General features: G+C 59.9%; 53 protein-coding genes (1 of these 53 cut by a window edge). 20 read left to right on the top strand and 33 right to left on the bottom strand.

Translation table 11 applies throughout. The annotated features are described in order from the left end of the window. Window positions 1-856, bottom strand: the 5' portion of a protein-coding gene (locus MJ643_RS06455) for a PLP-dependent aminotransferase family protein (RefSeq protein WP_023660643.1). 689 nt of this gene lie to the left of the window's left edge; only the first 856 of its 1,545 coding nucleotides appear in the window; its start codon is at window positions 854-856; its stop codon lies beyond the left edge, outside the window. 90 nt (window positions 857-946) lie between these two features. On the opposite strand from MJ643_RS06455, the gene MJ643_RS06450 reads away from it, so the two are divergent. From MJ643_RS06450 to MJ643_RS06440, 3 genes are read left to right on the top strand one after another with little or no spacing between them, the layout of a single operon-like run. Further along, window positions 947-1,576 (top strand): FMN-binding negative transcriptional regulator, encoded by a 630-nt coding sequence (locus tag MJ643_RS06450; protein WP_013974834.1) that lies wholly within the window; start codon window positions 947-949, stop codon window positions 1,574-1,576. Between the two features lie 11 nt (window positions 1,577-1,587). Continuing rightward, on the top strand, window positions 1,588-2,034 hold the full coding sequence (locus MJ643_RS06445; RefSeq protein ID WP_169774674.1) for a GNAT family N-acetyltransferase: 447 nt from the start codon (window positions 1,588-1,590) through the stop codon (window positions 2,032-2,034). 8 nt (window positions 2,035-2,042) lie between these two features. Then, window positions 2,043-2,714, top strand: coding sequence for a GNAT family protein (locus tag MJ643_RS06440; protein ID WP_169774673.1), 672 nt, complete (start codon window positions 2,043-2,045; stop codon window positions 2,712-2,714). Window positions 2,715-2,893: 179 nt separating this feature from the next. Here MJ643_RS06440 and oadA read toward each other — a convergent pair whose 3' ends face one another. Together oadA and MJ643_RS06430 are read right to left on the bottom strand one after the other, a co-directional pair. Then, on the bottom strand, window positions 2,894-4,702 hold the full coding sequence (oadA, locus tag MJ643_RS06435) for a sodium-extruding oxaloacetate decarboxylase subunit alpha (protein ID WP_013974836.1): 1,809 nt from the start codon (window positions 4,700-4,702) through the stop codon (window positions 2,894-2,896). Between the two features lie 11 nt (window positions 4,703-4,713). Then, complete coding sequence (locus MJ643_RS06430) at window positions 4,714-6,129, bottom strand: acetyl-CoA carboxylase biotin carboxylase subunit (protein WP_013974837.1); 1,416 nt, start codon at window positions 6,127-6,129, stop codon at window positions 4,714-4,716. A gap of 189 nt (window positions 6,130-6,318) precedes the next feature. Between MJ643_RS06430 and MJ643_RS06425 the strand changes: the two genes are divergently transcribed. Further along, window positions 6,319-7,281, top strand: a complete 963-nt coding sequence (locus MJ643_RS06425; RefSeq protein ID WP_015272364.1) for a LysR family transcriptional regulator — start codon at window positions 6,319-6,321, stop codon at window positions 7,279-7,281. Here MJ643_RS06425 and MJ643_RS06420 read toward each other — a convergent pair. Continuing rightward, entirely contained in the window at window positions 7,223-7,441 is a 219-nt protein-coding gene (locus MJ643_RS06420) for a hypothetical protein (protein WP_080563834.1), read from the bottom strand. The genes MJ643_RS06425 and MJ643_RS06420 overlap by 59 nt on opposite strands. A 214-nt stretch (window positions 7,442-7,655) precedes the next feature. Next, window positions 7,656-8,522: a transcriptional regulator HexR gene (hexR, locus tag MJ643_RS06415; RefSeq protein ID WP_011536461.1), complete on the bottom strand. Its 867-nt coding sequence runs from the start codon at window positions 8,520-8,522 to the stop codon at window positions 7,656-7,658. 103 nt (window positions 8,523-8,625) lie between these two features. Here hexR and zwf point away from each other — a divergent pair, with 103 nt between their 5' ends. The 5 genes from zwf (at window position 8,626) to MJ643_RS06390 (ending at window position 14,335) form a co-directional block, all read left to right on the top strand. Beyond that, window positions 8,626-10,068 (top strand): glucose-6-phosphate dehydrogenase, encoded by a 1,443-nt coding sequence (gene zwf / locus MJ643_RS06410; protein WP_023660645.1) that lies wholly within the window; start codon window positions 8,626-8,628, stop codon window positions 10,066-10,068. Between the two features lie 87 nt (window positions 10,069-10,155). Further along, entirely contained in the window at window positions 10,156-10,470 is a 315-nt protein-coding gene (locus MJ643_RS06405; RefSeq protein ID WP_013974840.1) for a hypothetical protein, read from the top strand. 130 nt (window positions 10,471-10,600) lie between these two features. Beyond that, complete coding sequence (gene uvrD / locus MJ643_RS06400; RefSeq protein WP_013974841.1) at window positions 10,601-12,787, top strand: DNA helicase II; 2,187 nt, start codon at window positions 10,601-10,603, stop codon at window positions 12,785-12,787. A gap of 171 nt (window positions 12,788-12,958) precedes the next feature. Then, window positions 12,959-13,813, top strand: a complete 855-nt coding sequence (locus tag MJ643_RS06395) for a TIM44-like domain-containing protein (RefSeq protein ID WP_013974842.1) — start codon at window positions 12,959-12,961, stop codon at window positions 13,811-13,813. A gap of 114 nt (window positions 13,814-13,927) precedes the next feature. Beyond that, window positions 13,928-14,335, top strand: a complete 408-nt coding sequence (locus MJ643_RS06390; RefSeq protein ID WP_013974843.1) for an SMI1/KNR4 family protein — start codon at window positions 13,928-13,930, stop codon at window positions 14,333-14,335. A 261-nt stretch (window positions 14,336-14,596) separates the two neighbouring features. Here the strand turns inward: MJ643_RS06390 and MJ643_RS06385 are convergent, their stop codons facing one another. Next, the gene (locus tag MJ643_RS06385) at window positions 14,597-16,357 is read right to left on the bottom strand and encodes a cation:proton antiporter (protein WP_013974844.1); all 1,761 of its coding nucleotides are present in this window, start codon (window positions 16,355-16,357) and stop codon (window positions 14,597-14,599) included. 343 nt (window positions 16,358-16,700) lie between these two features. Here MJ643_RS06385 and MJ643_RS06380 point away from each other — a divergent pair, with 343 nt between their 5' ends. After that, window positions 16,701-17,186, top strand: a complete 486-nt coding sequence (locus MJ643_RS06380; RefSeq protein ID WP_003260046.1) for an acyl-CoA thioesterase — start codon at window positions 16,701-16,703, stop codon at window positions 17,184-17,186. Here MJ643_RS06380 and pdxY read toward each other — a convergent pair. Next, window positions 17,183-18,055, bottom strand: coding sequence for a pyridoxal kinase PdxY (gene pdxY, locus MJ643_RS06375; RefSeq protein WP_013974845.1), 873 nt, complete (start codon window positions 18,053-18,055; stop codon window positions 17,183-17,185). The genes MJ643_RS06380 and pdxY overlap by 4 nt on opposite strands. Before the next feature lie 120 nt (window positions 18,056-18,175). On the opposite strand from pdxY, the gene MJ643_RS06370 reads away from it, so the two are divergent. Beyond that, window positions 18,176-18,568, top strand: coding sequence for a DUF3301 domain-containing protein (locus MJ643_RS06370; protein ID WP_013974846.1), 393 nt, complete (start codon window positions 18,176-18,178; stop codon window positions 18,566-18,568). Here the strand turns inward: MJ643_RS06370 and MJ643_RS06365 are convergent, their stop codons facing one another. The 3 genes from MJ643_RS06365 to zigA are packed head-to-tail and all read right to left on the bottom strand — an operon-like array spanning window position 18,569 to window position 21,411. Next, window positions 18,569-19,540 (bottom strand): GTP-binding protein, encoded by a 972-nt coding sequence (locus MJ643_RS06365; RefSeq protein WP_013974847.1) that lies wholly within the window; start codon window positions 19,538-19,540, stop codon window positions 18,569-18,571. A 39-nt stretch (window positions 19,541-19,579) separates the two neighbouring features. Beyond that, window positions 19,580-20,206: a DUF1826 domain-containing protein gene (locus MJ643_RS06360; RefSeq protein ID WP_196184624.1), complete on the bottom strand. Its 627-nt coding sequence runs from the start codon at window positions 20,204-20,206 to the stop codon at window positions 19,580-19,582. After that, window positions 20,203-21,411, bottom strand: coding sequence for a zinc metallochaperone GTPase ZigA (zigA, locus tag MJ643_RS06355; RefSeq protein WP_013974849.1), 1,209 nt, complete (start codon window positions 21,409-21,411; stop codon window positions 20,203-20,205). The genes MJ643_RS06360 and zigA overlap by 4 nt, the downstream gene beginning before the upstream one ends. A gap of 201 nt (window positions 21,412-21,612) precedes the next feature. On the opposite strand from zigA, the gene folE2 reads away from it, so the two are divergent. After that, window positions 21,613-22,518 (top strand): GTP cyclohydrolase FolE2, encoded by a 906-nt coding sequence (gene folE2 / locus MJ643_RS06350; RefSeq protein ID WP_024087926.1) that lies wholly within the window; start codon window positions 21,613-21,615, stop codon window positions 22,516-22,518. On the opposite strand, the gene MJ643_RS06345 is transcribed toward folE2, so the two are convergent. Beyond that, complete coding sequence (locus MJ643_RS06345; RefSeq protein WP_015272374.1) at window positions 22,502-23,029, bottom strand: DUF3617 domain-containing protein; 528 nt, start codon at window positions 23,027-23,029, stop codon at window positions 22,502-22,504. The two genes, folE2 and MJ643_RS06345, sit on opposite strands and share 17 nt — an antisense overlap. A gap of 131 nt (window positions 23,030-23,160) precedes the next feature. Between MJ643_RS06345 and cls the strand changes: the two genes are divergently transcribed. Further along, a complete protein-coding gene (gene cls, locus MJ643_RS06340) occupies window positions 23,161-24,600 on the top strand; it encodes a cardiolipin synthase (RefSeq protein ID WP_013974852.1) in 1,440 nt (479 codons plus the stop codon). Between the two features lie 141 nt (window positions 24,601-24,741). Here cls and cfaB read toward each other — a convergent pair whose 3' ends face one another. Then, on the bottom strand, window positions 24,742-25,926 hold the full coding sequence (gene cfaB, locus MJ643_RS06335; RefSeq protein ID WP_013974853.1) for a C17 cyclopropane fatty acid synthase CfaB: 1,185 nt from the start codon (window positions 25,924-25,926) through the stop codon (window positions 24,742-24,744). Between the two features lie 207 nt (window positions 25,927-26,133). On the opposite strand from cfaB, the gene lpdA reads away from it, so the two are divergent. Beyond that, window positions 26,134-27,534: a dihydrolipoyl dehydrogenase gene (gene lpdA / locus MJ643_RS06330; RefSeq protein ID WP_013974854.1), complete on the top strand. Its 1,401-nt coding sequence runs from the start codon at window positions 26,134-26,136 to the stop codon at window positions 27,532-27,534. Between the two features lie 125 nt (window positions 27,535-27,659). Here lpdA and glmS read toward each other — a convergent pair whose 3' ends face one another. The 21 genes from glmS to rpmH all read right to left on the bottom strand — a co-directional run bounded on the left by glmS (window position 27,660) and on the right by rpmH (window position 48,071). Beyond that, window positions 27,660-29,495 (bottom strand): glutamine--fructose-6-phosphate transaminase (isomerizing), encoded by a 1,836-nt coding sequence (glmS, locus tag MJ643_RS06325; protein WP_208209236.1) that lies wholly within the window; start codon window positions 29,493-29,495, stop codon window positions 27,660-27,662. A 3-nt stretch (window positions 29,496-29,498) separates the two neighbouring features. Further along, complete coding sequence (locus MJ643_RS06320; RefSeq protein WP_015268400.1) at window positions 29,499-30,275, bottom strand: DeoR family transcriptional regulator; 777 nt, start codon at window positions 30,273-30,275, stop codon at window positions 29,499-29,501. A 307-nt stretch (window positions 30,276-30,582) separates the two neighbouring features. Next, window positions 30,583-31,950 (bottom strand): bifunctional UDP-N-acetylglucosamine diphosphorylase/glucosamine-1-phosphate N-acetyltransferase GlmU, encoded by a 1,368-nt coding sequence (gene glmU / locus MJ643_RS06315; RefSeq protein ID WP_013974902.1) that lies wholly within the window; start codon window positions 31,948-31,950, stop codon window positions 30,583-30,585. 121 nt (window positions 31,951-32,071) lie between these two features. Next, window positions 32,072-32,491: a F0F1 ATP synthase subunit epsilon gene (locus tag MJ643_RS06310; protein WP_003260039.1), complete on the bottom strand. Its 420-nt coding sequence runs from the start codon at window positions 32,489-32,491 to the stop codon at window positions 32,072-32,074. A gap of 43 nt (window positions 32,492-32,534) precedes the next feature. Continuing rightward, window positions 32,535-33,911 (bottom strand): F0F1 ATP synthase subunit beta, encoded by a 1,377-nt coding sequence (gene atpD, locus MJ643_RS06305; RefSeq protein WP_013974904.1) that lies wholly within the window; start codon window positions 33,909-33,911, stop codon window positions 32,535-32,537. A gap of 27 nt (window positions 33,912-33,938) precedes the next feature. Next, window positions 33,939-34,799 carry a F0F1 ATP synthase subunit gamma gene (gene atpG / locus MJ643_RS06300; protein ID WP_013974905.1) on the bottom strand — a complete coding sequence of 287 codons (861 nt, stop codon included), beginning with the start codon at window positions 34,797-34,799 and terminating at the stop codon, window positions 33,939-33,941. 48 nt (window positions 34,800-34,847) lie between these two features. Next, on the bottom strand, window positions 34,848-36,392 hold the full coding sequence (gene atpA / locus MJ643_RS06295; RefSeq protein WP_013974906.1) for a F0F1 ATP synthase subunit alpha: 1,545 nt from the start codon (window positions 36,390-36,392) through the stop codon (window positions 34,848-34,850). Window positions 36,393-36,413: 21 nt separating this feature from the next. Then, complete coding sequence (locus tag MJ643_RS06290; RefSeq protein ID WP_003260034.1) at window positions 36,414-36,950, bottom strand: F0F1 ATP synthase subunit delta; 537 nt, start codon at window positions 36,948-36,950, stop codon at window positions 36,414-36,416. Window positions 36,951-36,962: 12 nt separating this feature from the next. After that, window positions 36,963-37,433 carry a F0F1 ATP synthase subunit B gene (locus MJ643_RS06285; RefSeq protein WP_003260032.1) on the bottom strand — a complete coding sequence of 157 codons (471 nt, stop codon included), beginning with the start codon at window positions 37,431-37,433 and terminating at the stop codon, window positions 36,963-36,965. 56 nt (window positions 37,434-37,489) lie between these two features. Next, window positions 37,490-37,747 (bottom strand): F0F1 ATP synthase subunit C, encoded by a 258-nt coding sequence (gene atpE / locus MJ643_RS06280; protein WP_003097235.1) that lies wholly within the window; start codon window positions 37,745-37,747, stop codon window positions 37,490-37,492. 144 nt (window positions 37,748-37,891) lie between these two features. Continuing rightward, the gene (atpB, locus tag MJ643_RS06275; RefSeq protein ID WP_003260030.1) at window positions 37,892-38,761 is read right to left on the bottom strand and encodes a F0F1 ATP synthase subunit A; all 870 of its coding nucleotides are present in this window, start codon (window positions 38,759-38,761) and stop codon (window positions 37,892-37,894) included. Between the two features lie 16 nt (window positions 38,762-38,777). After that, window positions 38,778-39,185 carry a F0F1 ATP synthase subunit I gene (locus MJ643_RS06270; RefSeq protein WP_008092225.1) on the bottom strand — a complete coding sequence of 136 codons (408 nt, stop codon included), beginning with the start codon at window positions 39,183-39,185 and terminating at the stop codon, window positions 38,778-38,780. A gap of 149 nt (window positions 39,186-39,334) precedes the next feature. After that, window positions 39,335-40,207 carry a ParB/RepB/Spo0J family partition protein gene (locus MJ643_RS06265; protein ID WP_003260029.1) on the bottom strand — a complete coding sequence of 291 codons (873 nt, stop codon included), beginning with the start codon at window positions 40,205-40,207 and terminating at the stop codon, window positions 39,335-39,337. A gap of 9 nt (window positions 40,208-40,216) precedes the next feature. Next, window positions 40,217-41,008: a ParA family protein gene (locus tag MJ643_RS06260; protein WP_012274913.1), complete on the bottom strand. Its 792-nt coding sequence runs from the start codon at window positions 41,006-41,008 to the stop codon at window positions 40,217-40,219. Window positions 41,009-41,026: 18 nt separating this feature from the next. Beyond that, window positions 41,027-41,677, bottom strand: a complete 651-nt coding sequence (rsmG, locus tag MJ643_RS06255; RefSeq protein WP_013970242.1) for a 16S rRNA (guanine(527)-N(7))-methyltransferase RsmG — start codon at window positions 41,675-41,677, stop codon at window positions 41,027-41,029. Beyond that, window positions 41,674-43,566, bottom strand: a complete 1,893-nt coding sequence (gene mnmG, locus MJ643_RS06250; protein ID WP_015268403.1) for a tRNA uridine-5-carboxymethylaminomethyl(34) synthesis enzyme MnmG — start codon at window positions 43,564-43,566, stop codon at window positions 41,674-41,676. Before mnmG ends, rsmG begins: the two co-directional genes overlap by 4 nt. Window positions 43,567-44,136: 570 nt before the next feature. After that, window positions 44,137-45,507 (bottom strand): tRNA uridine-5-carboxymethylaminomethyl(34) synthesis GTPase MnmE, encoded by a 1,371-nt coding sequence (gene mnmE / locus MJ643_RS06245; protein WP_013970244.1) that lies wholly within the window; start codon window positions 45,505-45,507, stop codon window positions 44,137-44,139. 88 nt (window positions 45,508-45,595) lie between these two features. Beyond that, window positions 45,596-47,278, bottom strand: a complete 1,683-nt coding sequence (gene yidC / locus MJ643_RS06240; RefSeq protein ID WP_013970245.1) for a membrane protein insertase YidC — start codon at window positions 47,276-47,278, stop codon at window positions 45,596-45,598. Between the two features lie 2 nt (window positions 47,279-47,280). Beyond that, window positions 47,281-47,526: a membrane protein insertion efficiency factor YidD gene (yidD, locus tag MJ643_RS06235; RefSeq protein ID WP_080563709.1), complete on the bottom strand. Its 246-nt coding sequence runs from the start codon at window positions 47,524-47,526 to the stop codon at window positions 47,281-47,283. Next, entirely contained in the window at window positions 47,519-47,923 is a 405-nt protein-coding gene (rnpA, locus tag MJ643_RS06230; RefSeq protein WP_013970246.1) for a ribonuclease P protein component, read from the bottom strand. Before rnpA ends, yidD begins: the two co-directional genes overlap by 8 nt. Window positions 47,924-47,936: 13 nt before the next feature. Then, the gene (rpmH, locus tag MJ643_RS06225; protein WP_003253163.1) at window positions 47,937-48,071 is read right to left on the bottom strand and encodes a 50S ribosomal protein L34; all 135 of its coding nucleotides are present in this window, start codon (window positions 48,069-48,071) and stop codon (window positions 47,937-47,939) included. A gap of 594 nt (window positions 48,072-48,665) precedes the next feature. Between rpmH and dnaA the strand changes: the two genes are divergently transcribed. The 6 genes from dnaA (at window position 48,666) to MJ643_RS06195 (ending at window position 57,025) form a co-directional block, all read left to right on the top strand. Continuing rightward, window positions 48,666-50,204, top strand: a complete 1,539-nt coding sequence (gene dnaA / locus MJ643_RS06220) for a chromosomal replication initiator protein DnaA (protein ID WP_024087935.1) — start codon at window positions 48,666-48,668, stop codon at window positions 50,202-50,204. Window positions 50,205-50,244: 40 nt separating this feature from the next. Beyond that, the gene (dnaN, locus tag MJ643_RS06215; RefSeq protein WP_003260019.1) at window positions 50,245-51,348 is read left to right on the top strand and encodes a DNA polymerase III subunit beta; all 1,104 of its coding nucleotides are present in this window, start codon (window positions 50,245-50,247) and stop codon (window positions 51,346-51,348) included. A 15-nt stretch (window positions 51,349-51,363) separates the two neighbouring features. Next, the gene (gene recF / locus MJ643_RS06210) at window positions 51,364-52,467 is read left to right on the top strand and encodes a DNA replication/repair protein RecF (protein ID WP_247726713.1); all 1,104 of its coding nucleotides are present in this window, start codon (window positions 51,364-51,366) and stop codon (window positions 52,465-52,467) included. A gap of 4 nt (window positions 52,468-52,471) precedes the next feature. After that, window positions 52,472-54,892, top strand: coding sequence for a DNA topoisomerase (ATP-hydrolyzing) subunit B (gyrB, locus tag MJ643_RS06205; RefSeq protein WP_013970249.1), 2,421 nt, complete (start codon window positions 52,472-52,474; stop codon window positions 54,890-54,892). Window positions 54,893-55,728: 836 nt separating this feature from the next. Continuing rightward, the gene (locus MJ643_RS06200; protein WP_011953077.1) at window positions 55,729-56,367 is read left to right on the top strand and encodes a TnsA endonuclease N-terminal domain-containing protein; all 639 of its coding nucleotides are present in this window, start codon (window positions 55,729-55,731) and stop codon (window positions 56,365-56,367) included. After that, window positions 56,348-57,025, top strand: a complete 678-nt coding sequence (locus MJ643_RS06195) for a hypothetical protein (RefSeq protein ID WP_247726712.1) — start codon at window positions 56,348-56,350, stop codon at window positions 57,023-57,025. The genes MJ643_RS06200 and MJ643_RS06195 overlap by 20 nt, the downstream gene beginning before the upstream one ends. Window positions 57,026-57,076 lie beyond the last annotated feature (51 nt).

Here is a 57,076-nt window from a genome sequence, read left to right as displayed (position 1 = left end):
AGGCCAGCCGGCAATCCGTCAGTTGCCCGAGCCGGCGACAGTCCATGCCATCCTCGTCCACCGGCACGCCACACAACCTGCCACCGGCCAGCGCAAAGGCATGCCCGGCTGCGCGGTAACCCGGGTTTTCCACAGCCACACCGTCGCCCGGCTGCAACAGCAACTGTGCACAAAGGCTGATTGCCTGCTGCGCACCACTGGTGATCACAATTTGTTCAGCGGTACAACTCAGTCCACGCGAGCGACGCAGGTAGGCCGCGATCAGTTCGCGCAGCAGCGGCTCGCCTGCCGGGTCACCATAACCCAACTGCGCCGGAGCCGGGTTGCGCCAGAAACCCGCCTGCAGCTTGGCCCAGACGTCGAAGGGGAACAGGTCGAACGCCGGAATACCGACGCGAAAAGCACGCGGTGCACCGCTTCTTGGGGGCGGCAGATGGTTACTTTTCAGGCGCTGCAAAGGCTCGCTGGAACGACGCTTGCTGGATAAATCCTCAGTATTTTCTGAGGGAGATGTGGATAAGTCTGTTGATAACCCACGGGATAACCCTGTGGATACTTGTGTGGATAGTTTTGCACTGGAGAGCTTCGGTAACTGGCTGACATAGGTGCCGTCGCCTACCCGGCTTTCGATGTAGCCCTCGGCATATAGCTGGTCATAGGCCCGCACCACACTGTTGCGTGACAGCGCCAGCATGGCGGCCAGATCACGAGTGGCCGGTAGCCGTGTGCCACTGCTCAGGCGCCCGTCCAGCACCCGCGCACGTAGCGCCTGGTACAGCTGCTGGCTGAGCCCGCGGCGGCGATCGAGGTCGATCCCGGCAGGGTCGAAAGGCAACACGAGGGGGCGCTCGTTCATGGCATTGGACCTATAAAAACAGCTGTTAATGGCTCTTACTATGAACCAATAGCCTGCCTAGGATGGAGCCATCGCACAAGGAAACCGAGCATGTACAACAGCAAACCCCATCAGGAACACGACCTCGGGCGCCTGCACCAGCACATGCTCGACACCCGTCTGGCCATCCTGGTCAGCCAGGGCGAACAAGGCCTGCTGGCCACGCACCTGCCAGTGCTGGTCGATATTGCCGAAGGCGAATTCGGCACCGTCTATGCCCACCTGGCGCGGGCCAACCCCCAATGGCACGACCTGAGGCAAGGTGGCGAAGCCCTGCTGGTGTTCCCCGGCGCCGATGCCTATGTCAGCCCCGGTTACTACCCGAGCAAGGCCGACAACCCCAAGGTGGTGCCAACCTGGAACTACTTGGCCGTGCACGCCTATGGCCCAGCCGAAGTGATCCACGAAGCCGAACCCTTGCTGGCCATTGTCAGCCGACTGACCGAGCGCCACGAACAAGGCCGCGGCGAACCGTGGAAAGTCACCGACGCCCCGCGTGATTACCTCGATGGCATGCTCCGCGCCATCGTCGGTGTTCGCTTGCCCATCACCCGCCTGCAAGGCGCGCGCAAGCTAAGCCAGAACCGCTCTGAGCAAGACATTGCCGGCGTGCGTGAAGGCCTTAGCGCCAGCCCCGATTACCTGGATAACCAACTCGCGGCGCATATGCGCCAACTCTGAAGGAATAGCCCATGTCCAGCGTCACCCTGCGTCCTGTCACCACCCAAGACCATGCTGCCTGGCTTGCCCTGTGGCAGGCCTACTTGCACTTCTATGAATCCGAATTGGCCGAAGAGGTCAGCCTCAGCACCTGGCAACGCCTGCTCGACCCAAACGAACCGACCCATTCAGCCTTGGCCTGGGTCGATGGCAAGGCGGTGGGCATGGTCAACTTCATCCACCATCGTTCCAACTGGAGCATTGGCAACGCCTGCTACCTGCAGGACCTGTACGTGGACAGCGGGCAGCGCGGCCTGGGCATCGGCCGCCAGCTGATCGAGCACGTCTACGCCCAAGCCAAGACCGACAACTGCATCAAGGTGTACTGGGTGACCCATGAGACCAACGCCACCGCCATCAGCCTGTACCAACAGGTTGCCGAGCGCTCGGGCTTCATCCAATTCCGCAAAGAGTTCTAAGGCCGAACATGACCGACGCATTGAACTGGAAGCCCGCCGCAGTCCCACAGGCCGAGCCTATCGACGGCCGTTTCATCCGCCTCGAAAAGCTTGACCCGGCGCGACATGGCGACGACCTCTGGGAGGTGTTGCAAGGCCCGGCTGCCGATCCGGCACTGTGGGACTACTTGCCCTATGGCCCATTTGCCGAGCGTGCCGCCTTCGACCGTTGGCTGGAAGGCAACGCCGCCGGCCGCGACCCGCTGTTCTACACCGTCATCGACCGCACCAGCGGCCAGGCCCAGGGCATCCTCAGCCTGATGTCGATCGTGCCCGACCACGGTCGCATCGAAATTGGCCACATCGCCTTCGGCGCCGCCATGCAGCGTACACCCAAGGGCACCGAGGCAGTGTACCTGCTGGGCAAGCTGGGCTTCGAGCTGGGCAACCGCCGGCTGGAGTGGAAGTGCAACAACGCCAACGCCCGCTCCAAGCGCGCGGCGGAGCGGTTTGGCTTTGTCCATGAAGGAGTGTTCCGCAAGCACCTGGTGGTGAAGGACCACAATCGGGATACGGCGTGGTATTCGATTACCGATGATGAGTGGCCAGCGGTGGCTGCTGGGTTCGAGCGGTGGTTGAGCGATACCAACCAACAACCTGGAGGTCAGGTAGAAACACTTGAGGCATGCCGTAAAGGTTGAGAGTTGTGTTAGATCAGCCGGCCTCTTCGCGGGTAAACCCGCTCCCACAGGTACTGACCTCAGGCTTGCGGGGGCCTGTAGGAGCAGCCTTGTGCTGCGAAGAGGCCGGCAGATTCAACGCGAAAAAAAGGGGAGCATCCGCTCCCCAGAGGTTAACCGCTTGTAGATGAGGGCTTATCTCAGCCCTCGATCTCGATCAGGATCTCGCCCGGAGTCACACGGTCGCCCTTGGCCACGTGGATGGCCACCACCTTGCCAGCGATACCCGCCTGCACTTCGGTCTCCATCTTCATGGCTTCGGTGATCAGCACGGCCTGGCCGGTCTTGACCATGTCGCCTTCCTTGACCAGCACATCGACGATGTTGCCTGGCATGGTGGTGCTGACGTGGCCCGGGGCACTGGCCTGCTTGCGCTTGCTGCTGCCGCCGCCGACGAATTCGTTGAGCGGCTCGAACACCACTTCTTCCGGCATGCCGTCGATCGACAGGTAGAAGTGGCGCTTGCCTTCGGCCTTCACGCCCACACCGGTGATGTCGACACGGTAGGTTTCGCCGTGCACGTCGATGACGAACTCGGTCGGTACGCCTTCACCGCTATGGGACGCCACTGCGCCCGCTTCAGGAATTGGCAGCAGGACTTCGGGAGTCAGGGTGCCGGCTTCGCGTTCTTCGAGGAACTTGCGGCCAATGTCAGGGAACATGGCGAAAGTCAGCACGTCTTCTTCGCAACGGGCCAGGGCGCCGATATCGGCACGCAGCTTGGCCATTTCCGGCTTCAGCAGGTCGGCCGGGCGCACGTCGATCACTTCTTCACTGCCGATCGCCTGACGGCGCAGCTGCTCGTTGACCACGCCCGGAGCCTTGCCGTAACCGCCTTGCAGGTACAGCTTCACCTCGTTGGTGATGGTCTTGTAGCGCTCGCCGGCCAGCACGTTGAAGAACGCCTGGGTACCGACGATCTGCGAGGTCGGGGTCACCAGCGGTGGGAAGCCAAGGTCTTCACGCACGCGCGGGATCTCAGCCAGCACTTCATTCATGCGGTTGAGGGCGCCCTGCTCCTTGAGCTGGTTGGCCAGGTTGGAAATCATGCCGCCCGGTACCTGGTTGACCTGCACGCGGGTGTCCACGGCGGTGAACTCGCTTTCGAACTGGTGGTACTTCTTGCGCACGGCATAGAAGTACAGGCCGATTTCCTGCAGCAGTTCCAAGTCCAGGCCAGTATCGAATTCGCTGCCTTTGAGCGCGGCAACCATCGACTCGGTACCCGGGTGGCTGGTGCCCCAAGCGAAGCTGGAGATGGCGGTGTCGATGTGATCGGCGCCGTTTTCCACAGCCTTCAGCTGGCACATTGCGGCCAGGCCGGCAGTGTCGTGGGAGTGGATGAACACCGGCAGCGACTGCTCGGCTTTCAGCGCCTTGACCAGTTCGCCGGTGGCGAACGGGGTCAGCAGGCCGGCCATGTCCTTGATCGCGATCGAGTCGCAACCCATGGCTTCCATCTGCTTGGCCTGGTTCACGAAGGCTTCGATGGTGTGCACCGGGCTGGTGGTGTAGGCGATGGTACCCTGAGCGTGTTTGCCGGCAGCCTTGACCGCTTCAATGGCCACGCGCAGGTTACGCACGTCGTTCATGGCATCGAAGATACGGAACACGTCGATACCGTTGACTGCGGCCTTGGCGACGAACGCCTTGACCACGTCGTCGCTGTAGTGGCGGTAGCCCAGCAGGTTCTGGCCGCGCAGCAGCATTTGCAGGCGGGTGTTGGGCAGCGCGGCGCGCAGCTTGCGCAGGCGCTCCCACGGGTCTTCCTTGAGGAAGCGCACGCAGGCGTCGAAGGTGGCGCCACCCCAGACTTCCAGCGACCAGTAGCCGACCTTGTCGAGCTTGTCGCAGATCGGCAGCATGTCTTCGGTACGCATGCGGGTGGCCAGCAGGGACTGGTGGGCGTCGCGCAGGATCGTGTCGGTTACGTGAATTTTCTTGGACATTATGGGGTTCCTCACAGGCCTGCGTGGGCGGCGATGGCGGCGGCGATGGCCAGGGCCAGCTCTTCGGGTTTGCGCTTGATCGAGTAATTGGTCAGTTCCGGGTGGCTTTCGACGAAGCTGGTGTTGAACTGGCCGCTACGGAATTCCGGATTGCGCAGGATTTCCTGGTAGTACGCGGCGGTGGTCTTCACCCCTTGCACGCGCATGTCGTCCAGGGCCCGCAGGCCGCGGTCCATGGCTTCTTCCCAGGTCAACGCCCACACCACCAGTTTCAGGCACATGGAGTCGTAGAACGGCGGGATGGTGTAGCCGGTGTAGATCGCCGTGTCGGTACGCACGCCCGGGCCGCCGGGTGCGTAGTAACGGGTGATCTTGCCGAAGCTGGGCAGGAAGTTGTTCTTCGGATCTTCGGCGTTGATGCGGAACTGCAGCGCGTAACCGCGGTGCTGGATGTCTTCCTGCTTGACCGACAGCGGCAGGCCCGAGGCAATGCGGATCTGCTCACGGACGATGTCGATACCGGTGATTTCCTCGGTGATGGTGTGTTCCACCTGCACCCGGGTGTTCATTTCCATGAAGTACACCTCGCCATCGGCGAGCAGGAACTCCACGGTACCGGCGTTCTCGTAGTTCACTGCCTTGGCCGCACGCACCGCCAGGTCGCCGATGTAGGCGCGCTGTTCGGGGGTGAGCTGTGGGCTCGGGGCGATTTCGATGAGTTTCTGGTTGCGGCGCTGGATCGAGCAGTCGCGCTCGAACAGGTGCACGACGTTGCCAAAGCTGTCACCGAGGATCTGCGCCTCGATGTGCTTGGGGTTGACGATGCACTTTTCCAGGAACACTTCCGCAGAACCAAAGGCCTTGGTAGCCTCGGAGATGACGCGGGGGAAGTTCTGTTCCAGTTCTTCACGGCTGTTGCAACGGCGAATACCACGGCCGCCACCACCAGAGGTGGCCTTGAGCATGACCGGGTAACCGATGCGGTCACCTTCGCTCAGGGCTTCGTGAATATCGGCAACGTTGCCTTCTGTACCCGGGGTTACCGGCACACCAGCGGCGATCATGGTGCGACGCGCTTCGGTCTTGTCGCCCATGCGGCGGATGACCTCGGCGGCAGGGCCGATGAACTTGATCCCGCGCTCGGCGCAAATCTCTGCCAGTTCAGCATTTTCCGACAGGAAACCATAACCTGGGTGCAGGGCATCACAGCCGGTTTCCACAGCCAGGTTCACCAGCTTGCGCGGGTTCAGGTAACCGGCCAGCGGCTCGGCACCAATGCTGTGGGCTTCGTCGGCGCGCTTGACGTGCAACGCATGGCGGTCGGCGTCGGAATAGATCGCCACCGAGCGAATGCCCATCTCGGCGCAGGCACGCACGATCCGAACTGCAATTTCACCTCGGTTGGCGATCAGGATTTTTTTTATCACTGGAGTCTTCCCAAAGCCGTAGGAACAGTCGAGCCGGTTCTCCCGGTCGGCGCGTGACCAGACGTTGCTGGCCAGTCGCACATTCACCCTAGCGCTGTAGGTTAATAAACAAAAATCAATATTTGTTAGGGGCTGTATTAGCAAAAGCTTATAGTGCGGTAACAAGGTGTTGCCGAAGGGCGGATAAAAATGCGTAAGTCCTTGATGCGTATGACTTTGCGTCAACTGCAGATCTTCAACGAGGTCTGCGATTTGCGTTCATACAGCCGTGCGGCGGAAGAGATGGCGCTTACGCAACCCGCCGTTAGTCTACAGATCCGTCAGCTCGAAGAGCTGATCGGTCAGCCGCTGTTCGAGTACGTGGGCAAGAAACTCTACCTGACCGAAGCTGCCGAGGCCCTGCAACGCGCCAGCCGCGATATCTTCGGGCGCCTGGAGAGCCTGGACATGCAACTTTCGGACATGCAGGGCTCATTGCAGGGGCAGTTGAAACTGGCGATCGAGTCCAGTGCCAAGTACTTCGTGCCACACCTGTTCGCGGCCTTCAAGCAGCGTCACCCGGAGGTCAACCTGACCCTGACAGTGGTCAATCGCGCCCAGGCCATCCGCCGCCTGTCGGACAACCGCGACGACCTGATCATCATGTCCATGGTGCCGCAGGACATGGGGCTGGAGTTTCTGCCGTTCCTCAACAACCCGATCATCGCGGTGGCGCCGCCCGAGCACCCGCTGTGCAAGCTGGAGCAACTGCGCCTGCAGGACCTGGAGCCTCATACCCTGCTGGTCCGCGAACAGGGTTCGGGCACGCGCAAGGCTTGCGAGGAATACTTCAAGGACAAGCGCGTGCATTTCACCCAGACCCTGGAGGTGGCCTCGGCCGACGCCCAGCGCGAGTGCGTAATTGCCGGGCTGGGGATTGCCATGCTTACCCGCCATGCGGTCAACCTGGAGCTGGCTACCGGTGTATTGAGGGAGCTGCCGGTGGAAGAACTGCCGCTGTACCGCAGTTGGTGCGTGGTGCAGTCCAAGGCCAAACGGCAGTCGCCGGTGGCCTTGGCCTTTCTGGCATTCATCCGCAGCGAACGTGCGCTGATCAGCGCGCTGGTTGAGCGTTTTTCGGGGAAGCTGCTGCCGACGCCTGCCAGACCGTGAGCTCTTGCAGCTCGGGGTAGTCCACTAGTTCGCGGAGCAGTTGACGTTGGTCGCAATAGCTCTCGATCGCGCGGCGGTATTCCATGCGGCGCTGATCCTTTTCCTGCTGCTTGCGAGCCTTGGCGCTGGGTTGGTACGTACCGTCGAAGTCACGAGCCATTGCCTGTCTCCCAGATAGGATGCGGGAGTTTCATACTGGCTTGAGTGGTTTACGGTTTGGCTGTGGAATGGTGACAAAACAGTGAAATTTATAGCGCCTGTGTCGGCCTCTTCGCGGGTAAACCCGCTCCCACAGGTGCTCACCAGCCTCAAGGACGGTGCAGTACCTGTGGGAGCGGGTTTACCCGCGAAAGGGCCGGCACAAGCAACGACAATCAGTCGTCGGTAGCCTTGATCGACTTGGGCGACAAGCGCAGGCTGCGCAAGCTGCGCTTCACGCTCTTCAGGTGGTTGACCAGGCTCGGCCCGCGCGCCATGGCTACGCCCATGGCCAGCACGTCGATCACCACCAGGTGGGCGATACGAGAGGTCAGCGGGGTGTAGATTTCGGTGTCCTCATGCACATCGATCGCCAGGTTTACCGTCGATAGCTCCGCCAGCGGTGTCTGGCTTGGGCACAGGGTAATCAGGTTGGCGCCGCTCTCACGGACCAGGTTGGCGGTAATCAGCAGGTCCTTGGAGCGGCCCGACTGGGAAATGCATACCGCCACATCACCCGGCTTCAGGGTCACCGCCGACATCGCCTGCATGTGCGGGTCGGAATAGGCTGCCGCGCTGAGCAACAGACGGAAGAATTTGTGCTGAGCATCGGCCGCCACTGCACCGGAAGCACCAAAGCCATAGAACTCCACACGCTGCGCCTGGGCCATGGCAGTCACCGCCTGCTGCAGCGCTTGTGGGTCGAGGTGCTCGCGCACTTCCATCAGGGTGTGCAGCGTGGTGTCGAAGATCTTCAGGCTGTAGTCAGCGACCGAGTCGTCTTCATGGATGGCGAACTGGCCGAAACTCGCCCCCGCAGCCAGGCTCTGCGCCAGCTTCAGCTTCAGGTCCTGGAAGCCCGAGCAACCGATCGCGCGGCAGAAACGCACGATGGTCGGTTCGCTGATACCCACGCTGTGCGCCAGATCGGCCATGGAGCTGTGCATGACGGCAGCCGGGTCGAGTAGCACGTGGTCGGCTACCTTGAGTTCCGATTTGCGCAGCAGGTGGCGCGATTGGGCGATATGTTGCAACAGATTCACAGGCTGGACTCGGTTATGATCGGCTGGCCGGGTTGTAGCTTTCTTGTAGTTATACTACATGGACGCCAACCCGCCCAGTTAAACGAACGTGGAGAGTGGTGGTTTGACTATTCCTTGCGACATTCTGGTCTTCGGCGGCACCGGCGATCTGGCCCTGCACAAATTGCTTCCGGCGCTCTACCACCTGTTTCGCGAGGCCCGTCTGAACAACGCCGTGCGGATCATCGCGCTGGCACGACGCAACTTGCCACGTAACGATTATCTCAAGCTCGCCGAACGCCATTGCCGGGCACAGATTGCCCGCAACGACTTCGACGAAGAGGTCTGGCAGCGGTTTTCCGCACGGGTCGACTATTTCGCCATGGATGCTTCGCAAAGCGCCGACTTCGGTCGCCTGGCGCGCTACCTGGGCGAGCCCGGCGGCTTGACGCGCATCTTCTACCTGGCCACCGCCCCCAATCTGTTCGTGCCGATTGCCAAGCACCTGCATAACGCCGGCCTGGCAGACACTGAGGCGCGCATCGTGCTGGAAAAGCCGATCGGCCACTCGCTGGAATCGGCTACCGCCATCAACGAAGCGATTGGCGCAGTGCTGGAGGAAAACCAGGTATTTCGCATCGACCACTACCTGGGCAAGGAAACCGTGCAGAACCTCATGGCCCTGCGTTTTGCCAACGCCCTGCTGGAGCCGGTGTGGCGCAACAACCAGGTTGATCACGTGCAGATCAGCGTTTGCGAGACCCTGGGTGTAGAGAACCGTGGTGCTTACTACGACCGCGCCGGGGCGACCCGCGACATGTTGCAGAACCACCTGCTTCAGCTGCTATGCCTGGTGGCCATGGAGCCCCCCGCGCAGTTCGAGGCCGAAGCGGTGCGTGACGAGAAAGTGAAGATCCTGCGGGCCCTCAAGCCCATCACTGGCCAGGACGTGCAGGACAAGACCGTACGCGGCCAGTATGGCGCCGGGCGCATCGGCGGCCAGGAAGTGCCGGCCTATTACTTCGAAAAGGACGTCGACAACGACAGCGACACCGAAACCTTCATCGCCATCGAGACGCACATCGACAATTGGCGCTGGGCGGGCGTGCCCTTCTACCTGCGTACCGGCAAGCGCATGGCACGGCGCTCATCGCAGATCGTCATCCAGTTCAAGCCGGTGCCCCACGAGCTTTTCAATGGTGGCCAGGTCAACCAGCTGCTGATCCAGTTGCAACCGGACGAACGCATCAGCCTGCGCATGATGACCAAGAGCCCGGGGAAGGGCATGCGCCTGGAGCCTGTGGACCTGGACCTGAACCTGGCCCAGGTGTTCAGCCAGACCCGCCGCTGGGACGCCTACGAGCGCCTGCTGCTGGATGTGCTGGAGGGCGACTCGACGCTGTTCATGCGCCGCGATGAGGTGGAAGCGGCCTGGGCCTGGATCGACCCGATCATCAAGGGCTGTGAAGAGCACTTCCAGGCGCCGCGACCGTACCCGGCAGGCTGTAACGGGCCAGAGCAAGCCAACAGCCTGCTCGCCAGGCACGGCAGGCAATGGCATAGCTGAAGCACTGCCCTGCTCCCGTGGCAGGCGAAAGGGCAGAAAGTAGCCCAGCGCACTGGCGCTACTTTCAACCCGAAACAGGAGCAGACAATGGCCATTATCACCAACCTCGTTGCAATCAACGACATCGCTCACGGCAAGCAGGTTTTCAGGGTTCACGGCACCGTTACGGTCGCCTCCCCGGCCATCGAACCGGTGCTGGTCGAACCCAAGCTGCGCCACAGGGGTGGCTGGGAAGTACTTGAGCTTCAACTTCTGGATAGCGGCGCAATCACTCCGCAGGTGCTGACGGAAAAAACCGTGGCTTTCGAGCGTGCAGGCGGCACTGGCTGGAAAACCGTGGAGATCATTCATGCAGACGGTTCGCAGCGCTGCGAAATTCGTACCATCGAGGCGATTGACTGAGCCGCTGCCGGCCAGGTCGCCCGAGCGGTGGCCTGGCACCTTCCATCGGCTCGATGAACGGGCATGTTGCAGGTGAATATTTATACAGTAGAGGTTTGCCCCATTTCCTGCCGCGCCCTAGAATGGCCCGATGCGCACAGACGACCTCTCCCTCCTGCTGAATTCCCTCAACGATGCCCAACGCCAGGCCGTAGCGGCCACGCTAGGGCGTCAACTGGTGCTTGCTGGCGCCGGTTCCGGTAAAACCCGCGTGCTGGTGCACCGCATTGCCTGGCTGATCCAGGTGGAGCAGGCATCGCCGCACTCGATCCTGTCGGTGACCTTCACCAACAAGGCCGCGGCAGAAATGCGCCAGCGTATCGAGCAACTGCTGGGTATCAACCCGGCGGGCATGTGGGTCGGCACCTTCCACGGCCTGGCCCATCGCCTGCTGCGGGCCCATTGGCAGGAAGCGAGGCTGGTGCAGAACTTCCAGATCCTCGACAGCGACGACCAGCAGCGCCTGATCAAGCGGGTGATGCGCGAGTTGGGCCTGGACGAGCAGAAATGGCCGGCACGCCAGGCCCAGTGGTTCATCAACGGGCAAAAGGACGAAGGCCTGCGTCCACAGCATATCCAGGCCGGGGGCGACCTGTTCCTGTCGACCATGCGCGACGTCTATACCGCCTATGAGCAGGCCTGCGAGCGCGCCGGGGTCATCGACTTCTCCGAGCTGCTGCTGCGCGCCCTGGACTTGTGGCGCGACCACCCGGGCCTGCTGGAGCACTACCAGCGGCGCTTCCGCCACGTGCTGGTGGACGAGTTCCAGGATACCAACGCCGTGCAGTACGCCTGGCTGCGCCTGCTGGCGCGCGGCGGTGACAGCCTGATGGCGGTGGGCGATGACGACCAGTCGATCTACGGCTGGCGCGGTGCCAAGATCGAGAACATTCACCAGTACACTGCCGACTTCCCCGACGCCGAGATGATCCGCCTGGAGCAGAACTACCGCTCCACCGGTGGCATCCTCAAGGCGGCGAACGCGCTGATCGCCAACAACAGCGGGCGCCTGGGCAAAGAGCTGTGGACCGACATGGGTGAAGGCGAACCGCTGACCCTGTATGCGGCCTACAACGAGCACGACGAAGCGCGCTACGTGGTGGAAACCATCGAGAGCCTGGTCAAGAAGGGCAATGCGCGCAACGAGATCGCCATACTGTACCGTTCCAACGCCCAGTCGCGGGTGCTGGAAGAAGCCCTGCTGCGCGAACGCATCCCCTACCGCATCTATGGCGGTCAGCGCTTCTTCGAGCGCGCCGAAATCAAGAACGCCATGGCTTACCTGCGGCTGATCGAAGGCCGCGGTAACGATGCTGCCCTGGAACGGGTGATCAACGTGCCGCCACGTGGCATTGGCGAAAAAACTGTCGAAGCCATACGCGAGCACGCCCGCCACAGCCAGCTGTCGATGTGGGAAGCAATGTGCCAGCTGCTTGCCGCCAAAGCCCTGAAAGGCCGCGCTGCCAGTGCCCTGGGTGCATTCATCGAGCTGATCGAGGGGTTGGCTGCCAAGGTCGTGGACATGCCGCTGCATACCATGACCCAAACCACCATCGAGCAGTCCGGGCTGATCATCTACCACCAGGAAGAAAAGGGTGAGAAGGGCCAGGCACGGGTAGAAAACCTTGAGGAACTGGTCAGCGCAGCGCGCAACTTCGAGTCTACCGACGAAGACGCCGACCTCTCGCCTCTCTCGGCATTCCTTGGCCACGCCTCGCTCGAAGCAGGCGATACACAGGCCGACGAGCATGAAGACAGCGTCCAGCTGATGACCTTGCACAGTGCCAAGGGCCTGGAGTTCCCGTATGTGTTCCTGGTGGGCATGGAAGAAGGCCTGTTCCCGCACAAGATGAGCCTGGAAGAGCCTGGCCGCCTGGAAGAGGAACGCCGCCTGGCTTATGTGGGCATCACCCGCGCCATGCGCCAGCTGGTCATGACCTACGCCGAAACGCGTCGCCTGTATGGCAGCGAGACCTACAACAAGGTGTCACGTTTCGTACGAGAAATTCCGGCAGGCCTGGTTCAGGAAGTGCGCCTTTCCAACAGCGTCAGCCGCCCGTTCGGCGGGGCCAAGACGGCCACGAACAGCAACCTGTTCGCCAATGCCAGCATTCCGCAGACCTCGTTCAATCTGGGCCAGCGTGTTCAGCATGCGGTGTTTGGCGAGGGTGTGATCCTCAACTTCGAAGGCTCCGGCGCCCAGGCGCGGGTGCAGGTAAATTTTGCCGAAGGCAGCAAGTGGCTGATGCTGGGGTATGCCAAGCTCGAGGCCATCTGAAAGCCTGCGCGGTCCCTTGTAGGAGCGGCCTTTGTGGGAGCATTCCGAGGGCAGGTCGTGCCGGGTTTGTAACATTCAGGCAAAAGCTCGAAACATTATGTCGCTGGTCATGTGCCCGGGAACCTGTGCACCATGACGCGCGTGCAATCCACAACAGGGGATATCCCACTTATGCAACGTTTTCTTAGCATCGCTCTGGCGCTCTGCGTCGGCCTGACGCTGAGCCTGGACGCCAACGCCAAGCGTTTTGGCGGCGGCAAGAGCTCGGGCTCCGCGCCTATTCACCAGACCCGCCAGGCCACGCCAACCACGCCTGCCGCCGCGCCGACCGCACCTGGCCGTGCCGCTCCGGCCGCCAGCGGTGCTTCGCGCTGGCTGGGCCCTCTGGCCGGCCTCGCCGCCGGTGGCCTGCTGGCTTCCATGTTCATGGGCGACGGTTTCGAAGGCTTCCAGATCATGGACTTCCTGATCGTGGCGCTCATCGCCTTCCTGGTGTTCCGTTTCATCGCCGCGCGCCGTCGCCAGCAGCAGCCGCAAATGGCCATGCCGGGCCATGCGCCGATGCAGCGTGAAGCTCACGCGCAGCCTGCCCAGCCGTCGATCTTCGGTGGTTCGGCCGCACCTGCTGCCGCAGCCGCCCCGGTGATCAACGCCCCGGCCTGGTTCAACGAGCAGAACTTCCTGGCTGCTGCCCGTAACCACTTCCAGGCGCTGCAGCAGCACTGGGACGCCAACGAGATGGACAAGATCGCCGAGTTCGTCACCCCGCAGATGCTCGAGTTCCTCAAGCGCGAGCGCGCCGAACTGGGTGATGGCTTCCAGTCCACCTACATCGACAACCTCGAGGTGCAGCTGGACGGTGTCGACGACCGCGCCGACCGTACCGACGCCACCCTGACCTTCCGTGGCGTGTCGAAAAACTCGCGCTTCGACCAGGGCGAAGTGTTCAGCGAAAGCTGGCACATGGTTCGCGCCCAGGGCGAAAACCAGCCTTGGCTGGTGGCCGGTATCCGTCAAAACGGCTAACCGCTGCGTGCTGCACAAAAAACCCCGGGCCTGTCCCGGGGTTTTTGCTTTTGCCAGAGTGGCCTACTAGGGTATAACGCGCAGCGTTGTCATCTAGGTCAGAGGAAGTGAACCGTGGAAGAAGTGATCGAACAACTCCGTGAAGCCAACGAGCCAGTGCCGGTGCCCCTTGAGCTTCCCGACGAGGACCTGCTGGTCGAAATCGAAGAAGAGCTGTTCATCAACATTCCGTTCGTGTTCAAAGAGTTCCTGCTGACCGTCAGTGACGTGGTGTATGGCTCACTGGAGCCGGTGACCGTTACCGACCCACAGTCACATACCTACCTGCCCGACGTCGCCGCCAACGCCTGGGATGCCGGCGTACCGCGTGACCTGATTCCACTGTGCCAGGACGGCGACAACTACTACTGCGTCGAAGAGGATGGCACCGTGGTGCTGTGGGATGCTGAAGAGGAAATCGTCGGTGAAGACAGCTGGGAATCGGTTTGGCACTGGGCGCGGGATGTCTGGCTGGAGAGCTGATTTCGATCTCTGATCTGGTGCTGCTTGTGCCGGCCTCTTCGCGGGTAAACCCGCTCCCACAGGTATTGCACAGGTGCTGATCATTGTGCAGTACCTGTGGGAGCGGGTTTACCCGCGAAGAGGCCGGCCCAAAAATGGGAAATTTATGGCCTAGTGCCACCGGTATAGTTAATATCGCCAGGCTTTCTGCGCCTGGCGACATCGCTACCGCTCCATCCCCTCGGACGACGGTGAAATCTTGCGCAGGGAGCATTGCCCTCTTCAGTGCGTATTCTCGCGGCTGTTCTCCAGCGTCTCCAGCAAGGCAATCTGCATGCGCGTATGCACGCGGATAAACCAGCGCCACAGCAAGGCCACCACCACCGCAGCCACCACGGCGATCACCAGCAGCAGCTCGCTGGTCGGCAGAATGCTCGCCGACAGCGCCGACAGCAGCAGGAAAATCACCAGCAGCGACAACAACGGGATCACCTCGGCAATAACTCGGCGCACGCGCTGAGTATGCCGTCCGGCCGTTTCCGGTTTGACGCCCATCTCCGCCAACAGCATCGACAGCGCCTTGAGCTTTCGATAGGCGGCAATCAGGAATGGCAGCGACAGCAATAGCGCTGCGCCCCAGATCAGCGCTTTCTGTTGGCTGGTATCGCTGACCCACTCGCTGAGCCAGTTGCCGATCCGCTCGGCGAAATAGCCCCCACTGAAGAAGATGGCGATCACCAGCGCCAGGTTCACCCCAACCTGCAACAGGATGCGCCGGATCATCGCCGCGAGCATGGCGCTCTCGCCTTGCGGCTGGATGCTCCGCAACCATTCGCCATACAACGACAACACCCGCGCCAGGCGGCTGGGCACCACCTTGCCCAGCTTGAGCGACAGCGGGTCGGCGGCACGGATCAGGTAGGGTGTCAGCAGCGTCGTGATTGCCGATACCGCCACAGCCACCGGGTAGAGGAAGTCGCTGGTCACCTGCAGAGTCATGCCCAGCGCGGCGATGATGAAGGAAAACTCGCCAATCTGCGAAAGCCCCATGCCCACCCGCAGCGATGTACGCCCGTCATTTCCGGCAATGAACGCGCCCATGCCACACGACAACATCTTGCCCAACACCACCGCCAGGGTAATGACCACGATTGGCCAGGCGTAGTCGATCAGCACCTGGGGGTCGATCATCAGGCCGATGGCGACGAAGAAGATGGCGCTGAACAGGTCGCGTACCGGTTCGATCAGGCTCTCGATCTTCAGCAACTGGCGCGATTCGGCCATGATCGCGCCAATCAGGAAGGCGCCAAGCACCATGCTGTACTCGAGCTTCACCACCAGCAGGCAGAAGCCGAAGCACAGGCCCAATACGGTTATCAGCAGCATCTCGTTGCTTTCGAACTTGGCCACGTAGGCCAGCAGGCGCGGCACCAGCAAGATACCGATGACCAGCGCGACGATCATGAACAGCGACAGCTTGCCGACCGTGGAGAACACCTCGCCCGAGCTGACCGTACCGCTGACGGCGATGCCCGACAGCAGGGCGATGATGCCGATACCGAGGATGTCCTCGACGATCAGCACGCCGAATATCAGCTGGGCGAAACGCTCGTTCTTCATCTTCAGGTCGTTGAGCGCCTTGACGATGATGGTGGTCGAGGAAATCGCCAGGATGGCGCCGAGGAACAGCGAATCCATGGTGTTCCAGCCGAACCAGCGGCCGATCTCGAAGCCGATCCAGATCATCAGCACGATTTCCAGGAACGCCGCGATAAACGCCGTGGCGCCTACCTTGAACAGCTTGCGCAGGCTGAATTCAAGACCCAGGCAGAACATCAGGAAGATCACCCCCAGCTCGGCGAGGGTCTTGATGGTGTCTTCATCGTGGATCAGGCCGAACGGTGGGGTGTGCGGGCCGATGATGAAGCCGGCGACGATGTAGCCCAGCACCACAGGCTGCTTGAGGCGGTGAAAGAGAATGGTGACCACGCCAGCAACCAGCATGATGACTGCCAGGTCCTGGATGAAGCTGATGGCATGCATGGCGTGATACTCCTTTTCTCGTCCGTTGCTGGATGCCTGGGCAGACCGCTCCTCTGCCAAGGCAACCCTGAGCGAGCAGCAAGTACATACTGTTTTGAATGCAGGAAAAGCCCATGTTGCATGGTTGCAGTCAGGTTAACATCGCACCCCGCCGCAAAGAGGCGGTGCAATATGCAGAAACAGATCGACTGGAAAAGCGCCGCTGATGGCATGATCGGCGTGACGATGGAGCGTCAGCCAACGTCCCGTACCAGGAAGGCAAATTCAAAAGAGGGGAACAGAAGTGTCTGCAGATAATGCCCCCCATTCGCCCGATTCCGCGCAACCTCACCGTGAGCACCCTATGGAACCTGGAAACGCCCAGCTGAGCATGACCGTCCTGATGACCCCGGACATGGCCAACTTTTCTGGCAACGTACATGGCGGCACCCTGCTCAAGTACCTCGACGAAGTGGCCTATGCGTGCGCCAGCCGCTATGCCGGCAGCTATGTAGTCACCCTGTCGGTCGACCAGGTGATCTTCCGTGAGCCGGTGCACGTGGGTGAACTTGTAACCTTCCTGGCGTCGGTCAACTACACCGGCAACACCTCGATGGAGGTGGGCATCAAGGTGGTGACCGAGAACATCCGAGAGCGCTCGGTGCGCCATTCCAACAGCTGCTTCTTCACCATGGTAGCGGTCGACGACAACCGTCGCCCGGTGCAGGTGCCGCCGCGCCAGCCGCAAAGCAGTGAAGAAAAGCGCCGCTTCCTGCAGGGCCAGCAGCGCCGTCAGATCCGCCAGGAGCTGGAAAAGCGCTACCAGGACCTGAAAACCGACGCGATTTAAAGCGCCAGCAGCTGTGCCTCGAAGCGCACCCTTGGGTGCGCAATGCGGTCCTGGGCCCGCACCAGCTGCAGTTCATAGCTGGAGCAGGCCTGAGTTTCCAGCAGCACTTCGTGTACGGCCGCAGCAGTGAATTCGAACGCCTGCACCCAACTGTCGCCGAGCAGGACGCGGGCCAGGAACAGGCCTGAGGTCAGGTCACCCACCCCTACCGGCTGCCGCGGGAACGCCAGCAGCGGGCGGCGCAGGTGCCAGCTCTGCTCGGCGGTCACCAGCAGCATCTCGAACTGGTCCTCGGCGCGCCCGGGGTAAGCAAGGTGCTTGACCAGCACCACCTGCGGCCCGCGCTGCAACAGGCTGCGCGCCATGTTCACGCAGTCCTCCAGCGACTGCGCTCGGCGGCCACAGAAGCTGTCCAGCTCCAGCTGGTTGGGGCACAGGATATCGGCCCTGGTAGCCGCCTCATCGAGCAGGAACTCGCTCACTTCCGCTGGCACGATACAGCCCTTCTCAGGGTGCCCCATGACCGGGTCGCAAAGGTACAAAGCCTTTGGGTTGACTGCCTTGATCCGCTCGACGCCAGCCAGAATCGCCCGGCCTTGTTCGGCACTGCCCAGGTAACCGGACAACACCGCATCGCAATGGCCCAGCTCGCCGATGTTGGAAATGCCTTCCACCAACGCGGGAATTTGCGCGGGGGCAAGCACTTCACCCGCCCACTGGCCATACTGTGTGTGATTGGAGAACTGCACGGTATTGAGCGGCCACACATTGACCCCGATACGCTGCATGGGAAACACCGCGGCGCTGTTGCCGGCGTGGCCGAACACCACGTGAGACTGGATGGCGAGCAGGTGCGGGGTACGTTTCATGCGGGAGGTTTCCAAAGCTGTTTCAGGGATTGTGCGCAACGCAGTATGAACTCGATTGCCACCTGTACGACAGGCCAGGGACGCAGTTAAGCTGGATCGACCTGTTTGGAGCATACGCAAATGTTGACCCTGGAAAACCTCTTCGTCCTGATGCTGGTCGCCACGGCAGGCGCCTGGTTGTGGCACAACCACGGGTTGCGCGAGAAAGCCCTGGAACGGGTCAAACAGCATTGCGCCAAGCTCGACCTCGAACTGCTCGACGACGCGGTCGCACTCAAGCGCATCGCCTTTGTCCGTGACGCCAACGGCCGCAAGCGCCTGGCGCGCGTCTACGCCTTCGAATTCACCGTCACGGGCGAACAGCGCCACCCCGGTACCGTGACCCAGTTCGGCGCCCACAGCGTGCAGATCGAACTAGCGCCCTACCCGTTCGAGATCAAGACCCCGCCGCGCGCCGACAACGTCATCGAGATGCAGCAGTGGCGCCAGGAGCACAACCGCTGGCGCAACTGATCAGCTGACACGACATTCGCTCAACCCGGCCTGCAGCGCGGATTGCGATTGCGGCTGGTCGAAAATCAGCTCGATACGCGTATCCCTGCGCCAGTCGCTGGGCTGCCAGGCGGGCATGTCCCCATTCAGGCCATTGAATGATTGCCAGCCCTCCACGCTGTGGATAACCCCTTTGGCACGCCGCCACGGCCAAGCCCGCAAGAACGCCTGCAACCGCTGTGGATAAAACTGCTGCCCAGGGTGCCAGCGCCAGCCGATGCTCCAACCTCCCTCTCCCTGCTGGGCAAGACAGATCGGCTGCCCGGGGTCTGCCCATAGCGCTGTCGGTGGATTCACAAGATTGTCGACAATCCTGTTATCCACAAGCGAGCTGTCGACAATGCCATGGGGTACAGCCGGAAGGTCCGACAAGGGCAGCCCACCTTGGACGGTCCAGAATATTTTCTTTTTATAAAATTTATTAGTTATCAACAATTTAGCGCTTTCATCCACAGCCTCTGATTTGTTCAAGACAACGCTTTCAGCAGCATCGAACGCCTGCTGTTGATCCTCCTGAAGCTGCTCGTTCCGGACCATCGACTGCGCGTCCACGACCATCAGCAATGGCTGTATTGTCAGCACTCCAGCCCAAGGGGCTTTTTGCAACTGAGCGAGTAACTGCAAGGGATGACCCAGCCCGGACGGCTCGATGAACAGCCTGTCAGGGCGGGATTTGCGCAGCAGTCGGCCCAGGCCCACCTGGAACGGCATGCCATTGACGCAGCACAGGCAGCCACCTGCGACTTCGCCGATGGCGATGCCGTCTTCGTCACGGCTGAGCAAGGCCGCATCCAGGCCTACCAGGCCGAATTCGTTGATCAATACTGCCCAGCGCTCATTGGCCGGGCGTTGGGCCAGCAGGTGACGGATCAGGGTAGTCTTGCCGGCCCCCAGCGGGCCGGCAATCACGTGGGTGGGAATGTTCTGCAGCATGGGCGGCTTCGGGCGATGGCGATGCCTCACTATGCGCCGTCAGGCCAGCCAGTCAAGACTGAGCAGCAGGCGCCCCTGCTGCCCCGATGGCGACCGATGCACCAGGCCCGCACCTTCGTTGCCCTGCCACTTTTCACCTTTGAGCACCGCCACATCGCCAGCTTGCAAGTACTGAACGTTATCCACAGGAAGTATTGCTGTGTGTAAGTTGCCACGAGGGCTCGCGTCCTCTTTCAACCACTCGCTACCTGGGCCTGCGTAGGTAGTGAGCAGACGCAGCGGAACGTTATCCACATGGAAGCGCGGGCACATCGGGCCTGTCAGTACCCGCAGGCGCAAACCTACCCGCTGCGCACCCACCAGGCAGGTATAGGCCGCCACCAGCCAGGCCACATCCGCCACGAATGCCTCATAGCCGTGCAAGTCGGCCGCTTCGCGCAAGAGTTCGGTGAAAACCGGCATGTTCTGCTCATCCACATCGATGACGCGCTGGTCTGCCAAGGGCTGGCCGAGGCTGACCACCAGCGCGGCAAAGTCCTCCAGTTGTGGTGGCAAACGTCGCCGCCATACTGCCAGGTTTACGCCATCCTGCAGCACATCGGTCAGCACCTGCGGTGTCTCGCCAAATACCTGGAAAATATCCACAGGCTTGGATGCAGGGTTCATGCTGCGGCCTCCTCATGCCATGGACCGAACGGATCGGGCAGGCGCAACCAGCCCATGTGCCCCAATTCCATTTCTTGATCGGTCAAAAGGCATGCATCGAGTGCTGTGGATAATTCTTCGAAGTCAATATTCTGCCCGATGAACACCAGTTCCTGGCGGCAGTCACCGCTCTCGGCAACCCAGTTCTTCAAGATCGCGATTGTGTTATCCACATCCTGTGGCCACTGCTCGCGCGGCACGAAACGCCACCAGCGGCCCGCCAAGCCATGGCGCATCATGCCGCCTGCCTGCGACCAGCTTCCGGCTTCCTGGTATTTGCTGGCCAGCCAGAAAAAACCTTTCGAACGCAGCAGGCGCCCATTGCTCCATGGCTTGTGGATAAAGTCGAAAAAGCGCTGTGGATGAAAGGGGCGCCGGGCCTGCCAGGTGGTGGCGGCAATGCCATACTCTTCGGTTTCCGGCACATGCTCGCCGCGCAACTCTTGCAGCCAGCCCGGTGCCTGGGCGGCCTGGTCGAAGTCGAACAGGCCGGTGTCGAGGATGCGGTCCAGCGGTACCTGGCCCATGACCATGGGCACGATCCGCGCCCGGGCATTGAGGCTGCGCAGAATGGCCATGAGCTCTTCGCGCTCGTGCTGGCTGATCAGGTCGATCTTGCTCAGCAACAGTACATCGGCGAACTCGACCTGCTCGATCAGCAAGTCACTGATTGAGCGCTCGTCCTCCTCACCCAGGGTTTCGCCACGGCTGGCCAGGCTGTCTGCTGCCTGGTAATCACGCAGGAAGTTCAGGCCATCGACCACAGTGACCATGGTGTCCAGGCGCGCCATGTCGGACAGGCTACGGCCCTGTTCGTCGCGGAAGGTGAAGGTCTCGGCCACAGGCAGTGGCTCCGAGATCCCCGTGGACTCGATCAGCAAATAATCGAAACGCCCTTCTTCAGCCAGCCGCGCCACTTCCTCGAGCAGGTCTTCACGCAGCGTGCAGCAGATGCAGCCATTGCTCATCTCCACCAGCTTCTCCTCGGCACGATTGAGGCTTACGTTGCGCTGCACCTCGCTCGCATCGATGTTGATTTCGCTCATGTCATTGACGATGACCGCGACTCGCAGGTTGTCGCGGTTACGCAGCACATGGTTGAGCAAGGTGCTCTTGCCGGCGCCAAGGAAGCCGGATAGCACGGTGACAGGGAGACGGTTGGACATGGCGAAACCTCTTCAGGCGAGCGCATTCGAAACGATGCATTGCACAATGTTATAAAGTAACAATACAATTTCGCCAAGCCGTTCGTGACGAACGAATGCCCACCGGGAGGAAAAGTGAACCCGCCACGTGCCAGGGTGCCCTCCTGGCATTGCAGCTTGATCGGTGATGGCCGCTGATCTCCCTTTTGTTTGGAATACCAGATGACTCAGCTCAAGCTCCCCGACATTGCCGCACAAACCCATGAATACGCCTTACCTTTGAACTGGGTGGGTATGTGCGGGATCGCCCAACCTGTACAGTTCGAGGGGCGCACAGCAGCTGCCACGGTCGATGCCGGCGTTAGCCTGGTAGACGGCAGCTCACGCGGTATCCATATGTCGCGGCTTTATCTCGCCCTAGAGTCGTTGGAACATCAGCCTCTGACGCCGCTCACCATCCGCCAGCTGCTGGGTAACTTCCTCAGCAGCCACGAAGGCCTTTCTTCCGCCGCCTATCTGCGTTTGCGCTTCGAGCATCTACTGAAAAGGCCTGCGTTGATCAGCCCGTTGGAGGGTTGGAAAAGCTATGCGGTCACAGTCGATGCAAGGATCGAAAATGAAATGTTCCACGTGGAACTATCCGTTTCTGTCCCTTACTCCTCGACCTGCCCATGCTCGGCTGCACTTGCACGGCAACTGATTCAGCAGCAGTTCCAGGCGCATTTCAGTACAGAGCAGGTCGACAAATCTGCAGTGCTGCAGTGGCTTGGCAGCGCCGAAGGCATCGTAGCGACGCCCCATAGCCAACGTAGCAGCGCGCTAATCCAGGTAAGGCTGCGCAGCAATCAGCAGGTTCTGCCAATCACCGAGTTGATCGACTGCATAGAAGCAAGCCTGGGGACAGCGGTGCAGACCGCAGTTAAGCGCGCAGACGAACAAGCCTTTGCCTTGGCCAACGGCCAGAACCTGATGTTCTGCGAAGACGCCGCACGACGCCTGCACAAGGCGCTAAGGCAAATAGAATGGAGCACGGCCTTCAAGCTGCGCGTGGAACATGCAGAAAGCCTGCATGCCCACGACGCTGTCGCAACCAGCCAGTGGCAATGGGATGTCAGCTGCGCGGCTTGACCGAGCCGCAGTCATTGCCCAACCACACGGCACGGGTGTTCATGCTGCCTTGCTGCTGTACACCCGAGGCGTTGAATGTACCGTTGACCTGGGTGGTGAATTCCCGGTCACTGAGGAAAGTCGCCTGGCCACTGCCCTGCGCTTTGGGGCAGCTGAACTGGAACTTCCATACATTGCCGGTGCGGTCGGTTATCTTTTGGGTACAACCTGACTTCGGGTCCTGCAGAGGGATATCGTTGGTTGCCACCTGTTCTGGCGTCAGGCACGAGCGCACCCCCTTACCCCCAACAGTCACTCCCTGCTTGGCCAGCACCCCTTCCATCATCGCGCGCTGCTCTGGCGGCAGGTTCTTCAACTGGCCGAGCATGAACTCCATATCGGGTAACGGCTTGCCATCGACCTGCATGTTGCTAGTGGTCAGCTCCCACAAACCTGGCTGTAGCATCTGAGCATGCACCAGCGGGCTGCTCACACCTAGGGCCAACGCCAACAGTGGCAGACGAATCTTCATGGACGAACGCTCCTGGAAAAAGCCGGCCAAGTGGGCCGGGCTGAGCCTTAGACGCCAAATCCACCTGCAGGTTGCAAGGCGGACCGGGAACGTGTTCTGTTACTCAAGTGTACTCGGCAAGCAGGATGCATATGGACTACCACAGCCCCTACTTCTTCGGTTACCTACTCGGCCTGGTTCACCTGCTGGGTATCGTCGCCGCACTGCACGCACTGTTCACCGTGCGCACTGCCCAAGGCGCAATCGCCTGGGCCATGCCGTTGTTCTTCATCCCTTACCTCACCCTGATCCCTTACCTGATTTTTGGTGCGCGCTCGTTCTATGCCTACATCAAGGCCCGGCGCCAGGCCAACCAGGAAATGCATGTGGCCATGGCCAACCTCAACTGGCGGCCTTGGGTAGAAGAAGCCCTCACGGCCCGCGAGTCGGAAAGCTATGCGGCGTTGCGCGCCATGCCCAAGCTCGGGCGCATGCCTTGCCTTGCCAATAACGAGGTGAAGCTGCTGATCGATGGCAAAGCAACATTCGATGCAATATTTGCCGCCATCGAAAAAGCCCGCGACGTGGTGTTGGTGCAGTTCTTCATCATCCATGACGACAATCTTGGCAAAGCGTTGCAGCAACTGCTGCTGCGCAAGGCCGCCGAGGGGGTGCGGGTGTTCGTGCTGTATGACCGTGTCGGCAGCCATGCCTTGCCGGCAAGCTACAGCCAGTTGATGCGCGACGGTGGTGTACAGATTCATGCCTTTGCAACCCGTCGGGGCTGGTTCAACCGCTTCCAGGTTAACTTCCGTAACCACCGCAAAATCGTGGTGGTGGATGGCTTGCTCGGTTTTATCGGCGGGCACAACGTGGGCGATGAGTACCTCGGTGGCCACCCGCAGCTTTCACCTTGGCGCGACACCCACGTGCAGATCAGCGGGCCGGTGCTGGCCTGCCTGCAGGAGTCGTTCGCCGAGGACTGGTACTGGGCCACGCGCCAGCTACCGCCGCTGATTCTGCCGGACGCCTACCCTGACAACGGCGTGCTGTGCCAAGCCTTGGCCAGCGGCCCGGCCGATCCACAGGAAACCTGCTCGCTGTTCTTCCTTGAGGCGATCCATTCAGCCACCCGGCGCGTGTGGATCACCAGCCCGTACTTCATCCCCGACGAGGCGGTGTTCGCCGCGTTGCGTTTGGCAGTACTGCGTGGGGTCGATGTGCGAGTGCTGATTCCGTCACGCCCAGACCATCGCATCGTCTATGCCGCCTCCAGCCTTTTCGCCTTCGAAGCGGTACGTGCGGGTGTACGCATGTTCCGCTACCAACCGGGCTTCCTGCATCAGAAGGTGGTGCTGGTGGATGACGATGTCAGCGCGATCGGCAGTGCCAACCTGGACAACCGCTCGTTCCGCCTGAACTTCGAAATCACCCTGCTCACGGTCGACCGCGGCTTCGCTGACCAGGTCGAGAAAATGCTGAGCAATGACTTTGAACAGGCACGGGAAATTACTGCGGAGGACAGCCGCGATACTCATCGGCTGCAGCAACTGGGGATGCGGATTGCTCGGCTGATTTCGCCGATTCTCTGAAGCGTAAGCGCCCCTCTCTGGGTATCGCACACCTTGTGGGAGCGGGTTTACCCGCGAAGACGTCAGTGGCTGTACCGACGCATTCGCGGGTAAACCCGCTCCCACAGAGTATGGTGTCGCGCTTGCGTACTTTTTAGCAATTCAACGATATAGGTCTTCACGCGTCCAGGGCAGATCATGGTGCCCATCGGGGTAGGGTTTAACTGCCAGAATCTGATGCAGGTTGATCCAGCCTTTCTGGAAGGCATAAGCACACCCGGCCAGGTACAGCCGCCAGATGCGCAAGGTCTTCTCGGGCACCAGCGCCGCCGCCTTGTGCAGCTGGTTCTCCAAGTTCTCGCTCCAGTGGTGCAAGGTCTTGGCGTAGTGCAAACGCAGGCTTTCCACGTCTACCACTTCCAGCCCCGCTTCACAGATGCTGGCACTGATCATCGACAGGTGCGGCAGCTCGCCATGGGGGAAGACGTAGCGATCGATGAACTCGCCAGCGCCACGCCCGACCGGGCGACCATCCACATGCTTGGCGGTGATACCGTGATTCATCACCAGCCCCCCTTCCCTCACGGCACCGAACAGCTTCTGGCTATACAGCGCCAGGTTGGCATGCCCGACATGCTCGAACATGCCAACGCTGACAACCTTGTCGAAGCGGCCGTCCTGAGGCAGGTCGCGGTAGTCGAGAATCTGCAGGTCGACCTTGTCGGCCAAACCCTCTGCCTTCACCCGCTCGCGACCGAGCTTGAGCTGCTCCTTGCTCAAGGTGATACCAAACACCTTGGCGCCATATTCGCGAGCAGCGAAACGCGCCAGCCCACCCCAGCCGCAGCCAACGTCGAGCAGGTAATCACCTGCTTCCAGGCGTAGCTTGCGGCACAGATGATCGAATTTGTCCTGCTGTGCCTGATCCAGCGTGTTGTCCGGCTCACGGAAGTAGGCGCACGAGTAGGCCATGTCCTGATCCAGCCATAGCTGGTAGAACGCGTTTGAAACATCGTAATGGTAGGAAATCGCTTCGGCGTCGGTGCTCTTGTCGTGGGCCTGACGCTGCGGTGGGGTGTCGTCTTCGTCGGTCAGTAGCGCTTCGCTCAGCTCATCGCATACGCGGATGGCTTCACCAATATCGCCCTCCAGCTCCAGCTTGCCTTCGACGAATGCCGTGCCCAGTTGGTCCATGCTCGGGTGGCTCAACTGGCTGATCAGCTGTGGCTCCTTGACCAGGATAGTGACCTGCGGGCTAGGCCCCAGATCGAACTGGTTACCGTCCCACAGTTTCAGCCGCAGCGGCAGATGCAGGCTCTGCAGTGCCGGTGGAAGTTGCGCAAGCATGAACGACCCTCCTGTCCGTATTTGGCCACGACGCCTGATATTTCGAACGTCGCCGGATCAGAGTAGTTCATTCGTGGGATGTTTCCTCTAAACGAGACCATGGTCTAGAACCAACTAATCTTATGCACATCGCGGATTGTATACAATTCTTGCATCTCAGCTTAACCTTGTGCACCTCTTGCGCTTCTTCATCCTGGAGTTGAACCCATGAAATCCTATGACGTGGTGATCATCGGCGGTGGCCCTGGCGGCTACAACGCAGCCATTCGCGCCGGCCAACTAGGCCTGAGCGTAGCCTGCGTGGAAGGCCGCTCGACCTTGGGCGGCACCTGCCTGAACGTGGGCTGCATGCCCTCCAAGGCACTGTTGCATGCTTCCGAGCTGTACGAAGCCGCCAGTGGTGACGAGTTCGCCCACCTCGGTATCGAAGTCAAACCTACCCTCAACCTCGCCCAGATGATGAAACAGAAGGACGAGAGCGTGACCGGCCTGACCAAGGGCATCGAGTACTTGTTCCGCAAGAACAAGGTCGACTGGATCAAGGGCTGGGGTCGCCTGGATGGCGTCGGCAAGGTCGTGGTCAAGGCTGAGGATGGCAGCGAAACCGCACTGCAGGCCAAAGACATCGTCATTGCCACCGGCTCCGAGCCTACGCCCCTGCCGGGCGTGACCATCGACAACCAGCGCATCATCGACTCCACCGGCGCGCTGTCGCTGCCACAGGTGCCCAAGCATTTGGTCGTCATCGGAGCTGGCGTGATCGGCCTCGAGCTGGGTTCGGTATGGCGCCGCCTGGGCAGCCAGGTCACGGTCATCGAATACCTCGACCGCATCTGTCCGGGCACCGACGAAGAAACCGCCAAGACCCTGCAGAAGGCCTTGGCCAAACAAGGCATGGTGTTCAAGCTGGGTAGCAAGGTGACCCAGGCGAACGCCAGCGCCGATGGCGTGAACCTGACCCTGGAGCCAGCAGCTGGCGGCACCGCAGAAACGCTGCAGGCTGACTATGTACTGGTCGCCATCGGCCGACGCGCCTATACCAAAGGGCTGAACCTGGAAAGCGTGGGCCTGGAAACCGACAAGCGCGGCATGCTCGGCAATGACCACCACCGCACTTCCGTGCCGGGTATCTGGGTGATTGGCGACGTCACCTCCGGCCCGATGCTGGCGCACAAAGCCGAAGACGAAGCGGTGGCCTGCATCGAACGCATCGCCGGCAAGCCCCACGAGGTCAACTACAACCTTATTCCTGGCGTGATCTACACCCGCCCGGAGCTGGCCACCGTGGGCAAGACCGAAGAGCAGCTCAAGGCCGAAGGGCGTGCTTATAAAGTAGGCAAGTTCCCGTTCACGGCCAACAGCCGGGCCAAGATCAACCACGAAACCGAAGGCTTCGCCAAGGTCATCGCCGATGCCGAGACCGACGAAGTGCTGGGGGTGCACCTGGTAGGCCCAAGTGTCAGCGAGATGATCGGTGAGTTCTGCGTGGCCATGGAGTTCTCGGCCTCGGCGGAAGACATCGCCCTCACCTGCCACCCCCACCCGACCCGCTCCGAGGCCTTGCGCCAGGCAGCGATGAATGTGGACGGGATGGCGATGCAGATATGATGTGAGATAGCCGGGGGCTGCTTTGCAGCCCATCACGACACAAGGCCGCTCCTACAGGAGAACGCAATTTCCTGTAGGAGCGGCCTTGTGTCGCGACGGGGCGCAAAGCGCCCCTGGCTTCTGGCTTACTCGACCGTAACCGACTTGGCCAGGTTACGCGGCTGGTCCACGTCGGTGCCCTTGAGCACGGCCACGTAGTAAGACAGCAGCTGCAGCGGGATGGTATACAGGATCGGCGCCAGGGCGTCGGCGATGTGCGGCACCTTGATCACGTGGGTACCTTCGCCATTTGTCATGCCGGCCTGCTCGTCGGCAAACACTACCAGCTCGCCACCACGGGCGCGTACTTCCTGCAGGTTGGACTTCAGCTTCTCCAGCAGTTCGTTGTTCGGCGCAACGGTTACCACTGGCATGTCGTTGTCCACCAGAGCCAGCGGGCCGTGCTTCAGCTCGCCTGCCGGGTAGGCTTCGGCGTGGATGTAGGAGATTTCCTTGAGCTTGAGCGCACCTTCCATCGCCACCGGGTACTGCGCACCACGACCGAGGAACAGGGTGTGGTGCTTGTCGGCGAACAGCTCGGCGATTTTCTCGACGGTGGCGTCCATGGCCAGGGCTTCGCCCAGGCGGGCCGGCAGGCGGCGCAGTTCTTCGACCAGCTCGGCTTCAACGCCGGCTTCCAGGGTACCGCGCACCTGGCCCAGGGCCAAGGTCAGCAGCATCAGCGAAACCAGTTGGGTGGTGAAGGCTTTGGTCGAGGCTACGCCGATTTCCGGGCCGGCCAGGGTCAACAGGGTCAGGTCCGACTCACGCACCAGCGAGCTGATACCGACGTTGCAGATCGCCAGGCTGCCGAGAAAGCCCAGCTCCTTGGCGTTGCGCAGTGCGGCCAGGGTGTCGGCGGTTTCGCCAGACTGCGAGATGGAGACGAACAGAGTGTCCGGCTGCACCACCACCTTGCGGTAACGGAACTCGCTGGCTACTTCGACCTGGCACGGGATCCCGGCCAGACTTTCCAGCCAGTAACGGGCGACCATGCCGGCGTGGTAGCTGGTACCACAGGCAACGATCTGCACGTTGCGCACCTTGGCGAACAGTTCCGCAGCCTGCGGACCGAAGGCCTGGACCATCACATTGTCTTTGCCCAGGCGGCCTTCCAGGGTGCGCTGCACCACGCTTGGCTGCTCGTGAATTTCCTTGAGCATGAAGTGGCGGTAGGTACCTTTGTCGGCAGCTTCGGCACCTTCGTGGTACTGCACGGTTTCGCGCTGAACCTTGTGGCCATCCTGGTCCCAGATGGAGACCTGGTCAAGGCGGATTTCGGCGATGTCGCCTTCTTCCAGGTACATGAAGCGGTCGGTGACCTGGCGCAGGGCCAGCTGGTCGGACGCCAGGAAGTTCTCGCCCAGGCCCAGGCCGATGACCAGCGGGCTGCCACTACGTGCGGCTACCAGGCGGTCAGGCTGCTTGGCGCTGATCAGCGCCAGGCCATAAGCGCCATGCAGGCGCTTCACCGCAGCCTTCAAGGCATCGGTCAGGTCCGGAATGCTCTTCAAGGTGTGGTGGATCAGGTGGACGATGACTTCGGTATCGGTCTGCGAAGTGAAGACATAGCCAAGGCCCTTCAGCTCTTCGCGCAGTTCTTCGTGGTTCTCGATGATGCCGTTGTGCACCACGGCCACTTCATTGCCCGAGAAGTGCGGGTGGGCGTTGCCCTCGGTCGGCGCACCGTGGGTGGCCCAGCGAGTGTGGGCGATACCCAGCTGGCCGGCCAGTGGCTCGGCAGCAACAGCGGCTTCCAGTTCACTGACCTTGCCGATACGGCGACGGCGCTGCAGTTCACCGTTCTGGGTGAGGACGGCCAGGCCGGCGCTGTCGTACCCGCGGTACTCAAGACGCTTGAGGCCTTCGATCAGGATGGCTGTGATGTTGCGCTCGGCGACGGCACCAACGATTCCACACATGGTTTATTGCTCCTGGCTGATCGCGGCGCAGATCAGGTTGATGCCGCGGGCTTGAATTTGTTCGCGTGCCGCTGCGGGCAGGCGTTCGTCAGTAATAAGGGTGTGCACGCTGCCCCAGGGCAGCTCGAGGTTGGGGATCTTGCGCCCTACCTTGTCCGATTCGACCATCACGATCACTTCACGGGCGACTTCGGCCATGACCCGGCTTAGGCCGAGAAGTTCGTTGAAGGTGGTGGTGCCGCGGCCGAGGTCGATACCGTCGGCGCCTATGAACAGTTGGTCGAAATCGTAGGAGCGCAGCACCTGCTCAGCCACCTGGCCCTGGAACGACTCGGAATGCGGGTCCCAGGTGCCACCGGTCATCAGCAGCACCGGCTCGTGTTCAAGGTCGCAGATGGCGCGGGCCACGTTCATCGAATTGGTCATCACCACCAGGCCAGGATGGCGGCCCAGTTCAGGGATCATGGCTGCCGTGGTGCTGCCGCTGTCGATAATGATCCGCGCATGTTCGCGGATACGCGCCACAGCAGCGCGGGCGATGGCCTTTTTATAGGAAGACACCGGCTGGGCAGGTTCACCGAGCAGCTCTTGAGGCACCGGGACCGCGCCACCATAACGTCGTAGCAACAGGCCATTGGTTTCCAGGGCAGCGAGGTCCTTGCGGATGGTGACCTCCGAGGTAGCGAAACGCTTGGCCAACGCGTCCACACTCACCTCGCCCTGCTCGCTGAGCAACGCCAGGATGTTGTGCCGCCGCTGCGGGGTATTTCGTTTCGACATGAGCGCTTAAGTTTCGATTCGAAAGATAATGATGGCAATCAAAACCTAAGATGAGCGATTCGTCAAGTCGTCACTGCCCTGTGGATAGATTCTCCCGGCACTCGCCATGCCCTTGTGGGAGCGGCCTTGTGTCGCGAAAGGGCCGCAAAGCGGTCCCAATGATTTCAAAGGTAACGCGAATATTGCCGGGCCTGCTTCGCAGCCCTTTCGCGACACAAGGCCGCTCCCACAAGTAACACCAAACGACCAAGAAAAAAGCCGACTTATTCACATAAGTCGGCTTTCGATCGAAACAGCTGTGTATAACTCAGCTCTTCTTGATCTTCTCCGGACGCTTCCAACCCGAGATGTTGCGCTGACGTGCACGAGCCACCGCCAGGTCGCCTGCCTCCACGGTCTGGGTGATGGTCGAGCCGGCAGCAGTGGTCGCACCAGCCTTGATTTCTACAGGCGCTACCAACGAGTTGTTCGAGCCGATGAACACGTCCTCGCCCATTACGGTCTTGAACTTGTTGGCGCCATCGTAGTTGCAAGTGATGGTGCCGGCGCCGATGTTGGTGCGTGCACCGATTTCGGCATCGCCCAGGTAGGTCAGGTGACCTGCCTTGGCGCCTTCCCCGAGGTGGGCGTTTTTCAGTTCGACGAAGTTACCCACATGGGCCTTGGCGTCCAGCACGCTACCCGGGCGCAGGCGGGCGAACGGGCCGGCATCGCTGCCCTCGCCCATCACGGTACCTTCGAGGTGGCTGTTGGCCTTGACCACTGCACCTTTGCGCAGGGTGGTGTTCTTGATCACACAGTTCGGGCCGATCTGCACATCGTCCTCGATGACCACCTTGCCTTCGAGAATCACGTTGATATCGATCAGCACGTCACGGCCAACGGTCACTTCACCGCGGACATCGAAGCGCGCCGGGTCGCGCAGGGTCACACCCTGGGCCATCAGGCGACGACCTTCGCGCAACTGGTAGTGGCGCTCCAGTTCGGACAGCTGGCGACGGTCGTTGGCGCCCTGCACTTCCATCGGGTCGTGCGGCTGTTCAGTAGCCACCATCAGGCCATCGGCCACAGCCATGGCGATGACGTCGGTCAGGTAATACTCGCCCTGAGCGTTGTTGTTCGACAGGCGGCCCATCCAGTCGGCCAGGCGCGCGGCTGGCAGGGCCAGAATACCGGTGTTGCCTTCCTTGATTGCTTTCTGCTCATCGTTGGCGTCCTTGTGCTCAACGATGGCGGTCACCTTGCCCTGCTCGTCACGCACGATGCGGCCATAGCCGGTCGGGTCGTCGAGGGTCACCGTGAGCAGGCCCAGCTGCTGCTCGTTGGCCTTCGCCAGCAGACGCTGCAGGGTTTCCACTTCAATCAACGGCACATCACCGTACAGCACCAGCACGGTTTCGGCGGTCAAGGCCGGCAATGCCTGGGCAACCGCATGGCCGGTACCCAGCTGCTTGTCCTGCATGACGAAGTTCAGGTCGTCGGCGGCCAGGCGCTCGCGAACCAGCTCGGCACCATGGCCAATGACCACATGAATACCTTGCGGCTGCAGCTGGCGCGCGCTGTGGATAACATGGCCGAGCATGGAGTTGCCGGCAACCGGGTGCAGCACCTTGGGCAGCGCCGAGCGCATGCGGGTGCCTTGGCCGGCGGCGAGAATAACGATATCGAGTGACATTACTGGCTACCAATCCTGGGTGGTCAGTGAAATGACCGGGGGGGAGAAATCAGAAAAGAAAAAGGGTAGCCGAGGCTACCCTTTTACTCAATCGCAACAGAAGTTATCAGCCGAGGGCCGATTACTTGCCTCTGCGCATTTGCTGGACGGTACGCAGCTGAGCTGCGGCCTCGGCCAGACGTGCGGCGGCGGCGCCGTAGTCGAAGTCCGCGCCTTTCAGATTCAGGGCGTTCTCGGCAGCCTTGAGGGCTTCCTGAGCCTGAGCTTCATCCAGGTCTGCAGCACGTTGCACGGTATCGGCAAGCACCTTGACCATGTTCGGCTGAACCTCGAGGAAACCACCAGAGATGTAGAACACCTCTTGGGCGCCACCCTGCTTGGTCAGCGTGATCGGACCAGGCTTGAGATTGGTGATCAGCGGCGCGTGACCCGGAGCGATACCAAGATCACCTAGGTTACCGTGCGCAACTACCATCTCGACCAGGCCGGAGAAGATCTCTCCTTCCGCGCTGACGATATCGCAATGGACTGTCATAGCCATCTGCTTGCCTCAACCTGATAGCGCCCCTTGCGGGGCGCAGGAATTACAGTTTCTTGGCTTTCTCGATCGCTTCGTCGATGCTGCCGACCATGTAGAACGCTTGTTCTGGCAGGTGGTCGTAGTCACCTTTGAGGATGCCGCTGAAGCCAGCGATGGTGTCTTTCAGGGAAACGTACTTGCCTGGCGAACCGGTGAAGACTTCGGCCACGAAGAACGGCTGCGACAGGAAGCGCTGGATCTTACGAGCGCGGGCTACCAGTTGCTTGTCCGCTTCGGACAGTTCGTCCATACCCAGGATCGCGATGATGTCTTTCAGCTCTTTGTAGCGCTGCAGAACATACTGAACGCCACGAGCGGTCTCGTAGTGCTCGTTGCCGATCACGTTCGGGTCCAGCTGGCGCGAAGTCGAGTCCAGTGGGTCGACCGCTGGGTAGATACCCAGGGAGGCGATGTCACGGGACAGAACGACGGTGGCGTCCAAGTGGGCGAAGGTGGTCGCTGGCGACGGGTCGGTCAAGTCGTCCGCAGGTACGTATACGGCCTGAACGGAGGTGATCGAACCTTCCTTGGTGGAGGTGATACGCTCTTGCAGAACGCCCATCTCTTCAGCCAGGGTCGGCTGGTAACCTACTGCCGAAGGCATACGGCCCAGCAGTGCGGATACTTCGGTACCGGCCAGGGTGTAACGATAGATGTTGTCGACGAACAGCAGAACGTCGTTGCCTTCGTCACGGAACTTCTCAGCCATGGTCAGGCCGGTCAGCGCTACGCGCAGACGGTTTCCTGGTGGCTCGTTCATCTGGCCGTAGACCAGCGCTACCTTGTCGAGAACGTTGGAGTCCTTCATCTCGTGGTAGAAGTCGTTACCCTCACGAGTACGCTCACCCACACCAGCGAACACGGAGTAACCGCTGTGTTCCATGGCGATGTTACGGATCAGTTCCATCATGTTTACGGTCTTGCCGACACCGGCACCACCGAACAGACCAACCTTACCACCCTTGGCGAACGGGCAAACCAGGTCGATAACCTTGATGCCGGTTTCCAGCAGGTCGTTGCCGCCTGCCTGGTCAGCGAACGAAGGCGCTGGCTGGTGGATACCGCGACGCTCTTCTTCGCCGATCGGGCCGGCCTCGTCGATCGGGTTGCCCAGTACGTCCATGATACGGCCCAGGGTGGCCTTACCAACAGGAACGGAAATGGCAGCGCCGGAGTCAACGACTTCCAGACCGCGCTTCAGGCCTTCGGTCGAGCCCATCGCAATGGTACGAACCACGCCGTCGCCCAGCTGCTGCTGAACTTCCAGGGTGGTTTCCGCGCCTTGTACTTTCAGCGCGTTGTAAACACTCGGCACGACGTCACGTGGGAATTCCACGTCGATGACGGCGCCGATGATTTGAACGATACGTCCGCTACTCATAGCTGGATCCTCTGAATATTTGAACCGTTAAACCGCGGCAGCGCCGCCGACGATTTCCGAGATCTCCTGGGTGATCGCAGCCTGACGCGCCTTGTTGTAGATCAACTGAAGCTCTTTGATCAAATCACCGGCGTTGTCTGTGGCGTTCTTCATGGCGATCATCCGGGCCGCTTGTTCAGCAGCGTTGTTCTCGACCACCGCCTGGTACACCTGCGACTCCACGTAACGCACCATCAAGCCGTCCAGCAGCTCTTTTGCGTCGGGTTCGTACAGGTAGTCCCAGTGATGCTTGAGATCCTGATCCGGGGTTGCCACCAACGGTACCAATTGCTCGACCGTTGGCTTCTGGGTCATGGTGTTGATGAACTTGTTCGAAACCACCGAGAGGCGATCGATACGGCCGTCCAGGTAGGCGTCCAGCATCACTTTGACGGAGCCGATCAGATCGTTGATCGATGGCTCTTCGCCCAAGTGGCTGATCGCGGCTACGACGTTGCCGCCAAAGATGCGGAAGAAAGTCGCACCCTTGCTGCCGATCACGCACAGGTCGATTTCCACGCCCTGTTCGCGGTTTTCGTTCATGTCCTTGACCAGGGCCTTGAACAGGTTGGTGTTCAAGCCACCGCACAGACCACGGTCACTGCTCACCACGATATAACCGGCGCGCTTTACAGGGCGCTCAATCATGAACGGGTGGCGGTATTCCGGGTTGGCGTTGGCCAGATGACCGATCACCTGGCGGATACGCTCCGCGTAAGGACGGCTAGCAGCCATGCGCATTTGTGCCTTGCGCATCTTGCTGACCGCCACTTTCTCCATGGCGCTGGTAATTTTTTGCGTGCTTTTGATGCTCGCAATCTTACTGCGAATCTCTTTTGCGCCTGCCATGTATCACCTATCAGGTTAGCAAGCGGGGGCCTGAGCCCCCGCTGCGGCTTACCAGGTCTGGGTGGCCTTGAACTTCTCGATACCGGCTTTCAGGCCTGCGTCGATTTCGTCGTTGAAGTCACCCTTCACGTTGATCTTCGCCATCAGTTCAGCGTGATCACGGTTGAAGAAGGCGATCAGTGCTTGCTCGAAGCTACCGATCTTGGAGACTTCTACGTCAGTCAGGAAGCCACGCTCAGCGGCGTACAGCGACAGGGCCATGTCCGCGATGGACATCGGCGCGTACTGCTTCTGCTTCATCAGCTCGGTAACGCGCTGACCATGCTCCAGCTGCTTGCGGGTCGCTTCGTCCAGATCGGAAGCAAACTGGGCGAATGCAGCCAGTTCACGGTACTGAGCCAGAGCGGTACGGATACCACCGGACAGTTTCTTGATGATCTTGGTCTGAGCGGCACCACCTACGCGGGATACCGAAACACCGGCGTTCACTGCTGGGCGGATGCCCGAGTTGAACATGGCCGATTCCAGGAAGATCTGACCGTCGGTGATGGAAATCACGTTGGTCGGAACGAACGCGGAAACGTCGCCAGCCTGGGTTTCGATGATCGGCAGGGCGGTCAGGGAACCGGTCTTGCCAGTGACTGCGCCGTTGGTGAACTTCTCGACATACTCTTCCGAAACGCGCGATGCACGCTCCAGCAGACGGGAGTGGAGATAGAACACGTCGCCTGGGTACGCTTCACGTCCTGGTGGACGACGCAGCAGCAGGGAGATCTGACGGTAGGCAACGGCCTGCTTGGACAGGTCATCGTAAACGATCAGGGCGTCTTCACCGCGGTCACGGAAGAACTCGCCCATGGTGCAGCCGGCGTATGGCGCCAGGAACTGCAGTGCGGCGGATTCCGAAGCACTGGCAACGACCACGATGGTGTTGGCCAGGGCGCCGGCTTCTTCCAGCTTGCGAACGATGTTGGCAACGGTGGAACGCTTCTGGCCGACAGCAACATAAACACAGAAAATACCGGAGTCTTTCTGGTTGATGATGGCGTCGATGGCCATGGCGGTCTTGCCGATCTGACGGTCACCGATGATCAGCTCACGCTGGCCACGGCCGACAGGGATCATGGCGTCGACGGACTTGTAGCCAGTCTGTACAGGCTGGTCTACCGACTTACGCCAGATCACGCCTGGAGCGACCTTTTCGACCGCGTCGGTTTCGGTGGTGGTCAGAGGACCTTTGCCATCGATCGGGTTACCCAGAGCGTCGACAACGCGGCCCAGCAGGCCTTTGCCGACCGGAACTTCCAGGATGCGACCGGTGCACTTGGCGCTCATGCCTTCGGCGAGGGTGTCATAGGCACCCAGGATCACTGCACCTACGGAGTCTTGCTCCAGGTTCAGGGCCATGCCGAATACGCTGCCAGGGAACTCGATCATTTCGCCGTACATGACGTCGGCCAGACCGTGGATCCGCACGATACCGTCGGATACCGAAACAACGGTACCTTCGTTACGGGCTTGGGAGCTCACATCGAGGTTGTCGATGCGGCCCTTGATGATTTCACTAATTTCGGAAGGATTGAGTTGCTGCATTGCTCTGCTGCCCCTTCAAACTCAAGATTTCAATGCTTCGGCCAGTTTCGCGATTTTGCCGCGAACAGAGCCATCGATTACCAGGTCACCAGCGCGGATGACGACGCCGCCAATCAGGCTGGCATCCTCCGACGCGTGCAGGCGCACTTCCTGGCCTAACCGTGCACTGAGAACCTTGGCGAGTTTGTCTTGCTGTTCTTGGTTCAACGCGAAGGCACTGGTGACTTCCACGTCCACGGATTTCTCTTGCTCGGCCTTGTACAGGTCGAACAGGGCGGCAATCTCCGGCAGAAGCAGGAGACGGTCGTTTTCCGCGGCAACATGAATGAAATTCCGTGCCTGTGCATTGAACTTGTCACCGCACACGTCAATGAACGTGGCGGCCTTTTCTGCGCTCGTCAGTCGCGGGGCCTTGAGCAGGCGCTGCATGGTGTCGTCTTGCGACACCGCAGCAGCCAGGCCGAGCATGGCTGACCAATTGGCCAGTTGCTGATGGGCCTGGGCATGCTCAAAGGCAGCCTTAGCGTAAGGTCGGGCCAACGTGGTCAGTTCTGCCATGATCGCCCTCGCTTAAATTTCAGCGGCCAGTTTGTTAACCAGCTCCGCATGCGCGTTTTGATCGATTGTGGCGCCAAGGATCTTTTCAGCACCACCAACGGCCAGGGCACCCACTTGGGCGCGCAGGGCGTCTTTAGCGCTGTTCAGTTCCTGTTCGATCTCGGCCAGAGCCTGAGCCTTCACACGGTCAGCTTCGACGCGGGCCTGATCACGGGCTTCCTCGACAAGCTGAGCAGCGCGTTTCTTGCTTTGCTCGATGATTTCGGCTGCCTGTGCTTTAGCTTCACGCAGTTGCTGACCCGCTTTCTCTTGGGCCAGCTCCAGGTCGCGAGCTGCGCGGTTGGCAGCGTCCAAGCCGTCGGCAATCTTCTTTTGGCGCTCTTGCAGGGCAGTGATGACCGGAGGCCACACATACTTCATGCAGAAGAGTACAAAAATCAGAAAAGCAACGGATTGGCCAATCAGGGTTGCATTAATGTTCACGCCAACACCTCGCTCGGTCTTAATTCATACAGCCATCAACTCGTGGTGACGAGTGATTAGCCGGCGATCTGACCAACGAACGGATTCGCGAAGGTGAAGAACAGAGCGATACCAACACCGATCATGGTTACGGCGTCGAGCAGACCGGCAACGATGAACATTTTAACCTGCAGCATCGGAACCATTTCTGGTTGACGAGCAGCGCCTTCCAGGAACTTGCCGCCCAGCAGGCCGAAACCAATGGCGGTACCCAGAGCACCCAGGCCGATCAGCAGAGCAACAGCGATAGCGGTCAGACCAACTACAGTTTCCATCTTTCCTCCCGACTTTTACGTCGTATTGGTTAGGTTTTTAGTTTGAAGCGGTAAAACAAATCGTTTGGTACAGCATGCCCTTGCGGACTTTTTAAGCCCTCCCCCCGAACAGGCGGGGAAGGCTATCAGACACGCCAGGCGGTCTTAATGGTTATCTTCGTGAGCCATCGACAGGTAGACGATGGTCAGCATCATGAAGATGAAAGCTTGCAGGGTGATGATCAGGATGTGGAACACAGCCCACGCCCATTGCAGCACCACACCCAGGCCGCTGAGCCACAGCAGGCCGGAGCCGAACATTACAGCGATCAGGATGAACACCAGTTCGCCGGCATACATGTTGCCGAACAGACGCAATGCCAGCGAGATCGGCTTGGCGATCAGGGTCACGAATTCCAGCAGGAAGTTGACCGGAATCAGCAGGATCTGAACGAAGATGTTCTTGCTGCCGAACGGGTGCAGGGTCAGCTCACCGATGAAGCCGCCCAGGCCCTTGACCTTGATGCTGTAGAAGATGATCAGGGCGAACACGCAGAAGGCCATGGCCAGGGTCGCGTTCGGGTCGGTGGTCGACACGGCGCGGAACGGAATGTGCGGGTCACCGGAGATCAGGATGGCCAGCTGAGGAATCCAGTCGACCGGTACCAGGTCGACGGCGTTCATCAGGAATACCCAGACGAAAATGGTCAGCGCCAGCGGAGCGATTACCGGGCTACGGCCGTGGAAGGAGTCCTTCACGCTGCCGTTGACGAAGTCCACCATCACTTCTACGAAGTTCTGCAGGCCGCCAGGTTGGCCGGAAGTCGCCTTCTTGGCCGCCATGCGGAAGATGAACAGGAAGATCAGACCCAGCGCGACGGACCAACCCAGGGTGTCCAGGTGGAACGCCCAGAAGCCCATTGCCTTGGCTTCTGCAGCCGAATGGGCGAAGCCCCAGCTGCCGTCTGGTAGTTGACCGTAGGTCAGGTTCTGCAAGTGGTGCTGGATATAGCCCGAAGCGGTTTCTGCTGCCATGGTTGCCTCAAACGCCCTAAGGTCTCGAAAGTCTTTTATTCATCAGCAGGGGCGCGAACCAGCTGACCAAAAGGGTCAACACGAAGACGCCGAATACTGCTAACGGCGCCAGTGGCTTCACTCCTGCGAAGGTCAGTGCAAAAAGCACTGCCGTCAAAATCATCTTGCCTGCCTCGCCAGCGTAGAACGACTTGACGATGGCTTGTGCCGCCCGGGCCCCGCTGAAGCGAAAAGCCTTCCAGGCGAAATACACATTGGGTAGCCAGGCAATCAAACCTCCGCAAAGGCCTGAATATCCACTGACCGCCCCTTTCCACTGCCACAACACCAACGTTGCCAGCAGCAGTACGACGAATTGAGCCAGCAGTACCGGGAAAACCGCCCAGCGATGGAAAGGCAGGCGGTTTGGCGTGCGGATTTCCATCACAACTGCTCCTCGGAAGTCGACCAGCAAGTCAGTTATGACTTGGCATAATTTGTGCCGACAAAATGCGCGCAGAGTATAGGGGTGGATTAACCCCTATTCAACTATTCGGTAGTGATTTCCGACTGCGCGCTACAACGGGAATTGTTTCAGCGGATGTGAGCAAGCACGCCTTGCAACTCGTCAAGCGAGTTGTAGCGAATAACCAATTGCCCTTTGCCCTTGTTGCCATGGCGTATCTGCACGGCCGAGCCCAGGCGCTCTGCGAGCCGCTGTTCAAGGCGTGCGATATCCGGATCAGGTTTGCTCGGTTCGACCGGATCAGGTTTGTCGCTGAGCCACTGACGAACCAGTGCCTCGGTTTGGCGCACGGTGAGGCCACGTGCGACAACATGACGCGCCCCCTCTTCCTGGCGGTGTTCTTCCAGGCCGAGCAATGCACGGGCGTGGCCCATCTCCAGGTCGCCATGGGCGAGCATGGTCTTGATCGCGTCAGGCAGGGTGATCAGGCGCAGCAGGTTGGCCACGGTCACCCGCGACTTGCCCACGGCATCGGCCACCTGTTGCTGGGTGAGCTCGAACTCCTGCTGCAGGCGCTGCAGGGCCAGGGCCTCTTCCAGCGGGTTGAGGTCTTCACGCTGGATGTTCTCGATCAGCGCCATGGCGATGGCGGCTTCGTCGGGCACTTCGCGGACCATCGCCGGGATCTTGTCCAGGCCAGCCTGCTGGGTGGCGCGCCAGCGGCGCTCACCGGCGATGATCTCGTAGCGGTTGCCATCGATCGGGCGCACCACGATCGGTTGCATCACGCCATGGTTGCGAATCGAGTGCGCGAGCTCTTCCAGCGCCTCCGGGTCCATGTCCCGGCGCGGCTGGTACTTGCCACGCTGGATCAGCTCGACCGGCAGGTGTTGCAGTTCTTTCTGGTCGATCTTCACAGCCTGCTCTTCGAGCGCGCTGACGGAAGGACCACTGAGCAGTGCATCCAACCCACGTCCGAGACCCCGTTTCTTGACGGCCATACGGATTCCTTAAGTTGTTTGTGCAGTGCGTGATTGACGGCGTTGACGGCGTACCAGTTCCCCGGCCAGGGCCAGATAAGCCAGCGCGCCTCGCGATTGCTTGTCGTAGGCCAGGGCCGGCATGCCGAAGCTCGGGGCCTCGGCCAGGCGAATGTTGCGCGGAATGACCGTGTCGTACAGCTGCGGGCCAAAGTGCTCCTTCAGCTGCGCCGAGACATCGTTGTTCAGGCTCAGGCGCGGATCGTACATGGTCCGCAGCAGGCCCTCGATCTTCAGCTCCGGGTTCAACCGGGCGGCGATGCGCTTGATGTTATCCACAAGGTCGCTGAGACCTTCCAGTGCGTAATACTCGCACTGCATCGGGATGATCACGCCATCTGAAGCGACCAGGGCGTTGAGCGTCAGCATCGACAGCGACGGAGGGCAATCGATGAGGATGTAGTCGTAGTTCTCGCGGATAGGCGCCAAGGCGTTGCGCAGGCGGCTCTCCTTGACCTGCATTTCCAGCAGCACCACTTCGGCGGCTGTCAGGTCACGGTTGGCCGGCAGCAACTGGAAACCACCGTGCTCGGAGTAATGCATGGCCTGGGCCAGGTCGCATTCCCCGATCAACAGGTCGTAGACCGAGTGCTCGAGCTCGTGCTTGTCCACACCGCTGCCCATGGTGGCGTTGCCCTGCGGATCGAGGTCGATCAGCAGCACACGACGCTTGGTCGCGGCCAGCGAGGCGGCGAGATTGATACAGGTGGTGGTCTTGCCCACACCACCTTTCTGGTTCGCGATTGCGAATACCTTAGCCATTGTTGCGTGTGTTCCCAGTCATGCCTTGCGGCGCAGTATCAGCAGATGGCGCTGGCCCTGGCAACCTGGAACGGTCAGGGCCTGCTCGCTTTCCACTGTGAAGTCTGCGGGCAATGCTACCAGTTCATCGGCAGGATGCAGCCCCTTCATTGCAAGCCATTGCGTCCCGGTGTCGCCCAGGTGGCGGGTCCAGTTGGTGAAGTTCTCCATGCTGCTGAAGGCGCGGGAGATGATTCCGCTGAACGGTTGTGTCGGCTGGAAGGCTTCGACCCGACTGTGGATAACCGTGAGGTTGTCCAACTTGAGCTCCATTTTCACCTGGGTCAGGAAGCGGGTCTTCTTGCCGTTGGCGTCCAGCACCGTCACGCGCTTGTGCGGATGCAGGATAGCCAATGGGATGCCGGGCATGCCACCGCCACTGCCAACATCCAGCCAGTTGTCACGCTCGCTGTGGATAAACGGCATGACACTGAGGCTGTCGAGCAGGTGACGCGACACCATCTCGTCGGGGTCGCGCACGGCGGTGAGGTTGTAGGCTTTGTTCCATTTGATCAACAGGGCGAGGTAGCCGAGCAGCTTCTCGTGATGCTCGGCGCTCAGCTCGACACCGAGCTGGCGCGCACCTGTGGACAACTCTTCAGCGTGTTGCGGGGTGACCAGGGAACTCAAGCGCTTTGCTCCAATTCGCGGCCAGCGCCGCGTTTTTTCAAGTGAATCAGCAACAGGGAAATCGCCGCCGGGGTCACGCCCGGGATACGCGAAGCCTGACCCAGGGTTTCCGGACGGGTCTGGCCCAGCTTGCCCTGGATTTCCTTGGACAGGCCGGAAATCGTCGAGTAATCGATATCCACAGGCAGGCGGGTGTCTTCGCTGGCACGCAGACGTGCGATTTCATCCTGCTGGCGATCAATGTAACCAGCGTACTTGGTGCGGATTTCGACCTGCTCGGCGACCTGTGGATCAATCGCTTCACCACCGGTTGCCTCAATCAGCCCGGCGTAGTCGATTTCCGGGCGCGCCAGCAGGTTGAGCAGACTGTACTCGTGGCTGAGCGGAGTACCGAACTTATCCACAATGGCCTGGCCTTGCTCGGTGTTCGGGCGGACCCAGGTCGACTTCAGACGCTGCTCCTCGCGCTCGATGCCGTCGCGCTTGGCGCAGAAGGCGGCCCAACGCTGATCGTCGATCAGGCCGAGTTCGCGGCCCTTTTCGGTCAAGCGCAGGTCGGCGTTGTCTTCGCGCAGGATCAGGCGGTACTCGGCACGCGAAGTGAACATGCGGTACGGCTCCTGGGTACCCAGGGTAATCAGGTCGTCGACCAGTACGCCGATGTATGCCTCGTCGCGGCGCGGGCACCAGCTGTCTCGGCCCTGCGCACGCAGGGCGGCATTGGTCCCGGCCAGCAAGCCTTGTGCGCCGGCTTCTTCATAACCGGTGGTGCCGTTGATCTGGCCGGCGAAGAACAGACCGCCGATGACCTTGGTCTCGAGGCTGTACTTGAGGTCGCGCGGGTCGAAGTAGTCGTATTCGATGGCGTAGCCCGGGCGCACGATGTGTGCGTTCTCCATGCCGCGGATGGATCGCACCAGCTCCAGTTGCACATCGAACGGCAGCGAAGTGGAAATACCGTTGGGGTAAAGCTCATGGGTGGTCAGGCCTTCCGGCTCGATGAACACCTGGTGGCTTTCCTTGTCGGCGAAGCGATGGATCTTGTCTTCGATCGACGGGCAGTAGCGCGGGCCGACACCTTCGATTACACCCGAGTACATCGGCGAACGGTCGAGGTTCGAGGCGATGATCTCGTGGGTGCGCGCATTGGTGTGGGTAATCCAGCAGCTCACCTGACGCGGGTGCATCTGGGCGTTGCCCATGAACGACATCACCGGGATCGGCGTATCGCCTGGTTGCTCGGTCATCACCGAGAAGTCCACCGAACGGCCGTCGATACGCGGCGGGGTACCGGTTTTCAGGCGGCCAACGCGCAGCGGCAGTTCACGCATGCGGTGGGCCAAGGCGATCGAAGGCGGATCGCCGGCGCGACCACCGGAATGGTTTTGCAAACCAATGTGGATAAGCCCACCGAGGAAAGTACCGGTGGTCAGTACCACCGATTCGGCGAAGAAACGCAGGCCCATCTGGGTCACCACGCCTTTGACCTGGTCCTGCTCGACGATCAGGTCGTCGCAGGACTGCTGGAATATCCACAGGTTCGGCTGGTTTTCCAGGATTTCACGCACCACTGCCTTGTAGATGGCGCGGTCGGCCTGTGCACGGGTAGCGCGTACAGCCGGGCCCTTGCGGTTGTTCAGAACGCGGAACTGGATGCCGCTCTTGTCGGTGGCCAGCGCCATGGCGCCGCCGAGGGCATCGATCTCTTTGACCAGATGGCTTTTGCCAATACCGCCAATAGCGGGGTTGCAGCTCATGTGACCGAGGGTTTCCACGTTATGGGTCAACAGCAGGGTTTTCACACCCATGCGTGCAGACGCAAGCGCAGCCTCGGTACCGGCATGGCCGCCGCCGATGACGATCACTTCAAAACGGGAAGGGAAATCCACCACGCACCTCGTGCCTGTTTTTGCGAATAGAGAAGGTAAGCGGACAAGTATAGGGACTTCACCCCCTTTAAAGAAACCGTCTGAGCAAATTTTGACCAGTCTGTGGATGAGTGGCTACCAACAGAAATCAAAGAGGAAAAATTTAAAAAAGCTTTGTTTTTATGTTTATTCTTATGCACAAGCCTTTCTGTGGATAAGCTTATGCAGGCCTTTATCCATGCTGTGTAGAGCAAAATTAAACCCTGTGGCTGGAGTACCATGAGGGTTATGGATAACACGATTTAGCCTGTGGATTAAATGGCTGTTTACCCACAAGCGGGTTTGTCCTCAGAAAAAAAGCCTGCTTATCAACGGAGCTGAAGGCGAGTTTTCCACAGGGCTCCTGAGAGCAGATTGGGGTAGGTTAATGAAAAAAATGTGAACCTGCACCGGCCTCTTAGCGGGTGAACCCGCTCCCACAGGGGTCTGCACAGCCTGCAGGTGCGGCGCGTTTTCCGTAGGAGCTGCGAAATTTGAGGCAAAAAAAAGCCGCTCCCGAAGGAGCGGCTCTTGGTTTTGCCTGGCTGTGAATTACTTGCCGATGCAAAAGCTGGAGAAAATCCGCCCCAGCAGGTCATCAGAGCTGAATGCCCCGGTAATCTCCCCCAGGGCCTGCTGCGCCTGCCGCAGGTCTTCCGCCAACAGCTCACCCGCACCAGCCAGGGTCAGTTGTGCACGGCCATGTTCCAGGTGCTCACTGGCCTGGCGCAGGGCATCCAGATGGCGCCGGCGAGCGCTGAAACCACTCTCCGCCGTCTGTTCATAACCCATGCAGGCCTTCAGGTGGTCACGCAGCAACTGCAGCCCTGCATCGTCCCCTTTGGCACTGAGGGTGATCGTTACATGGCCGTCATCGCACTGTTCCAGCGCTACCCGCTCACCACTAAGGTCGGCCTTGTTCCGAATCAGCGTCACCTTGGCCGGGTCTGGCCGCTGGTCGAGAAATTCTGGCCACAGGGCGAACGGGTCGCTGGCCTCGGGCGCGGTGGAATCCACCACCAACAACACCCGATCTGCCTCGCCAATGGCCTTCAGCGCACGTTCCACGCCAATCTTTTCCACATGGTCATCGGTGTCGCGCAAACCGGCAGTATCGACCACGTGCAGCGGCATGCCGTCGATGTGGATATGTTCGCGCAGGATGTCTCGCGTGGTGCCGGCAATATCAGTCACGATGGCCGCTTCCCGACCGGCCAGCTGATTCAGCAGGCTCGACTTGCCGGCATTCGGCCTACCGGCGATGACCACAGTCATGCCGTCACGCAGCAAAGCCCCCTGCCCGGCTTCACGCTGTACTTTGGACAACTCGCCCCGCACCGTATCGAGCATCGCCAGCACATGGCCGTCGGCGAGGAAGTCGATTTCCTCTTCAGGGAAGTCGATCGCCGCCTCGACGTAGATGCGCAGCGCAATCAACGCCTCGGTCAGGAAGTGCACGCGCTTGGAGAACTCCCCCTGTAGCGAACGCAGGGCATTGCGCGCAGCTTGGCTGGAACTGGCTTCGATCAGATCGGCAATGGCTTCGGCCTGGGCCAGGTCGAGCTTGTCGTTGAGGAATGCACGTTCGCTGAACTCACCCGGGCGAGCCAGCCGGCAACCAACCTGTACACAGCGCTGCAGCAGCATATCCAGTACCACCGGGCCACCATGGCCCTGCAGTTCCAGCACGTCCTCGCCGGTGAACGAATTCGGCCCGGGGAAAAACAGCGCGATCCCTTCATCCAGTACCAGGCCTTCCTCGTCGCGGAACGGGCCGTAATGGGCGTGGCGCGGGGTAAGCGTACGGCCGGTGATCAACTGGCCGGCCTTGGCGGCCAGAGGGCCGGACAACCTGACAATACCCACACCGCCGCGGCCCTGGGCGGTGGCGATGGCGGCGATGGTTTCACGCACAGTGTTCATGCTCGAAAGCCTCTACGACAAAAACGACAGATAGCAAAAACGCCCCACTAGGGGGCGTTTTTTATTCACAGGCTAGCGCAGTAGCCTGTCAAGCAGCAGCTTTTTTGCTGGCTGCTTCGATGCTGCGAGTGATGTACCACTGCTGTGTGATCGACAGGCAGTTGTTCACAACCCAGTACAGCACCAGACCAGCCGGGAACCACAGGAAGAAGAAGGTGAAGATGATCGGCATCATTTTCATCACCTTGGCCTGCATCGGATCCGGCGGCGTCGGGTTCAGGCGCTGCTGGATGAACATGGTGGCGCCCATGATGATCGGCAGGATGAAGAACGGATCCTTGATCGACAGGTCGGTAATCCACAGCATCCATGGGGCCTGGCGCATTTCCACGCTTTCCAGCAGTACCCAGTACAGGGCCAGGAACACTGGCATCTGCACCAGGATCGGCAGGCAGCCGCCCAGCGGGTTGATCTTCTCTTTCTTGTACAGCTCCATCATCGCCTGGGACATCTTCTGGCGATCGTCACCGAAGCGTTCTTTCAATGCAGCGAGCTTTGGCGCGACGGCACGCATGCGCGCCATCGAACGGTAGCTGGCAGCCGACAGCGGGAAGAACAGGCCTTTGATCAGCATGGTCAGCACGATGATCGACCAGCCCCAGTTACCCAGCAGGCTGTGGATATGTTGCAGCAGCCAGAAGATCGGCTGGGCGATGAACCACAGGAAACCGTAGTCGACAGTCAGTTCCAGACCTGGGGACAACTCTTTCAGCTTGGACTGGATTTTCGGGCCGGCATACAGCATGGCGCTGGTTTCGACCTTGCCGCCAGCAGGCACGCTGATTGCCGGGCCGGTGTAGCCGATGATGTAGTTGCCCTGGCTGTCCTTGCGGGTCTGGACAACGTTGTTGTCCGACTTGGCCGGAATCCAGGCGGTAACGAAGTAGTGCTGCAGCCAGGCAACCCAGCCGCCGGACACATTTTCTTTCAAATTGCCTTTGTCGATATCCTTCATCGAGACCTTTTTGTAAGGCTCGGAAGGGGTCCACAGGGCAGCGCCCAGGTAAGTAGCGGTGCCGGTGGCAGTGCTCGACGACGGATCGGAGCTGGCATCACGCTTGAGCTGGGCAAACATGTTGCCGCTCCAGGCCTGGCCGCTCTGGTTGTCGATAAGGTAGCTGACGGTCAGGTCATACTCGCCACGCTTGAAGCTGAAGCGCTTGATGTAGTTGACGCCGTTGTCGCTAAACTTCAGGTCGACCACCAGTTGTTCCTGACCATCGGCCAGCTGGTAACCCTTCTTGTCACTAGCGTACAGAGGGCGACCGGCAGGACGTGCATCCGGACCGTTGACGCCGGTCAGGCCGCTTTGTGCCAGGTAGACACGCTCGCCACCGTTGTCGAACAGTTGGAACGGAATGTCCGGGTGGTCCTGACGACGTGGGTACTGCGGCAGGTTCAACTGGACGATGTCACCACCGACCGGATCGATAGCCAGTTCCAGGACATCGGTCTTGACCCGGATCAGGTCCTTGCTGACCGCAACCGGCGCCAGTTCGGCAGCGCTGGTTTCGGCGTTGGCGCTTGGCACATCGGCGCTGGCGCCGGCATTACCGGCCGGTACGCCATCCGGCAAACCCGGGGCAACGGTGCTGGCAGCAGTATTCTGAGTCGGCAGGGCAGCCTGGCCGTAGTCCTGGTTCCACTTGAGGACCATGACGTAGGACACGATTGCCAGGGCGACGATCAGGATCGTGCGTTTAATATCCATGATTACTCGGCTATCGAAGAAGTTCGGGAGGAAGGAGCGGGAGGAACGGGATCGAAACCGCCGTCGTTCCACGGATGACAACGCCCCAGGCGACGAACGGCTAGCCACCCACCACGCCAGAAGCCGTGGTTTTCGATGGCTTCATAAGCGTAACAGGAGCAACTGGGGAAGAAACGACAGTGGTTGGCCATCAGAGGACTAATGGCGTAACGGTAAAACTGGATCGGAACGAGCGCCAGTTTACGCATCTTGGCTGTCTACCCCTGCGGAATTGGCGGTCGCTGCTGGAGTGGGCCGGCTGCGTGCCAGGCGTTTCCAGAGTTTGCCAAAGTGTTGGTGCAATTCCGGGTTTTCTATCTCACCCAATCCCTTGCGCGCGACGATCACAATATCCAACCCGGCAAGCAATTGCTGGTTCAGACGAAAGGAATCGCGCATCAAGCGCTTGAGGCGGTTGCGTTGAACGGCGAGCTTGACGCTCTTCTTGCCGATCACCAGGCCGAGGCGTGGGTGATCGAGGCCGTTCTCACGAGCAAGGATCAGCAGGTTTTTCCCTGGAACCTTGCCGGTTGGGGAGTCGAAGACCGCTTTGAAATGTCGGGGTGTAAGCAGTCGCTTTTCCCGACTGAAGTCCTGACTCACCACCTGTGCCGAAAAATCAAATGGCCAGACGCTTACGGCCTTTGGCACGACGACGCGACAGAACAGCGCGGCCGTTCTTGGTAGCCATACGGGCACGGAAGCCGTGGGTGCGCGCGCGCTTGATGGTGCTTGGTTGGAAAGTACGTTTCATGGCGTGTTACCTGGTTTGTCGACGACGGGCCGGGATGGCCCCCTTTTTAAGAGACCGGCGATTCTAGAGAAAGCAAGCCCGTAGGTCAATTTCCAACCAGTCTTTCCATATAGAGCACGTGATGGACGGTGCGTGCTTGTCCATCCCCCAAGGGTGCTTGATCGGACACACGAATTGGGGACAACATGAAAAAAAGAAGAGACATATAAAAAGCTTTTCTGAAGAATCTATAAATCTTAAGTGGATAACCTTCTGTGGATAACCTGCTTGAGGCCAGAAAATACGGGCTGTACAGAGTTTTACAACTGTGTTCTCAACCGGTGCTGCGCTTGTTTTCTTCGTGATCAAAAGCTGTGGATTAAATCGTGGCTTATCCACAGTAGAGTTATCAACAGACCTGACATCAGGGTTGTGCATAGCGCTCATGGGTGCTTATCCACAGGGCTTATTCACAGTGCGGCGAAGCCTTTTTGGTCGATAAATGGCTGTTTTGTCATGGTTCCTAACGTGTCCACATGTGGATAACTGAACGCTCGACCGGTACAATGGCGGTTTGTTTTTGCCTCATCCGGCTTTCAAACTCAGGGGATATCCGTGTCAGTGGAACTTTGGCAGCAGTGCGTGGAGCTTCTGCGCGATGAACTGCCTGCCCAGCAATTCAACACCTGGATCCGTCCGCTACAGGTCGAAGCCGAAGGCGACGAGTTGCGCGTCTATGCGCCTAACCGTTTCGTTCTCGATTGGGTCAATGAAAAGTACCTGGGTCGTTTGCTCGAGCTGTTGGGCGAAAACGGCAGCGGCATTGCGCCTGCCCTTTCCTTGTTGATCGGCAGCCGTCGCAGCTCCGCGCCACGTGCCGCACCCAACGCGCCAGTAAGTGCTGCGGTGGCCGCCTCGCTGGCCCAGAGCCAGGCCCAGAGCCAGACACAGAAGGCAGTGCCGGCAGCGGTCGAACCCGTCGCCGTCGCGGCGGCCGAGCCTGTGCTGGTCGATGAACTGGCCGAGCCATCCTCGCGTGACAGCTTCGATGCCATGGCCGAGCCGGCTTCTGCGTCGGCCGGCAGTGCCCGGACCGAACAGCGCACCGTGCAGGTTGAAGGTGCGCTCAAACACACCAGTTACTTGAACCGCACCTTCACGTTCGACACCTTCGTCGAAGGTAAGTCGAACCAGCTGGCGCGCGCGGCTGCCTGGCAGGTGGCAGACAACCCCAAGCATGGTTACAACCCGCTCTTCCTTTATGGTGGTGTGGGCCTGGGTAAAACCCACCTCATGCATGCTGTGGGTAACCACCTGCTGAAGAAGAACCCGAACGCCAAGGTCGTGTACCTGCATTCGGAGCGCTTCGTCGCGGACATGGTCAAGGCGCTGCAGCTCAACGCCATCAACGAATTCAAGCGTTTCTACCGCTCGGTGGATGCGTTGCTGATCGACGATATCCAGTTCTTTGCCCGTAAAGAGCGCTCGCAGGAAGAGTTTTTCCACACCTTCAACGCCCTGCTCGAGGGTGGCCAGCAGGTAATCCTTACCTCTGACCGCTACCCCAAGGAGATCGAAGGCCTGGAAGAGCGTCTGAAGTCGCGCTTTGGTTGGGGCCTGACGGTGGCCGTCGAGCCACCAGAGCTGGAAACCCGCGTGGCGATCCTGATGAAGAAGGCCGACCAGGCCAAGGTCGAACTGCCGCATGACGCGGCCTTCTTCATTGCCCAGCGCATCCGTTCCAACGTCCGTGAACTGGAAGGCGCATTGAAGCGGGTGATCGCTCACTCGCACTTCATGGGCCGCGACATCACCATCGAACTGATTCGTGAGTCGCTCAAGGACCTGCTGGCGCTCCAGGACAAACTGGTAAGTGTGGATAACATTCAGCGTACCGTCGCCGAGTACTACAAGATCAAGATCTCCGATCTGTTGTCCAAGCGTCGTTCGCGTTCCGTGGCGCGTCCACGCCAGGTGGCCATGGCGCTGTCCAAGGAACTGACTAACCACAGTCTGCCGGAAATCGGCGACATGTTTGGTGGTCGCGACCATACGACCGTGCTGCACGCCTGCCGCAAGATCAACGAACTGAAGGAATCCGACGCGGACATCCGCGAGGACTACAAGAACCTGCTGCGGACGCTGACGACCTGATGGCCGTCTGCGCAGCTAATTGAAGGCAAGGGACTAGACCATGCATTTCACCATTCAACGCGAAGCCCTGTTGAAACCCCTGCAACTGGTCGCCGGTGTCGTCGAGCGCCGTCAGACCTTGCCGGTCCTGTCCAACGTATTGCTGGTCGTGCAAGGCCAGCAACTGTCGTTGACCGGTACCGACCTGGAAGTCGAACTGGTAGGCCGCGTGCAACTGGAAGAGCCGGCCGAGCCTGGCGAAATCACTGTCCCGGCCCGCAAGCTGATGGACATTTGCAAAAGCCTGCCGAACGACGCCCTGATCGATATCAAGGTCGACGAGCAGAAACTGTTGGTCAAGGCCGGCCGTAGCCGCTTTACCCTGTCGACCCTGCCAGCCAATGACTTCCCGACCGTGGAAGAAGGCCCGGGCTCGCTGACCTGCAATCTGGAACAGAGCAAGCTGCGCCGCCTGATCGAGCGCACCAGTTTCGCCATGGCCCAGCAGGATGTGCGCTACTACCTCAACGGCATGCTGCTGGAGGTTTCCCGCAACACCCTGCGAGCTGTGTCCACTGACGGTCACCGCCTGGCGCTGTGCTCCATGAGCGCACCGATCGAGCAGGATGATCGCCACCAGGTCATCGTGCCACGCAAAGGTATCCTCGAACTGGCACGCCTGCTGACCGATCCGGAAGGCATGGTCAGCATCGTCCTGGGCCAGCACCACATCCGTGCTACAACCGGTGAGTTCACCTTTACTTCCAAGCTGGTGGACGGCAAGTTCCCGGACTACGAGCGCGTACTGCCCAAGGGCGGTGACAAGCTGGTGGTCGGCGACCGTCAGGCGCTGCGTGAAGCCTTCAGCCGTACTGCGATTCTTTCCAACGAAAAGTACCGCGGTATCCGCCTGCAACTGGCTGCTGGCCAACTGAAGATCCAGGCCAACAACCCCGAGCAGGAAGAAGCTGAAGAAGAAATCAGCGTGGACTACGAAGGTAGCTCGCTGGAAATCGGCTTCAACGTCAGCTACCTGCTGGACGTGCTGGGCGTAATGACTACCGAGCAAGTTCGTCTGATCCTGTCCGATTCCAACAGCAGTGCCCTGCTGCAGGAAGCTGGCAATGACGATTCTTCCTACGTTGTCATGCCAATGCGTCTGTAACCCGTAGCAGGCGAAATGTCTCTTCGACGTATCATGGTCACCGCGGTGCGCAACTTGCACCCGGTGACACTCTCACCGTCCCCCCGCATCAACATCCTTTACGGCGCCAACGGCAGCGGCAAAACCAGCGTGCTTGAGGCCGTGCACCTGCTCGGGCTGGCGCGCTCGTTCCGCAGCACCCGCCTGAACCCGGTTATCCAGTACGAACAACCGGCCTGTACCGTGTTCGGCGAAGTGCAATTGGCCGAGGGTGGCAGCAGTAACCTGGGTGTATCCCGCGAGCGGCAGGGGGAGTTCACTATTCGCATCGATGGGCAGAATGCGCGGAGTGCGGCGCAACTGGCTGAATTGCTACCGCTCCAGCTCATCAATCCGGACAGTTTCCGCTTGTTGGAAGGCGCTCCGAAAATACGCCGCCAGTTCCTGGATTGGGGTGTGTTCCACGTGGAACCTCGTTTTCTGCCAGCTTGGCAACGGCTGCAGAAGGCACTGCGGCAGCGGAACTCATGGTTGCGGCATGGTACACTTGACCCAGCTTCGCAAGCCGCCTGGGACCGGGAATTGTGCCTGGCCAGTGCGGAAATAGATGAATACCGTCGCAACTACATCAAGGCCTTGAAGCCCGTCTTCGAGCGAACCCTGAGCGAACTGGTCGAGCTGGACGGGTTGACCCTTAGCTACTACCGAGGCTGGGACAAGGACCGGGAACTGCAAGAAGTACTCGCTTCCTCTCTCCTTCGCGATCAGCAGATGGGCCACACCCAGGCCGGTCCGCAGCGTGCTGATCTGCGTCTTCGTCTGGCTGCCAACAATGCAGCCGACATCCTGTCGCGTGGTCAGCAAAAGCTGGTGGTGTGCGCATTGCGCATTGCCCAAGGCCACCTCGTTCGTCAGGCTCGCCGCGGTCACTGTATTTATCTCGTGGATGACTTGCCGTCCGAACTGGACGACCAGCATCGCCGCGCGCTGTGTCGCTTGCTTGAAGAATTACGCTGCCAGGTGTTCATCACCTGTGTAGATCACGAATTACTGAGGGAAGGCTGGCAGACGGAAACGCCAGTTGCTTTGTTCCACGTGGAACAAGGCCGTATCACCCAGACCCACGACCATCGGGAGTGAATGCATGAGCGAAAATCAAACGTACGACTCCTCTAGCATCAAGGTGCTGAAAGGTTTGGATGCCGTGCGCAAGCGCCCCGGCATGTACATTGGCGACACCGATGATGGTAGCGGCCTGCACCACATGGTCTTCGAGGTGGTCGACAACTCGATCGACGAAGCCCTCGCCGGTCACTGCGATGACATCACCGTCATCATTCACCCGGACGAATCCATCAGTGTGCGCGACAACGGTCGCGGCATTCCGGTCGACGTGCATAAAGAAGAAGGCGTTTCCGCAGCCGAGGTCATCATGACCGTGCTGCACGCCGGCGGTAAGTTCGACGACAACTCCTACAAGGTATCCGGCGGTCTGCACGGCGTAGGTGTTTCTGTTGTGAACGCCCTGTCCGAGAAACTGGTACTGACCGTTCGCCGTAGCGGCAAGATCTGGGAACAGACCTACGTTCACGGTGTTCCACAGGCGCCGATGGCGGTTGTAGGTGACAGCGAAACCACCGGTACCCACATCCACTTCAAGCCTTCGGCTGAAACCTTCAAGAACATTCACTTCAGCTGGGACATCCTGGCCAAGCGTATCCGCGAACTGTCGTTCCTCAACTCGGGCGTTGGCATCCTGCTGAAGGATGAGCGTAGCGGTAAGGAAGAGTTCTTCAAATACGAAGGCGGCCTGCGTGCGTTCGTCGAATACCTGAACACCAACAAGACCCCGGTCAACTCCCAGGTATTCCACTTCAACGTCCAGCGTGACGATGGCGTGGGTGTTGAAGTCGCCCTGCAGTGGAACGACAGCTTCAACGAAAACCTGTTGTGCTTCACCAACAACATTCCGCAGCGTGATGGCGGTACTCACCTGGTGGGCTTCCGTTCCTCGCTGACCCGTAGCCTGAACAGCTACATCGAACAGGAAGGCCTGGCCAAGAAGAACAAGGTGGCGACCACTGGCGACGACGCCCGTGAAGGCCTGACCGCGATCATCTCGGTGAAGGTGCCAGACCCTAAGTTCAGCTCGCAGACCAAGGACAAGCTGGTCTCCTCGGAGGTGAAAACCGCCGTGGAACAGGAGATGAACAAGTACTTCGCCGACTTCCTGCTGGAAAACCCGAACGAGGCCAAGGCCGTCGTTGGCAAAATGATCGACGCTGCCCGTGCCCGTGAAGCGGCACGTAAAGCCCGTGAAATGACTCGCCGTAAAGGCGCGCTGGATATTGCCGGCCTGCCAGGCAAACTGGCGGACTGCCAGGAAAAGGACCCTGCCCTTTCCGAACTGTACCTGGTGGAGGGTGACTCCGCGGGTGGCTCGGCGAAGCAAGGCCGCAACCGTCGTACCCAGGCAATCCTGCCGTTGAAGGGTAAAATCCTCAACGTCGAGAAAGCACGCTTCGACAAGATGATCTCGTCCCAGGAAGTGGGTACGCTGATCACTGCACTGGGCTGCGGTATCGGCCGCGAAGAGTACAACATCGACAAGCTGCGTTATCACAACATCATCATCATGACCGATGCTGACGTTGACGGTTCGCACATCCGTACCCTGCTGCTGACCTTCTTCTTCCGTCAGCTGCCGGAGCTGGTCGAGCGCGGCTACATCTACATTGCCCAGCCACCACTGTACAAGGTGAAGAAAGGCAAGCAGGAGCAGTACATCAAGGACGACGAGGCCATGGAAGAGTACATGACCCAGTCGGCCCTGGAAGATGCCAGCCTGCACCTGGACGAGTCGGCGCCAGCGGTTTCCGGTGTGCAGCTGGAAGCACTGGTGAATGAGTTCCGTAGTGTCATGAAGACCCTCAAGCGTCTGTCTCGCTTGTACCCGGAAGAGCTGACCGAGCACTTCATCTACCTGCCGGAGGTGAGCCTGGAACAGCTGGGTGACCATGCTGTGATGCAAGCCTGGCTGGCCCAGTTCCAGGAGCGCCTGAACAACAGCCAGAAGTCCGGTCTGGTTTACAAAGCCAGCCTGCGCGAAGACAAAGAGCGCAACGTATGGTTGCCAGAAGTGGAAGTTACCTCCCACGGCCTGGCCAGCTACGTGACTTTCAACCGGGACTTCTTCGGCAGCAATGACTACCGTACCGTAGTCAACATTGGTGCCAAGCTGTCCAGCTTGTTGGGCGAAGGTGCTTATGTGCAGCGAGGTGAGCGCCGCAAGGCAATTGTCGAGTTCAAGGAAGGCCTGGATTGGCTGATGAACGAAACCACCAAGCGCCACACCATCCAGCGATACAAAGGGCTGGGCGAGATGAACCCTGAGCAGCTGTGGGAAACCACCATGGACCCGACCGTCCGCCGTATGCTCAAGGTCACCATCGAGGATGCGATCGCTGCCGACCAGATCTTCAACACCCTTATGGGTGATGCGGTCGAGCCGCGTCGTGACTTCATCGAAAGCAACGCGCTGTCGGTATCGAACCTGGACTTCTGATCCGGTGTAGGTTCACAGAAAAGCTGCACGCTTTCACAAATAGATGACCGGCCGGGCTTCAACCATGGCCCCTGTCGGTCACCACCAAGCCCGCCTTCGCGGGCTTTTTTTTGCCTGGAATTCCTGCCGGGGCGCCCTACTCCGCTCATTGGAAAATGATGCAGATGGGGGGATTTGAGGAAGTGATTTGATGGGGCGCTGGAAGTGCTGAGAGGGTCGGCGGGCGGATCTGAGCAGCAGAGAGATTGAGAGGACTTTAAAACTAATATTTGAACACCTTAATAGTTAATTAAGCGTACGTGTTAAGTATTAATTTGAACAATTTAGTATGGAAATGGAATTTGGTGGAAGTTGCCATTTTGGATTTTTTGTAGATTTCGAAGGGATGTTGGAATAAGATCTATGACCAACTTTTCCGCTTTGCACTGAAGATTTTCAGCCAAATCAGCTGTTTGAAGCGAGAGCTTCAGACCTGATCCAAATTGCTCCAGCGATCACGAAGTGGCCGTTTAGAAATAAAGAGAGCAAGCCGATTGCTTTAGATTCTGATCAGTCATGAGAGTCATGACCAATGAGAGAAAAGGAGACCTGAAAATGTAGAAAAACGCGATCAATCCCGAGAGGACTGACCGCGCTTAGCGAAGCAGACTTGCGTCCTCAGAACCCGCAATGTCTGCTTTTTCGAAGCGACTGTCAATCCTCTCCCATTTTTTCGACCTTAGCGAGGTTACTCGACGGCACAGTGTTGCCTGTCGAAAGGCCTCACTTCGCCCGCCCTGCGCCTTGATTTTTTGGCGCAGCGTCGGCGCTCGTTTCGAGATTTTCGGAGGTGTTTCATGACAGTACGAAAGGTGGTCACGCGGCGGTCCAACCATTACCGCGGCTACTTCCCATCGCTCAAAAATAAAAAGCCTGTGCCCTGGGAGTCCCAGCTCGAAGGCGCTCTTTTTCGGCTTCTTGAGCTGTCTCCTGCGGTCATCGGCTACGTCCCGCAGCCCAGTGAGGAACGTGTTCCATCGCTCCAGGGCTACTTCAAATATTACCCAGACGTACAGGTTTTCCTCGCGGATGGGCGCGAGTGGTGGTTTGAAGTGAAGCCTCACGACCGACTGAAGATTGCCAGCGTCAGGCAGCGACTGGATGCCGCTGAGCGCTACTTCAACGCCACTGCCCGTAACTTTTCGGTGATCACTGAAAAGTTAATTGAAGCTGAACCCCTGGCTACCAATCTTAGAAGGCTGATGTATCACCGGCGCGGTCCAGAGCTTTCGCATCAGGCGTTGGAGGAGGTAATGGCGACCTTCAACGAATGGCCGCCTATGACCGTTGCAGATCTGCTCTACGTGGTTGGTGAGGGGAAAGCCTGGCGCTTGTTAGGCCTTGGGGTGGTGGGCATTGACCTTGATAGGTCAATTGACACTGACTCCCCGGTCTTCCTGCAAGGGGGGCACCGTCATGCAAACCTTTTCCCTTAGGGTGAAATTGGTCGTCATCGTTCGTGGCGTACTGATGGTGCTTGAGAAGAGGCTTATTGACCGGAAGCTGCTCTTTTTCGATGAGCTTGGTGAGCCCACGAAGCTATCCGAGAAGGAGTTCTATGAGGCCTACGAGAAGCGCGAGATCGAGATCTCCGCTGATCAGCCATACCTTGGGAGGGTTCCGTATGTGCGGAACGTCCCTCCAGATATTTCATGCTTCCCCAAAAAACATGGAGATGAGGCATTGCGTCGACGCAAGTATCTGGACGACCTAACTAAGCGCGGTAAATACAAGCTACCGGGTGACGAAGACATGATCAAGAAGCTTAGAGATATCGCCAAAAAGATTGGGGATGCGTGCGCACCCTCGGTTTCCACTATTCGACGTTGGGCAGCCAAATACATTGGCCAGAACGTAGTAAAGCTTATCCCTCAGCATGCCAAAAAGGGTCGGGCTGCCGCGATACAGGGAGAGCTCGAAGTTATTCTTGAAGGGGTGATTAATAAAACCTACCTGCAGGATACGATTCCAGCGGTCAGCGTGGTCGTTTCAGAATTCGAGGATCAGATAAAAGAGAGGAACAAAAGTCGTTTGCCTTCGGATCAGCTCAAGATCCCAAGCGGAATGACTGTCCGAAGGTACATTGAATCGTAAGCGTCCGGCGAACTCACCTTCCGAACTCCAGCATTAAGGGCGATGGTGTCC

Source organism: Pseudomonas sp. PNPG3 (assembly GCF_023093815.1).
GTDB lineage: Bacteria > Pseudomonadota > Gammaproteobacteria > Pseudomonadales > Pseudomonadaceae > Aquipseudomonas > Aquipseudomonas asiatica.
This window is presented reverse-complemented; position numbering and strand designations above follow the sequence as displayed.

What these genes read in the sequence shown, in the direction of transcription:
- MJ643_RS06265 (WP_003260029.1), bottom strand. Translation starts at nt 40,207, where the DNA reads ATGGCCGTCAAGAAACGGGGTCTCGGACGTGGGTTGGATGCACTGCTC.
- MJ643_RS06370 (WP_013974846.1), top strand. Translation starts at nt 18,176, where the DNA reads ATGTTGACCCTGGAAAACCTCTTCGTCCTGATGCTGGTCGCCACGGCA.
- atpE (WP_003097235.1), bottom strand. Translation starts at nt 37,747, where the DNA reads ATGGAAACTGTAGTTGGTCTGACCGCTATCGCTGTTGCTCTGCTGATC.
- glmS (WP_208209236.1), bottom strand. Translation starts at nt 29,495, where the DNA reads ATGTGTGGAATCGTTGGTGCCGTCGCCGAGCGCAACATCACAGCCATC.
- MJ643_RS06270 (WP_008092225.1), bottom strand. Translation starts at nt 39,185, where the DNA reads ATGGAAATCCGCACGCCAAACCGCCTGCCTTTCCATCGCTGGGCGGTT.
- MJ643_RS06440 (WP_169774673.1), top strand. Translation starts at nt 2,043, where the DNA reads ATGACCGACGCATTGAACTGGAAGCCCGCCGCAGTCCCACAGGCCGAG.
- MJ643_RS06345 (WP_015272374.1), bottom strand. Translation starts at nt 23,029, where the DNA reads ATGAAGATTCGTCTGCCACTGTTGGCGTTGGCCCTAGGTGTGAGCAGC.
- gyrB (WP_013970249.1), top strand. Translation starts at nt 52,472, where the DNA reads ATGAGCGAAAATCAAACGTACGACTCCTCTAGCATCAAGGTGCTGAAA.
- atpG (WP_013974905.1), bottom strand. Translation starts at nt 34,799, where the DNA reads ATGGCAGGCGCAAAAGAGATTCGCAGTAAGATTGCGAGCATCAAAAGC.
- uvrD (WP_013974841.1), top strand. Translation starts at nt 10,601, where the DNA reads ATGCGCACAGACGACCTCTCCCTCCTGCTGAATTCCCTCAACGATGCC.
- MJ643_RS06260 (WP_012274913.1), bottom strand. Translation starts at nt 41,008, where the DNA reads ATGGCTAAGGTATTCGCAATCGCGAACCAGAAAGGTGGTGTGGGCAAG.
- zigA (WP_013974849.1), bottom strand. Translation starts at nt 21,411, where the DNA reads ATGTCCAACCGTCTCCCTGTCACCGTGCTATCCGGCTTCCTTGGCGCC.
- atpB (WP_003260030.1), bottom strand. Translation starts at nt 38,761, where the DNA reads ATGGCAGCAGAAACCGCTTCGGGCTATATCCAGCACCACTTGCAGAAC.
- MJ643_RS06395 (WP_013974842.1), top strand. Translation starts at nt 12,959, where the DNA reads ATGCAACGTTTTCTTAGCATCGCTCTGGCGCTCTGCGTCGGCCTGACG.
- MJ643_RS06405 (WP_013974840.1), top strand. Translation starts at nt 10,156, where the DNA reads ATGGCCATTATCACCAACCTCGTTGCAATCAACGACATCGCTCACGGC.
- dnaN (WP_003260019.1), top strand. Translation starts at nt 50,245, where the DNA reads ATGCATTTCACCATTCAACGCGAAGCCCTGTTGAAACCCCTGCAACTG.
- MJ643_RS06290 (WP_003260034.1), bottom strand. Translation starts at nt 36,950, where the DNA reads ATGGCAGAACTGACCACGTTGGCCCGACCTTACGCTAAGGCTGCCTTT.
- atpA (WP_013974906.1), bottom strand. Translation starts at nt 36,392, where the DNA reads ATGCAGCAACTCAATCCTTCCGAAATTAGTGAAATCATCAAGGGCCGC.
- recF (WP_247726713.1), top strand. Translation starts at nt 51,364, where the DNA reads ATGTCTCTTCGACGTATCATGGTCACCGCGGTGCGCAACTTGCACCCG.
- MJ643_RS06310 (WP_003260039.1), bottom strand. Translation starts at nt 32,491, where the DNA reads ATGGCTATGACAGTCCATTGCGATATCGTCAGCGCGGAAGGAGAGATC.
- mnmE (WP_013970244.1), bottom strand. Translation starts at nt 45,507, where the DNA reads ATGAACACTGTGCGTGAAACCATCGCCGCCATCGCCACCGCCCAGGGC.
- MJ643_RS06445 (WP_169774674.1), top strand. Translation starts at nt 1,588, where the DNA reads ATGTCCAGCGTCACCCTGCGTCCTGTCACCACCCAAGACCATGCTGCC.
- pdxY (WP_013974845.1), bottom strand. Translation starts at nt 18,055, where the DNA reads ATGAAACGTACCCCGCACCTGCTCGCCATCCAGTCTCACGTGGTGTTC.
- MJ643_RS06195 (WP_247726712.1), top strand. Translation starts at nt 56,348, where the DNA reads ATGCAAACCTTTTCCCTTAGGGTGAAATTGGTCGTCATCGTTCGTGGC.
- folE2 (WP_024087926.1), top strand. Translation starts at nt 21,613, where the DNA reads ATGACTCAGCTCAAGCTCCCCGACATTGCCGCACAAACCCATGAATAC.
- MJ643_RS06320 (WP_015268400.1), bottom strand. Translation starts at nt 30,275, where the DNA reads ATGTCGAAACGAAATACCCCGCAGCGGCGGCACAACATCCTGGCGTTG.
- MJ643_RS06360 (WP_196184624.1), bottom strand. Translation starts at nt 20,206, where the DNA reads ATGAACCCTGCATCCAAGCCTGTGGATATTTTCCAGGTATTTGGCGAG.
- yidD (WP_080563709.1), bottom strand. Translation starts at nt 47,526, where the DNA reads ATGCGTAAACTGGCGCTCGTTCCGATCCAGTTTTACCGTTACGCCATT.
- atpD (WP_013974904.1), bottom strand. Translation starts at nt 33,911, where the DNA reads ATGAGTAGCGGACGTATCGTTCAAATCATCGGCGCCGTCATCGACGTG.
- glmU (WP_013974902.1), bottom strand. Translation starts at nt 31,950, where the DNA reads ATGTCACTCGATATCGTTATTCTCGCCGCCGGCCAAGGCACCCGCATG.
- lpdA (WP_013974854.1), top strand. Translation starts at nt 26,134, where the DNA reads ATGAAATCCTATGACGTGGTGATCATCGGCGGTGGCCCTGGCGGCTAC.
- MJ643_RS06385 (WP_013974844.1), bottom strand. Translation starts at nt 16,357, where the DNA reads ATGCATGCCATCAGCTTCATCCAGGACCTGGCAGTCATCATGCTGGTT.
- MJ643_RS06380 (WP_003260046.1), top strand. Translation starts at nt 16,701, where the DNA reads ATGGAACCTGGAAACGCCCAGCTGAGCATGACCGTCCTGATGACCCCG.
- cfaB (WP_013974853.1), bottom strand. Translation starts at nt 25,926, where the DNA reads ATGCTTGCGCAACTTCCACCGGCACTGCAGAGCCTGCATCTGCCGCTG.
- MJ643_RS06420 (WP_080563834.1), bottom strand. Translation starts at nt 7,441, where the DNA reads ATGGCTCGTGACTTCGACGGTACGTACCAACCCAGCGCCAAGGCTCGC.
- MJ643_RS06425 (WP_015272364.1), top strand. Translation starts at nt 6,319, where the DNA reads ATGCGTAAGTCCTTGATGCGTATGACTTTGCGTCAACTGCAGATCTTC.
- MJ643_RS06450 (WP_013974834.1), top strand. Translation starts at nt 947, where the DNA reads ATGTACAACAGCAAACCCCATCAGGAACACGACCTCGGGCGCCTGCAC.
- rpmH (WP_003253163.1), bottom strand. Translation starts at nt 48,071, where the DNA reads ATGAAACGTACTTTCCAACCAAGCACCATCAAGCGCGCGCGCACCCAC.
- yidC (WP_013970245.1), bottom strand. Translation starts at nt 47,278, where the DNA reads ATGGATATTAAACGCACGATCCTGATCGTCGCCCTGGCAATCGTGTCC.
- oadA (WP_013974836.1), bottom strand. Translation starts at nt 4,702, where the DNA reads ATGTCCAAGAAAATTCACGTAACCGACACGATCCTGCGCGACGCCCAC.
- MJ643_RS06200 (WP_011953077.1), top strand. Translation starts at nt 55,729, where the DNA reads ATGACAGTACGAAAGGTGGTCACGCGGCGGTCCAACCATTACCGCGGC.
- cls (WP_013974852.1), top strand. Translation starts at nt 23,161, where the DNA reads ATGGACTACCACAGCCCCTACTTCTTCGGTTACCTACTCGGCCTGGTT.
- MJ643_RS06365 (WP_013974847.1), bottom strand. Translation starts at nt 19,540, where the DNA reads ATGCTGCAGAACATTCCCACCCACGTGATTGCCGGCCCGCTGGGGGCC.